Below are 57,671 nucleotides of genomic sequence, written 5' to 3' on the forward strand. Positions count from 1 at the left end.
GCTGGATGTAAAAACTCAGGTCATCAACCCTCAACTGGACATGTTGCACTCTTGTGCCCATGTAAACTAAAGCGAGCCTAGAACATGACAAAAATCTTGATGATTGAAGATGATTTTATGATTGCAGAATCAACGATCACGTTGCTGCAATATCATCAATTTGAGGTGGAATGGGTCAATAACGGTTTAGATGGTTTGGCTCAATTGGCGAAGACTAAATTTGATCTTATTCTTTTGGATTTAGGATTGCCTATGATGGATGGTATGCAAGTTTTGAAGCAGATCCGTCAAAGAGCAGCAACACCAGTATTAATTATTTCTGCTCGAGATCAATTACAAAACCGTGTCGATGGTTTAAATTTGGGTGCAGATGATTATTTAATTAAACCTTATGAGTTTGATGAGTTGCTTGCCCGTATTCATGCCTTACTACGCCGTAGTGGAGTAGAAGCTCAACTTGCGAGTCAAGATCAACTATTAGAAAGTGGTGATCTGGTTTTAAATGTTGAACAGCATATTGCGACGTTTAAAGGTCAACGCATTGATCTATCAAATCGTGAATGGGCAATCTTAATTCCACTTATGACTCACCCAAATAAAATCTTTTCTAAAGCCAACTTAGAAGATAAGTTATATGATTTTGATAGTGATGTGACCAGTAACACTATTGAAGTATATGTTCACCATTTAAGAGCGAAGCTGGGTAAAGATTTTATTCGAACCATCCGAGGACTGGGCTACCGTTTGGGGCAATCATAATTTAAAATTTCGGGACTTCATAAAAGTGCATTATTCATTAAAAAAACGGCTGATTTGGGGCACCTCAATTTTCAGTGTCATCTTAGGTTGTATTTTAATTTTTAGTGCTTATAAGGTTGCACTTCAAGAAGTCGATGAAATTCTAGATACTCAAATGAAGTATTTAGCGGAAAGGACAGCTGAGCACCCTTTAAAAACTGTAAGCAGTAAGTTCGATTTTCATAAAACTTACCACGAAGAAGATCTGTTTATCGATATTTGGGCTTATAAGGATCAGGCCCATTTGTCTCATCATTTACATTTGCTGGTTCCACCTGTTGAGCAAGCGGGATTTTATTCTCATAAAACCGCTCAAGGTATAGTCAGAACTTATGTTTTACCTTTGAAGGATTACCAGATTCAGGTCAGCCAGCAAGAGAGGGTGCGTGAAGCTTTCGCTTGGGAGCTTGCGGGCAGTATGTTTATTCCGTATTTAATTATTTTACCTTTTGCAATATTTGCTTTAGCAGCCATTATTCGTCGTGGTTTAAAACCAATAGATGATTTTAAAAATGAGTTAAAAGAACGCGATTCCGAAGAACTCACCCCAATTGAAGTACATGATTATCCTCAAGAGCTTTTACCTACTATTGACGAAATGAACCGTCTTTTTGAGCGCATTTCTAAAGCGCAAAATGAACAGAAGCAATTTATTGCCGATGCTGCTCATGAATTACGAACACCTGTGACTGCATTGAATTTACAAACCAAGATTTTGCTAAGCCAGTTCCCTGAGCATGAATCATTGCAAAACTTAAGCAAAGGTTTGGCACGTATTCAGCATTTGGTGACTCAGCTTTTAGCATTGGCCAAGCAAGATGTAACTTTAAGTATGGTCGAGCCTACTGGATATTTTCAACTCAATGATGTGGCATTAAATTGTGTGGAGCAGTTGGTCAACTTGGCTATGCAAAAAGAAATCGATTTAGGTTTTGTTAGAAATGAACCTATCGAAATGCATAGTATCGAGCCTACTGTACATTCGATTATTTTTAATTTAATTGATAATGCAATTAAGTATACCCCGCATCAGGGTGTTATTAATATTTCAGTTTATACCGATCCAGATCACTACGCATGTATTCAAATTGAAGATAGCGGTGCAGGAATAGACCCTGAAAATTACGATAAAGTCCTTAAGCGTTTTTATCGCGTGCATCACCATCTTGAGGTGGGAAGTGGCCTAGGTTTATCTATTGTAGATCGTGCAACTCAAAGGCTTGGTGGGACTTTAACTCTCGATAAGAGCTTAGAACATGGCGGTCTTTCTGTATTAGTGAAATTACCTAAAGTCTTACATTTACATGAAACAAGAGCGTGATTACATAAGCTCTTGTTTCACTTGTTTTTCGAACTCAAAACGATGAATACAAATCGCATAAAATAAAATATTTATTGCCCAAACGACCCAGCCTGTCCATAAGTTATGGCTTAGGAAATGTGCTCCTCGCATCATTTGCGCCCAACCCATCATGAAACCTAATAAAATACCGGAGAATAAATAAAAGTAAGCACGTTTAGGTTGTTCAAGACGATAAACAAAATAACCTGTCATTAAAATAAAACCTGCACTTGCATGACCACCTGGAAAACAATGGCCATGTTTAGCACTGAAATCCCAAATATAGCTTCCTAAAGTATTAGGGTGAACCATATTCCAAGGGCAGGCGTGAGCAGTTTGCGACTTTATTAGGCCAACTATACTGCTACCGAGCATACTGACAAAAAACATATAGCCATATTGCCAGCGATAAGGTTTTAATTTTTTTAATTTAAATGACGCAAGCCATAAACCAAAAAAGATAACATAAACGGCGGTGATGATTTGTTTTACAATTTCATGATTAAGCCTTTCAAGATACCAATTGTCCCGATTGAAAAAATGACCTGTTGAATCAATCCAAGGTTGGATGAGGTACATATCAATTTTCCCACCGACTGGAAATACAAATAGAAGAATAAAAAAACTGAAAAAAAGAAAGAGAATATTAATTTGGAAAAAAAATTTTTGATTAGTCATTCTGATGCAATATCAATCGACAATAGGTGCGACTAATTACATAAAATTAATCTTAAATTGCTCTTAAACTATACTGGTGAAAGAAGTTCAATTTTCCTTAAAAAATAAAAAAGCGACGAATAGTATCGTCGCCTTAAGCACTTTAGAAAGTATTAAAACATACCTTCTTCAGAGTTTGCTGAGATCTTATGAATAGATAAGTCTGCACCACGGAACTCATCTTCTTGAGATAGGCGAATGCCAATGGTCGCTTTAAGAATGCCATAAACAATGAAACCGCCAGCCAGTGCAATGGCAATCGCGAGTGCTGTACCGATGAGCTGAGAGAGGAATGATACGCCGCCTAAACCACCTAGCCATTTTTGACCAAAAATACCTACGGCAATACCACCAAATGCACCGCATACACCATGTAGCGGCCAGACACCAAGAACGTCATCAACTTTGAGTTTGTTTTGAGTATAGGTGAATAGATACACGAACATAGCACCCGCTGCACCACCAATCACAAGTGCACTGACTGGATGAACAATGTCAGAACCTGCGCAAATAGCGACTAAACCCGCAAGTGGACCGTTGTGTAAGAAACCTGGGTCATTTTTCCCAATCGCATTTGCTGTAATTGTTCCGCCGACCATTGCCATAAGTGAATTAATCGCAACGAGACCGGAGATTGCATCAACACGCTGAGCACTCATCACGTTAAAGCCAAACCAGCCTACAATCAAAATCCATGAGCCAAGTGCCAAAAATGGAATAGAAGAAGGTGGGTTAGCACTTACACGACCATCTTTCTTATAACGGCCAGAACGTGCGCCCAACAAAATGACGGCAGCAAGTGCAATCCAACCGCCCATAGCATGTACTACGACTGAACCGGCAAAATCATGAAAAGCTGCGCCAAAAGTTGTTTCTAACCACTTTTGCAGACCGTAGTTGCCATTCCAGACCATTCCTTCGAAGAACGGATAAACCAGCGCAACCAATGCGAGTGTGGCAATCGCTTGTGAACGCATTTTTGCGCGTTCTGCAATACCACCAGAAATGATGGCAGGAATGGCCGCAGCAAAAGTGAGTAAGAAAAAGCAACGCATAAGGTTATAGCCATGATCATTGGATAAAACCGTACCATCATGAAAGAAGTGCTGACCATAAGAGATATAGTAGCCAACAAAGAAATATGCGATTGCGGAGAGGGCAAAGTCAGTCAGAATTTTACTAAGCGCGTTCACCTGATTTTTGTGGCGAACTGTACCAAGTTCCAAGAATGCAAAACCTGCGTGCATGGCAAGAACCAAAACTGCACCAAGTAATAAGAAAAATAGATCTACATTTTGCATAGCATGCTCGAAAAAAGTGCTAAATTCCATTTTGGAACAAATCTGGGTCTGTAAATTGCACCAAAATAGATTTAAGGAATCTAAAAACCTAAGTTTGTCGAAACAAACTCAATTGCATAAAAGTGAATATGCAATAAGCGCACCAATTTGGATTGAAATAGGGGATTTTGGCGATAAATGGTGCGTTGATTTATTCAAGATAGGGCAATAAGGGCGCTTTTTACGTTACAAGTCATCTAATATGTTGATAAGTTGATCTGAAAGAGATCATTATTAAATTTTCAAAAATTATCTATATTCAATTAATGATCGGACCAAACCTCTTGAGCAACTTCAATAAATGCTTTTACGGCTGGACTGATGTGTTTCTTATTTTTTACTGCAAGACCAATAGAACGTTTAAGGTTTGGTTTAAATGGGCGTTTAACTACATTTGGATAGAGTGACAGTAATTCTTTGGTAATCACCATATCAGAGACAATCGAAATCCCTAACTGGTTATGGACCATACTCACAATGCTTAGAATTTGTGAAACATAAAATTTGATATCTGGTTTGACATTAAAATTTTTTAAAATTAATTCGACCTGATGTCGACTACCCGCCATTGTCATAATGAAAGGACAATTTTCTAGCTGTGCTGGATCAATATAGAGTTGTTGGGCGAGCGGGTAACCACTCGGAATTAAGGCAACAAAACGATCTTCAATTAAGGGAAATGTATCAAAACGCTCATCTGGCATAATCAAAAAACCAACTTCGATGCGTCGCTCTAATAACCACTGAGCAACTTCTTTATCTTCACCTTCATCGATATAAATTTCGATTTTAGGGTAGCGTTGCCGAAAGGTTTCTAAAATTTCAGGCAATAGATAAATAGAGGATGAAGCTCCAAAAGAACCAATACGTAATGTGCCTTCGTTTAAACCATGGATGGCAGCCACTTCTTTTTCTAAGGTATCGGAAATACTCAACAGCTCTTTTACATGGGTTAATAACTGCTGACCTGTCGTCGTCAGCTCAATATCGCTTTGAGTTCTTGAAATCAGGTTAATGCCCCATTGTTGTTCTAATGATTTAAGCGCATGGGAAACTGCCGACTGTGAAATTCCCAGCTTTTCTGCTGTAGCAGTAAAGCTTTTTAGTTCAGCAATGAGTGCAAAAATTTCAAGCTGGGTAAATGTCATGTTGTACTTATTATGAGTAAAAACTCATTTTATCATGAGTTTTCATTATCTTTAATATATGAGTAAGCCAAGGTAGTTCCCAAACTGGCAAGCCCTAACAAAACTCGAGTAAAGAAATGAATAGCATTGTTTTATCTCTTTTTCCTTTAGTTGCATTAATTGCATCGGGATACTTATTTAAAAAACATCGTTTTTTTAGCGATGAGTTTTGGGCTGGGGCAGAGAAGCTAAATTACTATATTTTATTTCCAGCTTTGCTTTTTAGTACGCTCTCGACCGCAAAAATTGACTTACAAAGCTTGAGTGCAGCCATTATTGTGATGTTGATTGTGGTTTTAGCAGTGACCGCTTTCTTATACATACTTCGAATGTTTTGGCACATACCACCCGCACGTTTTGGTGTGCATGTACAAAGTATGGTTCGCTTTAATACCTATATTGGTTTGGCTCTAGTCACTTCGCTTTTTAAAAGTGAAGGAATGGCAATTCTGGCAATTTTATTAGCGCTTTGCATTCCGCTTGTGAATGTTATTTCGGTGCTCGCTTTAACGTCTAAAGAACACATGGCAATTAAACCTGTTTTGATTGCTCTTCTTAAAAATCCATTAATTGCATCGTGTGTAGTCGGGGCAGCAGTCAATGCACTTCACCTCCCGATTTGGGAAGGCTTTACTCAGTTTATTAAGCTTTTTTCAGTGTCGAGTTTGCCACTAGGTTTGTTATGTGTTGGCGCAGCTTTACAGTTTATGCAAATTAAAAAAGACATTGTGGTATTGGCGGCAGATACGTTTGCTCGACTTTTAGCAGTACCTGCTTTGGCTTATATGGTCTGCATGTGGTTTGATTTACCAAGCTTGCAAACTCAAATTTTAGTTATTTTCTTTGCGCTACCGACTGCTTCTGCTTCATACATTTTAACCAAAGTTTTGGGTGGCGATAGTCAGCTCATGGCAGCTGTAATTAGCTTTCAAACGTTATGCGCCGCCGTGACTTTGCCACTAGTGATTTGGTGGATTTCTTGAGATATAAATCTTTAGTCTGACTCGTATTTAAAGAAGGCTTTGCTACCTTCCTCATATAATTATTGCTACACTTTTTTCTTTTTCGGGTGGATGAGTATGTCCTTTGATCTCAAAGTGAGCTTGCAGCAAAGGTCTGAACCATCTGCACAGCAGAAAAAACTGAATCGCCTGATTGATAAAATAGAACAGCAAAAAGTTAGTCTGAGCACATGGCAAAATGCACAAGCTGAGATTCAACAATACATACGACAAAAACTGATGCCTGTATATAACGATTTACATACAGTGCTATTTCAGCAGTTAGAGCAACTTTGGAATATATTACATAGCCATGAGTTTTCCAAAGCAGACATACAACAACTGGATGAAAAAATTGCCCAGCTTGCGCAAATGTTGAAGCGCTCCAAAATGCTGTCTGCTGAACAGTTGGAGTTAGTGAAGCAGATCGATACTTTTTATCAGCAACATGCAGCGGAATCGGCAAAAAAGAATAAAAAAGCTCAGCCAATAGAATTTGGATATGAAGAAAGTGTTGATCAAGTTTTAGAGTTAGAAGAAGACTTTGAAAAGTACGCTGCCGAGCAACAACAAGCGCGAGAACAAGCCAAACAGCAAAGACAACAACAGAAACGTGAACAAGCCGAGCAAATGGCAGCCCAGTCACTCAAAACAGTTTATTTAAAAATTGCCGCGATGATTCACCCAGACCGTGAGCAAGATGAAACCAAAAAAGAAGAAAAAACTGAGTTGTTCCAACAAGCAAGTCAGGCCTACGAAAAGCAGGATTTGTTTTATTTACTCAAACTCCAGTTACAGCTTGAACAGAATAAAGGGCTAGGCGCTAAAGAATTATCTGCCGAACAGTTGCGATTTTATAAACTTGCTTTGGATGCACAAAGTCAGCAGCTTGAAAGCCAAATTACTGAGATTTTGGATTCTTTTCAGTTAGCAAAGAATGTAAAAGCAGAGCATGTACAAATTAGTGATGTTTATAAAGCTGTAGATGCTGACTGTGCTGAGTTAAAGCAGCAGGTGAAATGGGAAAAGGAACGTTTAAAGCATATGAAAAAAGTGAGTGGGGTAGAGATGTTGTTGGGGCATGGGGTGCTTTGATTTCTAAAAGTACCTCTCCTTTCATGGCAGTGCTGCTCATGTTCTCTAAGGAGAGGTATAAAAATATTTAAAATACATTACCTACTATTTTAGATAAGTCATCATCACGAGTAATAGCCCATTTCCAAAATGCAGAAAATGGAAATTCCTTGTCACACATAGCTTTAAGTTGTTCGAGAATTTCAGTTTTTGCTTTGGATGTTAAAGGTAATTCGGGATAAAGTAGTTTATTTTTCAAAATGGACAATTGGATTTGATATTTTTGAATTTCTTTTATTAATGAATGTCTACTTATACCTCTTAATGCAGTATTTGTTTCATTAAAGCATCTGTTAAGAAGTTCAATAGTTGATGAAATCTCTAAACTATTAGGTAAATTTCCTAATTGTACAGTTATTTTATGAGCTTCATTATTGACAAGAGGGCAATGTAATTCAATTGCTTGAGATACATCAATAGATTGACAACAATCCAAAATATTTATATGTGTATCACCTTTAATACTGTTACATCTTACACAAGCATAAAAAAGGTTATGCCAGTCATATTTTTTTGTATCATCACCTAAATGAGGGTCACGGTGTTCGATATTTACATCAGGAAATCCTTGTCTCTCGCATAGATAACATTTTGCAAAAAATATATCTTGAAGTACTTCAACAACATCTGCGGCGCGATAGTCTTTAGTAGATTTTGTTAAACTTTTAGGAAAAGTAGTAGGTCGAGTAACTGAAAACATGAATTAGTTTCCCTCATGTTTTAATTTAGCAAGTTTATTTTTAGCAACCATGTACTGGAGTTGTAGTTCTACTGATAATTTTTCAAAATTTTTATGAATTTCATTTAATAAGTCTTGAATTGTATTTAGGTCTTTGGGTGAATCTTTCAATTCAATAAATTCTAAAAGTTGACCTGAAAGTTTTTTTAGATTTTCATTTTCTTCTTTTACATGAAATAGCTCTTTTATTATTGATTCATGAGAATAATAGCTTAAGTCATCCTCAAAAAATTCACCGCTAGAAATGTCATAAACTACAGTATCATTATCTGTTGAAGTAATAACAAACGGAGAGTGCGTACTTACAATAAATTGAATATTTGGAAAAGATTCGCTGAAAAAAGGTAATATTAGTTTTTGAAGTGAGATATGTAAATGAGCATCTATTTCATCAATTAAAACAATACCTTGAAGTTCAGATGGTGTAATGTCAAAAAACTCTGTTCTTAATAATAAATCGGCATAAATATCAAAAATAGCTTTATAACCAGATGATAAGTCTTGAAAAGATGAGATAAGTTTACCATCAGTTATTCGAAATTTTCTTTCTTCATTTGAAAAAACTAATTTAGCATTATTATTTTCAAATAATTTTTTTAAAGATGTATCAAATAGGTTAAACCATTCTTCAAATTTCTTACCCTTAATTTCATCTTTTTCAATACCTTTAGCAAAAGCTTCAGATGTTTTTACATTTATAAGATGTTGTTCAAGCTTTGATCCTAAGTTATGTTTGAAATTTTGCTTTGCAATAGTTTTTTCTTCTATCAGGGACGTGGTTTGTGTTGCATGATCTATCGAAGAAATACGCATAGCAGGAAAACTTCTAAAAATTGCTTTAAAACTATCATAATTTGATTGTAATTCATCAAAGCTATTAAAATCTAATTGAAAACCATTATTTAATAATTGAATTTTTTCTTGTTCCCTTTCTATCTGGTTAGATATACTAATATATTGCTCCGATGTTTTCGCAAGAGTATTACGATAATTTATCCAACTCTCAATATTTCTTTGAGACTGTAATAATTGCTGATCTTTTTTTTCAAGGTTATTTAATATATTTCTTTCCAATGTCGTTAAAAAACTGGTTTTTCCACTTCCATTCCTACCAGTAATAATTAAATTCCTTCGATTTAATGGAATATTAATATTTTCAATTTTTGCATGTGGAATATCTCCACGAATATTCATTAAGTATTTCATTTTTTAAATATAAAAGGCTGAATAATCAGCCCTTTATATTACAGATTAAATTGTGAACTTTAAAGATTAAAGCGCAGCAATTTGCTCCATATTCGCTTTAACTTTATCTAACTGCGCAGCAAATTCAGCAAGCTTCGCTTTTTCACCTTCAACAACCGCTGCTGGTGCTTTAGATACAAAGCCTTCATTTGCAAGTTTATTTGCAATTTGATCGTGTTGCTTTTGGATTTTATCCAAGTCTTTTTGCAAACGAGCAAGCTCAGCTTTAGGGTCAATTAAGCCCTTCATTGGTACAAATACCGATGCATGACCTACAACACTTGAAGAAGAAAGCGGTGGTTCTTGGTCTTTACCTAAGAACTCAATACTTTCGACTTTAGCCAATGCTTTGAACAATGCTTCAATACGTGTAATTTGCTCACGTTCAGCATCAGAAATGTTTTGAAGTAATACTGGCAATAAACGCGCATTACCTAAGCCCATTTCACCGCGAATGTTACGTACTGCGCCAATCAAACCTTGAAGCCATTGCATATCTGCTTCAGCTTGTTCATTGATTTTTGCTTGCTCGGGAATAGGGTATTGAGCAGTCATAATGGTTGGGCCGCCTTGACCAAGCATTGGGGCAAGCGTTTGCCAGATTTCTTCTGTCAAATACGGCATAAGCGGATGAGCCAAACGTAAAGAAGCTTCCATGACTGCAAGCAATACACGGCGTACTTCAGCTTTACGCTCTTCAGACACTTCTGCATCATTCAGAACTGGTTTAGTTAACTCAACGTACCAGTCACAGTATTCATTCCAGATAAAGTCGTAAATCGCTTGAGCAGCAAGGTCTAAACGATACGTTGCAAACGCTTGATGTACAGCAGCTTCTGCTTTTTGCAAACGGCTGATAATCCATTGTTCTGGAAGTTCCCATAGATCAGGACGCGCTTCTTGACCAACAGTTTGGCCTTCAACATTCATCAAAACGAAACGAGTTGCGTTCCAGATTTTGTTACAGAAGTTACGGTAGCCTTCAACACGTTTTAAGTCGAACTTGATATCACGACCAGTGTTTGCAAGGGCACAGAACGTGAAACGAACTGCGTCAGTACCATAAGCATTAATGCCTTCTGGGAACTCTTTACGCGTTGATTTTTCAATCTTCGCAGCATCTTTCGGGTTCATGAGGCCAGTCGTACGTTTTGCGACTAAGCTTTCTAAATCAATACCGTCAATCAAGTCTAATGGGTCAAGAACGTTACCTTTAGACTTCGACATTTTCTGACCTTCACCATCACGTACCAAGCCGTGAACGTAAACCGTCTTAAATGGAATTTGAGATGAACCATCTTCATTTTTCATGAAGTGCATGGTCATCATGATCATACGGGCAACCCAGAAGAAGATAATGTCAAAACCAGTCACCAACACATCAGTCGGGTGGAAAGTTTTGAGTTCAGGCGTTTGTTCTGGCCAACCTAAGGTTGAGAATGTCCAAAGTGCAGATGAGAACCATGTATCAAGTACGTCTTCGTCTTGTTTAAGCTCAACATCGGCCGCGATGTTATTTTTCGCGCGAACTTCTTCTTCGCTACGGCCAACATAGATGTTGCCATCCGCATCGTACCAAGCTGGAATACGGTGACCCCACCAAAGCTGACGTGAAATACACCAGTCTTGAATGTCACGCATCCATGCCATGTACATGTTGCTGTACTGCTCTGGAACAAACTTAATACGACCATCTTGAACCGCTTCAATTGCAGGCTCAGCAAGCGGCGCAATTTTTACATACCATTGGTCAGTCAGTAACGGCTCAATAATCACGCCTGAACGGTCACCGCGTGGCGCTTTTAAGTCATACGGTTGGATTTGGTCTAACCAGCCTTCAGCTTCCGCTTGAGCAACTAGTTTTTTACGTGCTTCGAAGCGCTCTAAACCAGCATAATCTGCAGGTGCAGTAATTGTTTTAGAAATTTGTTCGCCAGCTTTTGCAATATATTCAAACTCACTTAAAACTTCAGCGTTTTTGTTGAAGATATTAATGATTGGCAAGCTATTGCGTTTACCTAACTCATAGTCGTTAAAGTCGTGAGCAGGGGTGATTTTTACACAGCCAGTACCGAAGTCTTTTTCAACGTAGTCGTCAGCAACGATTGGAATTAAACGACCTGTAATTGGCAATACAATATTTTTACCAACAAGGTGCGCATAACGCTCATCTTCAGGGTGAACAGCAACAGCAGTATCACCAAGTAAAGTTTCAGGACGAGTCGTTGCAACTACGAGATAGTCTTTGCCATCTTGAGTTTTAACTGATTTATCTTCAAAGAAATATTTAAAGTGCCAAAGTGAGCCTTTTTCTTCTTTGCTTTCTACTTCAAGATCAGAAAGCGCAGTTTGAAGTTTAGGGTCCCAGTTTACAAGACGCTTACCACGGTAAATTAAACCGTCTTCGTGCAAACGAACGAAAACTTCTTTCACTGCGTTTGATAAACCTTCATCCATCGTGAAGCGTTCACGTGACCAGTCTACAGACGAACCTAAGCGACGAATTTGTTTGGTAATTGTGCCGCCAGATTGTTCTTTCCATTCCCAAACTTTTTCGATGAACTTTTCACGGCCTAAGTCGTGACGAGTAATACCTTGTAAGCCAAGTTGACGCTCAACAACCATTTGAGTTGCAATACCAGCATGGTCGGTACCCGGTTGCCACAAAGTGTTTTTACCCATCATACGGTTATAACGGGTGAGGGCATCCATAATGGCATTGTTAAAGCCATGGCCCATGTGCAAACTACCAGTGACGTTTGGTGGTGGAATCATGATACAGAATGATTCACCGTGACCAGAAGGTTTGAAGTAACCTTGTTCTTCCCACGTTTTGTACCACTTCTTTTCGATCTCGGTTGGATCGTAGGTGGTGGCAATATTTTGAGCGGTTTGAGCGTCAGTCATAGTAGCTTAGATCGAATATGCATAAAAAATTGCATCTATTGTAGCAAAAAATTGCCTCGAAATTAATGTGCTGAAAACAGATAAACGGTTTTGTATTTTTTTCAAAAAACGGTAGATTTATGAAGCATGGATCACAATTTAATCGTGTAGCGGCACGGCAGAAAAATTACAAAAGAATTGAAAAGGGATGCGACACATGAGCTACAAAGTTTTTTTAAAGATTTCCGATTCAACCTATACCCAATTTGCTTCAATTCGAGAGAAATTACATGCTGGGGTAAGAGAAAGCCAGTCGAAAGTATTGGGGGATGTTCTTTCCGATTTGTCGTGTGAAATTATTGAGCAAGTTTTCTCTGTATTGTTAAAGGATGAGCAAGATAACTCGACTATGACTGAAAAGCAGCGGTATGAGTCCGAGAAAGTTCTTCAGCAAATTTTAGATACTTTCCGAAAATATATGCCTTGGTCAGTCTCTTTTTTCGGTAATGAAAGACTTTTACCTTTAGTTGATTATATGACCTCACTCATGAAAGAACGTGAGCAAGAGGTTTATATTACATACCCGATCACACCTCAACTTGTACAACAGGCCCAAACACTGACGGAACAAATACGTGAGGGCAATATGCAAAGCGTAGAAAAAGCTTTTCAGACCTTAATTCAAATTGTGGATTTAGGTGTAACAAGCCTAGTACGTGAACCTAAAAAACGTTTAAAATTTAATTTGGTTGTCGATAAAACCCTAAATGGGGTCATTAATATGACAACGCATTTGGGCTATAAACGTTTGGAAAAATTGGGGACGCAGGTTGATCAAACGACCGCAACTCACTATATCAACCACTTTTTGGCCTTCATGCATCAAGCAGCATAATTTAAAAAGATAATAGGAAGTTAAAATGGCCAAACTTGATACTTTGCAAAATAAAGTGGTGTGGATTACGGGAGCCTCTTCCGGTTTAGGTAAAGCTTTAGCTGGTGAGTTTGCTTTGCAAGGTGCTCAAGTGATTTTAACTTCGCGTCGCTTTGAAGAGTTAGAAGAAGTTCGCGTTGGTTTACTCCATCCGGATCAGCACTTGTCGGTAGTTGCAGACATTACCAATCAAGAGCAAGTTCAAGAGGCTTATGAGCAGATTTTAAAAGCAAAAGGACGAATTGACTGGCTTATTAATAATGCGGGTTTAAGTCAACGTGCTCTTATTCAAGACACCACAATGGCAACAGAACGGGCCATTATGGAAGTCGATTATTTCTCACAAGTCGCGTTAACTAAAACCGTATTACCGACCATGCTAAAACAAAAGTCTGGCCGAGTCGTATTTGTCTCTAGTGTAGCAGGGCTTTTAGGTACGCAGTACCGTGCGAGTTATTCGGCTGCTAAAGCTGCTATTCACATGTGGGCCAACAGTTTACGTGCCGAAGTTGCCGATCAGGGTGTTGAAGTTTCGGTTATTTTCCCGGGCTTTGTAAAAACTAATGTTTCGTTTAATGCACTAAATGGTGCAGGGCAACCTCAAGGCCACCAAGATGAAGCAATCGAAAATGGACTAGAGGCCGATGTTTTTGCAGAACAGTCAGTTAAGGCATTAATGCAAGGACAGGAATATATTGTAGTGGGCGGTACTAAAGAAAAATTAGGCGTGATGGTTTCCCGTATGTCACCGAAACTACTCTATAAAATGATCCGGAAAACAAAAGTGAAATAAAAAAAAGATTTCGCCGTGCTAAATTGATGGAAAAACCCGCATAGAAGGTTCACCATGGATCAAGACTACCATCGTATTTTAGAGGTCATTACGCGTTTTCAATTGGTTTTTGACCAGAAAAATTGGGATGCGTTTGATGAGTTGTTGGCCGATCAACTTGAGGTAGATTATTTGCAGTTTAGAGGGGAGCCTTTATGCGTGGTGTCTTGTCATGAATATAAAGGTTCACGGCAACAAGCTTTGTCACATTTGCGGCTACAACACAATTTAAGCAATCCTCTTATTCGGATTGAACAAGAGCAAGCATGGTTAGAATGTAATTATCAAATTTATCGTTTTTCGGAAAATGATTATTTTCATTCTTTTGGTCGCTATTATTTTACTTTGGCAAAACAACAGGGTATATGGAAAATTACCGGAATTTGCCAACACTTAACTAAAAATATTGGCAATCCGCGTATACATTTTTCTGCTATGGGGCAGTGTTAATCTTTGACTGCTGTTCCGTAGGCAAATACCTCCACCATTCCACCTTGCATACCCAGTTCGGTTGTACTCAGCCGAACTCCCATAATGTGATTGGCCCCGACACTTTGAGCTTGTTGTTTTAGTCGTACAATCGCCTCGCGGCGAGCACGTTCAACAATACTTTCATAACTGGTCAGCCGACCACCTAAAATATTTTTTATAGAGGCTAGTACATATTTAAAGTAGTCATGCGAAATAACCACATTACTGCTAATAAAATGGCCTAACTGATCACTTGTGGCAAAACGATTGGTATCAATTCTGATATGGGCAAATTGTTGCTCTTTTTCTAGAAGTTCATTTAAATGTTTTCGTTCAATATGGCGGCCAAAAGCCCAACCAATACTGAAAAGAATGAGAAAAATAACAAGCTGAAAAATAAGATTGTCCATTTTCTACCTATGCACTAAATGGATCGGGTAGATGAGGTGCTTGAGGCTGCACAACTACTGCTGTGCCATATACAAATAATTCAGAAGCACCTTGGGCAATATTTGAGGTAGAAAAACGAATACCGACAATTGCATTGGCACCAAGTTGCTGGGCTTTTGCAATCATACGTTGCATAGCCTCTTGTCGAGATTCTTCTAATAATTCGGTATAACCCGTAAGTTCACCACCTACAATATTCTTTAAACTTGCCATCAAGTCGCGACCCACATGCTTACTACGGACGGTACTCCCGTAAACGACATCAAGCTGCTTTAAAATTTGGTGGCCTGGAACACTTTCTAAATTACTTAATAACATTGTTTTTTATCAATCTAAATTTCTTTAGCTTTCAAGATAAAAAATATTCAGATGAGTTGCAATAAAAAAGCCCACCGAAGTGAGCTTTTATAAGAAAGTGATTTAAAACTTATTGCTTTTTAAGTTCAGCACTAGATGGTTGGTGAACCACTGTATCTGAAGTATTTGCTTTTAAACCACCACCTAGAGTTTTGTATAACTCGATTTGGTTGTTTAAGTTTGCTTGTTGAAGCAATAACAAACCTTGTTCAGCCGCATATGAAGAACGCTGTGCATCAAGAACTGTCAAGTAACTATCAATACCAGCACGGAAGCGCGCATTTGAAAGTGTGTAGTTGCGGTTAGTCGCTTCTACTAGACGTTGCTGAGCTGTTAAACGCTCACCAATGTTGGCACGAGTTGCAAGCGCGTCATTAACTTCACGGAACGCCGACTGAACTGATTTTTCATAATCAGACAATGCAATTTTCTGATCGGTTTCAGAAATTTTTACATTGGCACGGCGTGTACCCCAGTCAAAGATTGGTAAATCTAAGCTTGGACCAACTGACCATACAAAACCACCAGACTTAAATAGATCACTTAAGTCAGTTGATGCATAACCAGCCGAACCCGTTAAGCTAATGGTTGGGAATAAACGTGCTTTTGCAGCACCAATATTCGCACCCGCAGCGCTTAAGTTGTATTCAGCAGCTTTTACATCCGGACGGTTATTTAACAAGTCACTTGGTAAACCGGCAGTAAATACATTTTGTTGAGCAATGCGTTTTACAGGTTGTGTAGGTAACAAGTTTTGTGGAACAGGTTGGCCTACAAGTAAGTTCAACAAGTTTTGTGCTTGAGCAATTTGAGTTTTGTAGTTCGCTACATCATTACGCGCAGTTTCTACGGAAATCTGTGCTTGACGTAATGGAACTTCACTGTCGATACCTACATCAAAACGTTTTTTGTTGAGATTGTAAGAATCTAACTGTGCTTTAAGCGTTTGCTCTGCCAGTCTTAAGTTTGCTGTTGCAAACGAATAATTTAACCATGCTTGAGCAACTTGGCTAATCAGACTGATTTGAGTCGAATCACGAGCACTTTGTGTTGCAAGATAACTATCTAAAGCAGCATCTTTGAGGCTACGAACACGACCCCAGAAATCTAGCTCATAAGCAGTTACACCCAAACCTACTTGATAAGTAGAGTAGGGGTTATTCGGATCACGGCTTTGAGAAACCTGACGAATTGCACTACCACTTGCACCGATTGTTGGAAGCTGGTTGTTCTGTGTAATCTGATATTGCTGTTGAGCACGTTCAATATTGAGCGTTGCTGTACGTAAGTCACGGTTATTGGCAAGAGCCAAATCAATCACTTCAAGCAAACGCGGGTCAGCAAAGAACTGTTTATAACCCTGTTCAGCAATAGACGTACCAGAAGCGCTGTTATATGCATAGCTTTGTGGTATATCGGTTTTCACGACTGGTTCTGGGCCGCGCATGCTTTGACAAGCTGCCAAAGCAAGCGCAAGTGCAGATACCGCAATGCTACGACCTGAAATAGACCATACTTTTTGCATCACGATTTATGCTCCTGAGTGTTTATGGTTTTTGGTTTGTACTTAAAGATACTACGAATCCACACATAGAATACAGGGATAAAGAAGATACCTAAGAACGTCGCGCTGAGTACGCCACCAAGTACACCAAAGCCTACAGAGTGCTGACTTCCTGCACCGGCACCTGTTGAAAGTGCAAGTGGAAGTACACCGAAACCGAAGGCAAGGGTGGTCATGATAATTGGACGTAAACGCATTTTTGCAGCATGTAAGGTTGCATCAAGTAGATCTTCACCTTTTTCCTGCAATTCTTTTGCGAATTCAACAATCAAGATCGCATTTTTTGCAGAAAGACCGATAACCGCAATAATCGCTACCTGGAAGTAAATGTTATTTGAGAGATTTGGATCTCCTTTAATAATCATGCCCAAGTAGGTCAATACGATTGCACCAATGACACCAAGTGGTACCACAAGTAAAACCGAGAACGGAATTGACCAGCTTTCATATAGTGCAGCCAAGCAAAGGAATACGATTAACAATGAAAGTGCGTATAAGAACGGCGCTTGAGCACCAGACTCACGTTCTTCAAGTGATAAGCCTGTCCATTCATAGTCGAAACCTTGTAAGCCCATAGATGGTAACTTACCAATAATTTCTTCCATTGCTTTCATGGCATCACCAGAGCTCACGCCAGGTGCAGGTGTACCTTGAATGTTAACTGATGACACGCCGTTATAACGTTCGAGACGTGGAGAACCATACGTCCATTCGCCTGTAGCAAACGCCGAGAATGGAACCATCTCACCTTTGTTATTACGTACATACCATTTGTTTAAGTCTTCAGGCATCATACGGCTGCCCGCATCACCTTGAACATAAACTTTTTTCACACGACCACGGTCAACGAAATCGTTAATGTATGAGCCACCCCATGCAATACGCATTGTATTGTTGATTTCGGCAATACTAACGCCCATAGCACCAGCTTGAGCCTGATCTACATTAATTTGATACTGAGGAGTATCTTCCTGACCATTTGGACGCACACCTACAAGACGTTTATCTTGTGATGCCAAACCTAAAATCGTGTTACGAGCTGCAATCAGTTTCTCATGGCCTTGACCACTTGAATCTTTAAGCTGCAAGTTAAATCCGGCAGTTACACCAAGTTCAGGCATTGCTGGAAGCTGTAACGGCATAACATATGATGCATCTTTAATGATCATATTTAATGCCATACCACGCTGAATCAATGAACCAATTTGAGTTTCTGGTGTCGTACGTTTGCTCCAGTCTTTCAACTTAACGAAGCCAATACCAGCGTTTTGACCAACACCTGTGAATGAGAAACCAGAAACAGTGAAAATAGATTCTACGGTATCTTTTTCATTCATAAAGAAGTTAGTCATGGTGTCAATCACTTTACCGGTACGGTCAAGCGTTGCATTTGGTGGTAATTGTACAAGTGTCATGACCACACCCTGATCTTCTTCTGGTAAGAATGAAGACGGGAGTTTTTGGAACAAGAAGACTAAAAGGGCAACTACAACAGCATAGAGCACGCCAGAGAAGATTTTGCCTTTAAGCATGCGGCTAACACCATTTTGGTAGCTATGTGACATGCGGTCAAAACCATTGTTAAAGCTTCTAAAGAAACGCGCAAAGATATTATTGCTTGGTTCTTTATTAGGATCATGCTGTTTCAAGATAGTTGCACAAAGTGCCGGTGTGAACGTCAACGCTACAATTAACGACAGAACCATTGCAGTTACAAGGGTAATCGAGAACTGGCGGTAAATTACACCTGTTGTACCACCAAAGAAAGCCATTGGTACGAATACCGCTGTCAATACGCTGGTAATACCTACTAACGCACCAGAAATCTGCTGCATTGAGCGAGAAGTGGCCGTAACCGGATCGGTATGGTCTTCACTCATCACACGTTCAACGTTTTCGACTACAACAATGGCGTCGTCGACCAGAAGACCGATTGCCAATACCATAGCGAACATGGTTAAGGTGTTAATTGAGAAGCCAAAGATATTAATGACCGCAAATGTACCTAATACAACTACTGGAACTGCAAGCGTTGGAATAATCGTTGCACGCCAGTTTTGTAAGAATAGGAACATGACAATGAATACCAAAATCACGGCTTCAATTAATGTGTGTACTACACTTTCAATTGAAAGACGGATAAATGGAGTCGTGTCATAAGCCAGTTTATCTGCAAGACCTGTTGGATAGTTCTTACGTAGTTCAGATAAACGTTGTTCAACTGCTTCGGCTGTGTCGAGTGCGTTAGCACCTGTTGCAATTTTAATTGCAAGACCAGCTGCCGGTTTACCGTTAAACTTCGAGTCAAATTGATAGTTATCCGAACCTAATTCTACGCGAGCAACATCTTTTAATCGAACCTCAGCACCTGATGCTGTGTTCTTTAAGAAGATATTTTTAAACTGCTCAGGAGTCTGCAATAAGCTTTGTGCATTTACTGTTGCGTTAAGAACTTGACCTTGTACAGCCGGAGCACCACCTAACTGACCTACAGCAACTTGCGAGTTCTGCGCTTGTAAGGCAGTTGCAATATCACTAGGAGTAAGTTGATAGCTTGTTAATTTAGCTGGATCAAGCCAGATACGCATTGCGTATGAGCCACCAAAGACCTGTACCTCACCAACACCGGCAACACGGCTAAGCGGTTCTTTAATTGACGAGTTTACATAGTCTTTAATGTCAGAGTCTGACAGGTTGTTATCTGGTGAATAGAATGCAATAACTTGCAAGAAGCTCGCACCAGATTTAGTAACTGTTACACCTTGACGTTGTACATCTTCAGGTAAAAGCGCAGTTGCAGATTGCAATTTGTTTTGAACTTGAACCTGTGCAATATCAGGGTCAACACCTTGTTCAAAGTTTAATTGAATAGATGCCTGACCATTACCAGCACTGTTAGATGAAATATAACGTAAGCCATCAAGACCATTCATTTGTTGTTCAATGATCTGGGTTACAGTATTTTCAACTGTTTCAGCCGATGCACCAGGATAAGTCGCAGCAATCGTTACGGTTGGTGGTGCAATCGTTGGATATTGTGCAATAGGCATTTTTGTTAGCGTAAGAATACCCGCCAACATAATGACTAATGCAATCACCCACGCAAATATGGGGCGATGAATAAAAAATTGTGCCATTCAATCTACCCCTTATGCATTTGAAGCTGCTTTCTGTTCTGCTTGAGGTTTACCTGATTGAGCCGGTTTCGCAGCATTTGGTGCTGCACCTTGAGAGTTTGCTGGTTGAGCTTGATAAGGTTTTGCTGATACTTCTTGCCCTTCTTTAACTTTGGCAACACCATCAACAATGACTTTATCGCCGGCTTTTAAGCCGTTAGTCACAATCCAGTTTTGTCCTTGAACACCAGAGGTTTCAACAGGACGGCTCTCAACAACCCCTTTAGCATTAACAAGCATCGCTACAGCTTGTCCTGTAGGTAAACGAGTAATGGCAGCTTGAGGAATCAGGTAAGCATTTGGAACAACGCCCTGAACAATTTGCGCAGTGGTATACATACCCGGAAGCAATAAATGATTCGGGTTAGAGAATACGGCACGTAATGTAATTGTTCCTGTATCTTGGTTTACAGAAGCGTCAGAGAAAGCAAGTTGCCCTTCGATTGGATAGGTAGAACCATCTTCAAGCTTTAATTTTACTTTCGTGTTGTTACTGTTATTTAAACTGCCTTTACTTAGTTGTTGACGTAAACGCAATAACTCAGCACTAGACTGATTAATATCAACATAGATAGGATCTAACTGTTGAATCGTTACCAACGGGTCAGTCTGGTTTGCAGTAACCAAAGCACCAGCCGTTACTGAAGAACGACCAGATTGGCCAGAAATAGGAGAGCGAATTGTAGAATAACCAAGATCTACATTTGCATTTGTTACTTGAGCCTTAGCTGCTGCAACTTGTGCTTCTGCAACATTGACTTGACCAAGTAAGTCATCATATTCCTGTTTAGACACAGCATTACTAGAAACAAGTTGTTTATAACGATTTAACTTGGTACGTAGTGAAGCTAGATTTGCCTGTTGTTGTAGGAGTGATGCTTTTGCATTTTCTAACGTTGCACGGTTCGTTCTAGAGTCGAGCTCATAAAGCGCCTGACCTTCACGAACATAGCTTCCTTCAGCAAATAAACGTTTTAAAATCACGCCACTTGTCTGAGGACGAACTTCAGAAATTTGATATGCTGAAGTACGGCCTGAAAGCTCAACGCTTTGTTCAACACTTTGTGGTTGAGCAACAATAACACCTACTTCTGCAGGCGGCATTTTCTGAGCAGCAGCAGCTTGCTGTTTCTCATCGGAGCCTTTGCTACAACCAACAAGCGCGATACTTGTTGCTAATGCGCAAGCAGTAAGGGCTGGTGCCCAAAGCTTAGCCGACATCATTGTTCCACCTCGTTTAGATAAAATCTAAAAATATATTTGTTTTCTACTTAACCTACTTTGTGTTTGTAATAACCAGAGCCAAAGCAGTGCAATCCAAATAAAACCAATGCCCCAACCAGCGAGTACGTCTGTTGGGAAATGAACTCCTGCATATATTCTTGAAAGCCCCATACACACAAACCAAAGACAGGAGATCAAAACAATATAAGGAGAGTTAATGTTGTGCTTATGGCATAACATAATCATTGCCAGACAAGCCAGTGTTGATGCATAAACACTATGTGCACTTGGGAACGATGCACCGTAACTTTCAACAATATGATATGCCTCAGGAGGTCTAGGCCGGTTAACACACCACTTGAGCAGCCAACCCATGGTGATACTGCCAATAACTCCCAAGCTAATGAAAATAACAGTAATATATTTTTTATACCATGCTAAATATATACATACTAGAAAGGATAAAAAACATACAAAAGGCATGCCGCCTACGCGTGCAAGAAAGGTGGTTATAGTATTAAGATAATCTAAACGATGGTGACTCAATGTTTGAACGGTGAGCAAGTCCAAAGATTGAAGACTTGGTACAAAAAGACCAAGAACACCTAATCCTAAAAAAACGCAACCAATACAAAGCAATAGATAGGGCATAAACACACCTTTGCTTATTCATATAGTTTTTCACTATTGAACGCCGTTGAAAGTGTACTTGCCAGTACACTTTTTTTCAAGCCTGATAGATCATCGTAAATTCATTTTGAAATTTTTTTAACATTTGGAAAAACAATCACAACAAAATTGACGGACATCACATTTTGTGTACAAAGCAAAACATTTAATGTTCTGCTTTTTTTCCACTATTGGCTTGGGCATTTTCTTCTAATTCTAGAGGCTGTTTCGGTGGCCAAAAGAAGTCACTTGGTCGGGTAAGAAAATGGGTCATGACCAGTTTGGCTAATGGCTTCCATTGTTCAAAGCGAACTCGACGTGCACGTAATGCCACAATAATAGTGAGTGTGAAACTCACAAATAAGTTGGTGAGACCAATACAGAGTACGCCTAAAAATGAAACTATAATCAAGCCAATATCAGGACTACCATTAATAGTCATTAAACCTTGAATGAAGTTCGCTGACGCAAAGGCAATGTGACGAATATCTAGAGGTAGGCCCAAAATAAAGCCAATTGTTCCCATACTTCCTAACATTACGCCAAATAGGAAATTACCTGCGAGCGCCCCTAAATTACGTTCAATATATTCTGCAAAACGGTTCAGGCGTTCTTGCCCAAATAAGTTTCTTAAACGTCGATGTGCTTTTAAACGGGGTCCTACTTTTCTATAAACTGCCATGTTGTCGAAGTAGCCCGCAATTAGGCCAGATAAAAACAAACACACCCCAGCAATCGCTGCATGCGGAACGGCTAATGAGGTAAAAGGGTTTAGGCTATGTAATAGATAAGTTGCCTTGGTATGAGTTAATAAAGGCTCATCAAGATAGAACTGCCAAGCAAAGGTAATAAGAGCAGCAGTAGGAATTGCAATCGAGATATTACCCAAAATAGCAATAAACTGAGTTCGAATAATATTGATAATAAGTGCGGCTAATTCTGCAATTTGTGCCGTTTTAGAGCCTTTACGTTGCTGAACTGTGGCTGCAAGTGCGGCAGCTGTCATTGCGGGTTGTTTTGTTGCAACAGTAAAGTGCAATACATGAATCAGAATAAAGCCCAGTGAATAGTTCATACTGAACGTAAAGGCTTGCATGAGCGGAGCCATCGTCATACGTGCAGCAAGAATTTTTAATGAGGCCATACAGGCAATAATCACACCTGCACCAGCAGCGGCTTTATACATGCCCCAAAAGCCTTTGGTGTCTGTACTTACATAGTGTTCGCCAGTACGGCTTGCATTCTCTGTGACTTGAAAGGCAATAAGCTCACTGGTCGTGCTGAGTAACGAGCGGACACTTTTTTCACTATAATGTGCTTTAGTTAAGTCTGAAATTAAGTTTCCTAAAGAAACGTAACGTCCCTCGCTATCGTCTACAACTAGATAGAGTAATAATTCAATCCGATCTAAACACTGTTCAAGTAAAGACAAAAGATAGGTCAAACTTAAACTAACACCGATTCTTTTGGTCGCTCGACGTATTTTTAAAACGACGTCTCGACACTGCTCTAGCATTACAAATGCTTGAGAGGCATCAGGTGGTGGAAGCACAGCAATGTCGTTGCTGGAAATATCCTGTTTTTTGTACTTCTCTATAAACTCAATAATTTCACGGTTTTGTACCAAAAATGGCGATTCATATTCGGTTAACTCAGGTTGAGCGTTAATAAATTCAGGATAAAGACCAATACCACTAATACGGTAAGATAAGACAGTAATCGCCTTAATCATTTCTCGCTGAATGGCATGCTTTTCAGCGACATTACTATTACTTTGCCCAATAAGTCCGAACAAAGTTGCCCAATCCTTGTCATCGACATTGTTTAACCAGATTGAATCACTTTCTAAATAGAAAATTTTTCCAATCAGAATTTTAAGCTGGCTTGCATCTTCAATAAGTGGCAGAAAATGGCCGCCAAGTCTTTGCCCAAGCTGGTTCCAGAAACCATCTAAAGACAAAATACCGCTATCTGCATATAAGCTGACTTGCTTATATTGATTAATGAGGCGTAATAAAAAGGTTTGTAAAAGGGCTGGAGCGGTAGGAGTAAGTAATAGGCTATCAATAAAGGCTTGTATTTTTTGCTCTATTTCATCCGTATCTTGAGGATCGGATGGCCGTAAAGCATTGACTAGGTCAATGAGAATATTTTCGTCAATAACAGCTTGAGGGTTTTCAAGCTGTTTTTGGATTTTAAAAAAATGTTCTGAAAAATTTATATGCATAGGCAAAATAATATCTACTGTATTCGATGTAATGCAAGCCGAGTTAAATTAATCAACGCTTGACGATAAGGTGTATCAGGCAAGATTGATAAGGCTTGCAGTGCTGCTTCTGTTTCTTCTTGGGCACGGCGCTGGCAATAGTCTAAAGCACCAGACTTTTGCACAATTTCAATCACTTTAGGTAATTGGTCAACACCACCAGTCGCAATACTGCGTCTGATAATGGCATGCTCTTCACCGGTTGAATGTGCTAATGCTGAAATTAACGGTAAAGTCGGTTTACCTTCCATTAAATCATCACCAATATTTTTACCTAATGTTTCAGCATCTGAAGTGTAGTCTAAAATATCGTCAATAATCTGGAATGCATTTCCGAAATGGCCTGCAAATAATCTTAAAGGTTCGCGGTAAGCTTCTTGCCCAGCCAAAATAGCTGCACCTTCGGTTGCAAGTTCAAATAAACGAGAAGTTTTCCCGTGAATAATTTTTAAATATGTTTCTTCGGTTGTATCCGGTTGATGCTGAGATTGGAGCTGTAATACCTCACCTTCAGCAATTTCACATGTACCTGTTGAGAAGTCTTTTAATAAGGTCATGTTGTTTAAATCAACCAAAAGGTCAAAAGCGCGGGCAATAAGGAAGTCACCAACCAATACGGCCGTTTGATTGTTCCATGTTGCATTTGCAGTAGGACGACCACGGCGAAGTCCAGATTCATCAACTACATCATCATGCACTAAAGTTGCGGTATGAAGCATTTCAATAATAGCTGCCAGACGCTGTGCATTTTGCATATTGTCGAGGCCGCAAGCGCGTGCTGCAAGTAAACACATGATTGGGCGCATACGTTTGCCGCCAGCTTCAACTACATGTTTACTCACTGACATGACCAAGCCGACTTTTGAGCTAATTCCTTCATTAATCAAGTGATCCATCGCAGCAAAGTCTGTAGCAACAGGAGCGAGAATGTCTTGCTTAAAATCGATGACCATATGAAGAAAAACCCCGTATTGGTAGATAAGTGGCGTTAGTGTATCAATTAAAAGTGCATTAAACAGGGAAACAAGCAATTGATATTAATCATTTGTATGTTCATGAAGAGTTCTTTGTTCTTTATTTCGGCAAAACGATGTGTTTCCGACAAAACAATAAATTTTAATAACGTCAACATGAATACAGCTTGTTCTTGTTGCAAGTTGTGTTTGGAACTGTATTTTAAATTCCATTCAGAATCAATGAAAAGTACTAAAATCAAATTGAAGCTATTTTTATTATGTAAGAATGATGGCTTCTGTTGCTTAGTTAAAGATAAAGCACTTGTCGTTTGATCAAATTTCACTTAAAATCTGTCGCCTTGTATAACCCCAGTGGCGTTCGTTTTAAGATCGATATATCCCTTTATCGGCACGACGACACGGGCTGATTGGAGTACGTTATGTACGCAGTAATCCAAAGCGGTGGTAAACAGCACCGTGTAGTTGAGGGTGAAACCCTTAAAGTTGAATTATTGAAGGCTGAATCTGGCGCAACTATTACATTTGATGATGTATTAATGGTTGTAAACGGTGACAACATTCAAATCGGTGCTCCAGTTGTAGCTGGCGCTAAAGTAACTGCAGAAGTGATTGGTCATGGTCGTCACGACAAAATCCGCATCATCAAAATGCGTCGTCGTAAACACTACCGTAAACAACAAGGTCACCGTCAATGGTTCACTGAGTTGAAAATTACTGGTATTTCAGGCTAATCACGAGGAGTAAGAGACATGGCAACTAAAAAAGCCGGTGGATCGACGAAGAACGGTCGTGATTCAAACCCAAAAATGTTAGGTGTTAAAGTTTACGGTGGTCAAACTGTAACTGCTGGTAACATCATCGTTCGTCAACGTGGTACTGAATTCCACGCTGGTGCAAATGTTGGTATGGGCCGTGACCATACTTTATTTGCTACTGCTGACGGCGTAGTAAAATTCGAAGTGAAAGGTCAATTTGGCCGTCGCTACGTAAAAGTTGAAACTGTTTAAGTTTTAGCTTAAGAAAAAGCCCACATTTTGTGGGCTTTTTTTATGGAAATACATCAATATTGTCTTCATGATGATGAATGAAATTCTACAAACAACATGAATAACATAACAAAATATCTTATTTTCTCAATGATTAGCACAAAGTTTGTCGGTTAATATAAGTCTTGAATGAAGAGCTTGTATAGCTGGATTAATTGAAAGGCTAGCAAGTTATCTTACAGCAACTAAAAAGGTGATGACATGAATATGCTTCGTAAAACCATGTGTGCTATTACACTCAGCGCCTCAGTGCTTGCTCCTGTAATGAGTACTACAGCGTTCGCTGCACCCGTAGCAGCACCGGAGCAACAGGCAATTGGGAACCTGGTAAATCAGTTATCAGGCTTACAGCGTTTGACTGCCGATTTTGAACAAACAACGAAAGCGAATACAAAAACTGTAGCACAGAAAAAAGGCTTAAGTGCTCAGCATATGAACCAGACATTTAAAGGTTCAATGAAAGTTGAACGTCCGGGGAAATTTTATTGGGAAACTGTAAGTCCCTCTAAGCAAACTATTGTAACAAGTGGAAAAACAGTCTGGATTTATGACCCTGATCTACAACAGGCTGTGCGCCAAAGCCTAGATGATCAGGTCGCTGATACACCTGCTTTATTACTCTCTGGTAATACTAACCAAATCATGAAGTCTTACCGGGTAACTCAGCCAGATAAATCTAAGTTATATTTCACTTTATTCCCTAAAAAAGAAGATGGAGCTTTCCAAAGCTTAACGATTAGTTTTGGTGCCAACAAAGCACCTACACTCATGGTATTACAAGATTCTTTAGGTCAAACGACTTATGTTCGTTTCAAGAATGTTAAAGTAAATGCCTCAATTCCGGCTTCAACCTTCAATTTTACGCCTCCGAAAGGTACCGATATTATTGATCAATAAGTCTGATTATTTAGAAAGCCATCTTTACGATGGCTTTCTTTTTATATATCAAGCCTAGATACATTTTTTAACCCCGTCTTAAACTTACGCTTTGTATAGTGGTAGGAGTGAGTTTACGGGGATTAACATGCAACTTTACGATAAAAAAACTATTTTCATTCTTCCAATGTTAGCTGCCATGGTTGCGGTGAGCGGTTGTCAGCCAAAATCTACAGCTAAAGATGAACAACCGGCTTCTAGTGCTTCAGTAAAAGAGCAAAAGCAAGCTGAAGTCCCTGTCATTCAAGCAAAAGTTGTTCCTGTAAAGCTGCCAAAACCTAAAGTTTGTCTTGAAGACGGCTGCACTGAATATGATTTTCAGACCGTACAAACCAATCAAAAATGGATTAATGATTATTTTACGAACCGTATAAAAAAAGCAGACCCGAATGCTTTTGCAAATTTGGCTGATAAACCTGTTGAGGTACCGGAAGGGGAGCCGAGCTCAAGTCAGAGTGCCATCTATGTCCGTTATTTAGGGCAAAATTATAACCTTGCAACCTTTGCATTCCAGACATATTCATACTCTGCGGGGGCAGCACATGGTATGTCACATCAAGAGTTTGTAAATTTTGACTTGCTAAATAAAAAGCACATTACCGTTGAAGAACTTATTAAGCCAGATGTTGAAAAACAGTTGGTTGATGCACTTTTTGATGCAAATACTAATTGGCTTCAAGAGCACAATATTAGCCGCGAAAAACTGCAATTAAGTGATAATTTCTACTATGGTGCAAATGGGATTGTTTTTGTCTATCCAATTTATGAATTAGCTTCTTATGCAGAAGGTATGTCTGAATTAACCTTGCCATATTTTGAAGCAGCTAAATATATTAAACCTGAGTATTTACCGAGTGTACCGAACTATAACTTATAAAATATAAGATCTATTCTAAGAATTGTGTGAAAGCTATTCGTTATGAAGATGATCACTATATTTTTTAGTGTTAAGGGCTTACACTATAGCCAGTTTTTTACCCATATTATGATTGATTATGATCGACCCTAAGTTACTCAGAAATAATATTGAAGTCGTTAATGCAGCTTTGGCAAAACGTGGTGTTCAGTTAGATGTTCAAGAATGGGCATCTTTAGAGACTCGCCGTAAAGACTTGCAATCAAAAACTGAAAAGTTACAGGCAGAGCGAAATGCCGGTGCTAAACAAGTGGGTCAGATTAAAAAATCCGGTGGTGATGCTTCTGAAATCATGGCACGTATGCAAGCCATTGGTGATGAAATTAAAGCTGCCGAAGTTGCTTTATCAGAGCTACAAAACGAGATTGAGCAAAAAGCGCTTAGCATTCCTAACTTGCCGGACGAATCTGTACCAGCTGGTAAAGATGAAAATGATAACGTTGAAATCTCAAAATGGGGTACACCTCGTCAGTTCGATTTTGAAATCAAAGATCATACTGATTTAGGTGAGTGGATGGGCGGACTAGAGTTTGAAACTGCCACTAAACTCACAGGCTCACGTTTTAGTGTGTTGAAGGGACCTTTAGCTCGTCTACAACGTGCTTTAACTCAGTTCATGCTCGATACCCATACTTTAAAGAATGGTTATACCGAAGCTTATGTGCCTTATTTGGTAAATGCTGATTCATTACGTGGGACAGGTCAGTTACCAAAATTTGAAGAAGATCTATTTAAACTTCAAGGTGAAAAAGAATACTACCTCATCCCTACAGCAGAAGTTCCAGTCACTAACTTTGTCCGTGATGAAATTATTGATGCAGACCGTTTACCATTAAAATATGCGGCCCATACACCATGTTTCCGTAGTGAAGCAGGTTCTTATGGTCGTGATACACGTGGTTTAATTCGTCAGCACCAATTTGATAAAGTTGAAATGGTGCAAATCGTTAAGCCTGAAACATCTATGCAGGCACTTGAAGAGCTTACTGCACATGCTGAGGGCATTCTACAGGCACTTGGTTTGCCTTACCGCAAAATTTTGCTCTGTGGTGGTGATATGGGCTTCGGTGCGACTAAAACTTATGATTTAGAAGTTTGGGTTCCAAGTCAAAATACTTACCGTGAAATTTCAAGCTGCTCTAATATGGGTGATTTCCAGGCACGTCGTATGAAAGCACGCTACCGTATGGATCAGAAGAAGACCGAATTGGTGCACACTCTAAATGGTTCAGGCCTTGCTGTAGGGCGTACTTTACTTGCAGTAATGGAAAACTACCAACGCAAAGACGGTTCAATTGAGATTCCAGAAGTATTACGCCCATATATGGGTGGTGTAACGTTTATTGATTAAGCTTTGCATCTAAATTGTGCACGGTTTTTGCTTAAACATAGTCAGATGATTGATGTAGAGGTTTAAGGTGGATATTTTTCCAATCTCTTTGAAGTTGCAGCAGCAACGTTGTCTGATTGTGGGCGGAGGGCATATTGCTTTACGCAAGGCAACTTTATTAGCTAAAGCAGGAGCAATAATTGATGTTGTTGCTCCTGCAATTGAAGATCAGCTTCTGCAATTAATTAAAACAACAGGCGGCGAGCCGTTTATTGAAGCTTTTGCTGAAAAATTTTTAAGTACACCCTATCGTTTAGTTATTGCAGCGACCAATGATGCAGAAGTAAATAAAACAGTTTTTGAGCAGTGTGAAGCGCGCAATTTACTTGTAAATAGCGTCGATGATATTCCACATTGTCGTTTTATGGTGCCTGCGATTATTGATCGATCTCCATTAATTGTTTCTGTGGCCTCAAATGGAACATCTCCTGTTCTATCTCGTCAAATCCGTACACAGTTAGAAACCTCTATTCCACATGGCATGGGCAAGTTAGCTGAGTTTTCAGGAAAATGGCGCAATCAGGTTAAAGAAAAAATTTCTAATCCAGATGAGCGCCGTATATTTTGGGAAAACTTGTATGCGAGCCCCTTAAAAGAACAAGTTTTTAATGACAATCTAGATGTTGCCGATAGCATGCTTGAACAAGCACTGCAGGAGTGGAAAGCACCTAAAGGCGAGGTTTATTTGGTGGGTGCAGGTCCTGGTGATCCTGAACTCATTACTTTAAAAGCTTTACGTTTAATGCAGCAAGCTGATGTGGTCATTTATGACCGCCTTGTTTCTGCACCTATTTTAGAATTGTGTCGTCGAGACGCAACAAAAATATATGTTGGTAAAGCGCGTTCTAACCATAGTGTTCCTCAAGAAGGTATTAATGCATTATTGGTTGACTACGCGAAAAAAGGTAAACGTGTTTGTCGTTTAAAAGGGGGAGACCCTTTTATTTTTGGCCGTGGTGGCGAAGAGATCCAAGAGTTATTCCAAGCTGGCGTCCCATTTCAAGTTGTTCCCGGTATTACTGCTGCGTCAGGGTGTTCAGCTTATGCAGGTATTCCGCTTACCCATCGTGATTATGCCCAGAGTGTCCGCTTTCTTACAGGCCATCTAAAAGAAGGTTCTCCTGAGTTACCGTGGAACGAACTGGTATACGAAAACCAGACATTAGTACTGTATATGGGGTTGGTGGGATTAGAGCGTATTTGTGAACAGCTGATTGCGCATGGACAACGTCCAGATATGCCAGTTGCGTTAATTTCAAAGGGTACGACACCTGAACAGAAGGTTGTGGTGGGGTCACTTGCTGATATTGCATCTAAAGTGACAGAACATCAAATTCATGCGCCGACACTCACAATTATTGGTGAGGTTGTACGTTTGCGTGAACAGTTACAGTGGAATTAGTCGGCTTATTGATATCTGCAAAAGAGATGTAATTATTGCCTGAGCTAACCAATAAGTAATTTAAGTGAGTAATTAAGTGATTCATGTTGTTCTATACGAGCCTGAGATTCCTGCTAATACAGGTAATATTATTCGTCTATGCGCGAATACAGGCGCTCAATTGCATTTAGTTAAGCCTTTAGGCTTTGAACTGGATGATAAAAAGCTTAAACGTGCAGGGCTTGATTATCATGAATGGGCAAGAATGCAAATTTGGGACAACATAGAGCTTTGTCTTGCGGACTTAAAAGCAAAAGGTGTTGAGCATATTTTTCCTTTAACTACGAAAGGTTCTGCTACGCCTCATACAGTTGATTTAAATAGACCCGTGGCTTTATTGATGGGGCCAGAAACACGCGGCTTGCCTGAACATGTTCGTCTGATGTTCCCTCAAGAACAATGGATTCGTTTACCAATGGCAGAAAACTCAAGAAGTTTAAACTTATCTAATGCAACTGCCGTAATTGTATATGAAGCATGGCGTCAGCAAGGCTTTAAAAAATTAGGTTAATTTCTTAAGTACTAAATAAAAATAAGGCCCTTAGTGGCCTTATTTTTATTCAAGCTTGTTCTAGTATTTTTTCGTCATACATGATTTGAGCTGCTAAAACTTGCTCAATATTAGTTTCAGCCCACTCTTTTAACTGATACGCCATAGCAGCTACATTTTGCCCAAGTGGCGTGAGGGAATAATCGACACGAATAGGGGAAGTATCCTGAATTTTTCGTTCGATAAAACCGTCTCTCTCTAACATTTTTAACTTCTGAGACAAGACCTTAGGTGAAATCCCTTCAATATTTTTTTTAAGTAAGTTGAAGTGCTGAGTTTCATGCTCAAGAATATTTAAGATGAGTAAAACCCATTTGTCTGCAATTTTTTCAAAAAACAGTCGAGCAGGGCAATGTTGTTGAAAAATATTATATTTTAGACATTCATTCATCTAATTTACCCTCTCTTTTCTAAAAAAATAGGATAGTTACCAAATGGTAACTAATTGACACCTAGTATCTAAAATATATCATTAAATGGAATTTAATAAAACATAGGTTTTCTTCCATGTCTAATTCTAATATTGCGGTTGTATATTTCTCAGGTTATGGCCACACTAAAGTAGTGGCTGAAACTTTTGCTAATGAAATTAATGCTCAACTTATCCAGATTGATCAGGAAGGTAATATCACTGAGCAAGATTGGGAAACATTGAATAATGCAAAAGGTATTGTGTTTGGTGCGCCGACCTATATGGGTACAGCACCATGGCAATTTAAAAAATTTGCTGATGCCACTTCAAAAGTTTGGTTCACACGTGGTTGGCAAGATAAAGTATTTGCAGGCTTTACGAATAGTGCAAGTTTAAATGGGGATAAACAAGTTACGCTTATCCAGCTGCAAACTTTAGCATCACAGCATGGTGGCATTTGGGTGAGTCTGGGCTTATTGCCAGCGAATACTAAAGATGCAACACGTGAAGATGTAAACAACTTAGGCGGTTCGGTAGGGCTTTTAGTTCAATCACCTTCGGATGCAAGTGTAGATGAAGTCCCAACAGGGGATTTGGAAACAGCTAAAGTTTATGCAAAACGTGTACAAGCCATTGTAAATAAAATATATGGTTAATGAGTCCATAAAAAAAGGCGCTTTTAAGCGCCTTTTTTGTTATTCATGCTCATTATGTTGAGGAGCATTATATTTAAAGCCTTTGGTTTTATAGGCAAGATAACCTACCCCAAACACTGCCCAAGCTAAGCCAATTTGCAAAGCAAGCTTGTCAATTTCTAACCACATTAAGAACACACTAGCAAAGCCAAGCGTTGGTACAATAATGTAATTAATAATATCTTTGATAGATTTGTTTTTACCATCTCTCAGCGCGTAGCGCGAAATCACCGAGAAGTTTACAAAACTAAAAGCAGTTAAGGCCCCGAAACTAATTAAGTTAACAATATGTTCAAGGTCTAAAAAGCCAGCAGATAATGCAACCACACCAACAATAAGAATGTTGTAAGTCGGAGTATGCAATCTTGGGCTAATATGACCAAACAACTTTTTATTGATAACCCCATCACGACCCATTACATACATTAAGCGAGATACACCAGCATGTGCTGAAATACCGGATGCCATTACTGCAACTACAGCAAAATATAAAACTAATGTTTTAAATGCAATGCTGCCAATTGCTGCAACCATAACAGGTTGTGATTCATCTAACGGTTTAAAATAGATGTTTGGGTTGCTAGGGAAATACAACTGTATAAAGTAAGTGCTTACGATAAAAATAATACCTGCAAGCAATGCTGTTGAGAAAATCGCTTTTGGAAGCGTTTTTTCAGCATCTTTAGTTTCTTCTGCAAGTGAAGATAAAGCATCAAAACCTGTAAAAGAAAAGCACAGTACTGTTGCACCACCAATCAAAGCACTAATAGAAGTCATATCATTCCAAAAAGGAGTTAATGACCATAATTCGGCTTTATCGGGATTAAGCGTACCATCAGCATATACGCCTTGGGTAAGGAGAATATATACTTGATAAACAAAGTAAAAAATAACACCAAGTTGAATAACCACAATTGTACTGTTAAAACGCGCGACAAAGCGTGCGCCAAATAAGTTAATCACAGTCATTAATGCAGTTAGGCCAATAACCCATAGCCAATTATTTACTTCTGGAAACAAAGCTCTTAAATAAATATCGGCCAAAATGATATTGACGAGTGGTGAAAGTAAATAGTCTAGCCAAGATGACCAACCCACCATAAAACCAACATTAGGGTGAATTGACTTTTGGGCGTAGGTATATGCTGATCCTGAAGAAGGATAGCGTTTGATCATGTGTCCATAACTGATCGACGTCAATAAAATTGCAACTAAGGAAAAGATATAAGAAGTAGGTACATGACCACCACTTCGTTCTGATACTAAACCAAAAGTATCAAATAAAGTTAATGGCTGAATATAAGCTAAACCAATAATAATGATGTGCCAAAGCACAAGATTCTTTTGAAGTTTAGCTGTTGGTTTAGTCCCAGATAAGTTTGTCAACGGCGTTATCCTCATAATCGTTGATCAAGGATCAGCTTGGTGTTAAGGATCGTTTGAGACGAACGATCCCCCCTACATAAAAGATAAAGTGCGCCAATCTATCCTAAATTGATGCAAATTGTCAGTACTTTCGTGGATTTTTTAGCAAATTTTTTGCCATATTTCCAAAGAAAATGATGAATAAAAATTCATAGATATAAAAAAGGTCTGATTTATCATAAAAATCAGACCTTTAGCTTTTTGCTTTAGATATCTAAATCTTAACTTACCAAGCTTTTTGTAAGATCTCTCTTAGATCTTTTAAGCTTGCTTCTTTAGGATTATAAATAATTGAGCCATCATTTAGTGCTTTCTCTGCCACTTCATCAAGCTGTGCTTCAGTAACTTTACCTGTTTCACGTAAGGTACGTGGTAATTTGGTTAAGCTAAATAAACGATCACGCATTGCTAAAATAGTTGCGATTGCTCTGTCTGCACGCTGAGTAGCAGGAGTCTGGGCATAAATATCGGCACCTGCAAGTGGTAATAGCAACTCGCCAATTTTCTGACCATTGACTTGTTTATTGTACTCAAGCACATAAGGTAAGAATAAGTTCATGCACAGCCCGTGGGGCAGGTGAGCAACTGCACCTAATGCATGTCCTAATGAGTGTACAAGGCCTACCATCGAGTTAGAGAATGCGATACCTGCCATTGTAGAAGCTTGGGCGAGTTCTAAACGACCTTGTGAGTCATTTGGATTTTCTAAGACATTAAATAGATTTTCGCTAATCTTTTTAATACCTGCACTTGCATAGGCATCGCTGAGTGGGTTGGCTGCCATACAGGTGTATGCTTCAACACAATGTGTTAACGCATCCATACCCGTCATTGCAGTTAAGTGAGGTGGTAAAGTTAATGTCATGCGTGGATCTAAAATCGCAGCATGTGGCATTAAGTAATATGAAGCAAATGCCAATTTAACATTCTTTTGTGTATCAGACACAACAGCAACCATGGTCACTTCAGATCCCGTACCTGATGTAGTCGGGATGACGAAAAATGGTTTTAATGGTTTTGGTAGGTTGTGTGCACCAGAATATTGAAGAAGATCATCTCCACCTTCTGATACTAAAATGTTAGTTGCTTTAGAGGTATCGATAACAGAACCACCACCCACAGCAATAATCGCATCACATTTATTTGTGCGATAAGCTTCCGCGGCAAGTCGAACAACTTCAAGACTTGAGTCTGGTGGAACATCATCAAAAACATGACCAATGACTGCATCAGTTGTGCTAAAAGCAGCTTCAATAGGGTTTAACAAGCCATTTGCACGAACACCTTTATCGGTAATGATAAGAGGGCGTTTTGCACCTAAAGTCGCAAGTTCAAACGGAATATGTTCTAAAGCAGCATTACCGGCAATGACTTTTACAGGACAAAAGAATTCGTAATATGGTTTAGCCATGTTATGCGCTCCGCTTGAAGTAAGACTTAGCTACTTTTAAATAAATATTTGCAGCTTGGTTGAATTTTTCTTTTAGGGTAAGTTCAGTTGGGTATTCTTTAACAGCGAGTGAAGCCACCAATTTCGGTAAAATGAGAGACTCCATTTTATTGAGGCAGCGGACTAAACGAATTGCTGCGGATACATCGCCATCAGCAATCATGCGATCATTTGCAAAGGCTTGAGCAGTACTTTCCTGAAAAGAGAAAACCAAAAAAGCATGAGTTACATGCTTAAACGTAATGGTTAAGTCAGGCTTTTTTTCCGCTCTTTTTAGCAGTTCTAATTGTTTATCTTCTGTCACTCGTGCAAAAAATGCTGGTCCATTTGGGAAGACATTCATTGAAAGTACAAAGTGAACAGGAAATTTAGACACTTCCTCTTGTATTTCACTATCTACTTGACTCGCCATGACTAAGCCTCGACCAACAACGTCCATCATGAGCTTAACGTAGGCAAGTTGCAGAGTGGGCTTTACAGCTTTTGTCGAAATCACTTGCTATCCCTTCTTAAAATTATGCAAAAGCAAATTTAGAGTAATTACTCTAATATATTTTTATTCCATCTCAAAATCATTTATTCAATTTTGACTTCTGGGTCATTAAAGTACCCAGTAGCTTTAATATACTCAATAAAGTCCTGACAAAGTTGTTCAAATGATGGATATGGAGTCACTAAATCTTGTATGCGGACCATTTCTAGCCCTGCATAACCACATGGGTTGATGGTTTGAAAACCAGTTAGAGCACAGTCCAAGTTTAGGGCTAAACCGTGATAACTACGTCCACGGCGAATTTTGAAGCCTAATGAACCAATCTTTCTGCCATCCACATAAACGCCTGGTGCATCAGGTTTTGCATATGCTTCAATGTTATATTTCTTTAAAACATCTATCATAAATTGTTCAGCAAAACTGACCAATGTGCGTACATTCCATTTCAGTCGATTAAGGTCAAACATAAAGTAAGCGACGAGTTGACCAGGACCATGCCATGTCACTTGTCCACCACGGTCAGTTTGTACCACAGGAATGTTTGATGGAATCAGAATATGTTCTGGTTTTCCTGCCTGACCTTGAGTTAGTACTTCGTGATGCTGGAGTAACCACAGCTCGTCTGCTGTATTTTCATCACGTTGATTGGTCAGGTTCTTCATCGATTCGAATTTGCTTTGATAATCTTGTAAATCGTTCCACTGACGAATAATCAAAGTGGGTTTATCAAGGCTCATTAAACATTTTCCTGTGCATGGTACTTAACAGAAGGGAAGTCTCTCAACTTTAAATTATGAGAGTATGCTTTTGATGAGTTTAAAGTATTTTGCCTAAACGGTTCTAAATATTTGTAATTATTTCTATAAAGATTGGTATAAATAAAAATGCCATGACATTAAATTTGTCATGGCATTTAAAAATTAAAGCGCAGTTCTTATTTGCGGACAAGCAGCCAAGTCTGCATACAAAGCATGCACTTGTTCCAATTCATCAAAGCGTAATTGCGCGGTTAATGAATGGTATTTGCCTGTACGTGATTCTTGTACTTTTAACGTTGTTTGGTCAAAGTCAGGAAAATGTTTCACTAGAATATCAACGACAGCTATACGTAATTCTTCACCCGCATCGCCAATGAGTTTAATTGGATAGTCCATTGGAAATACCCAAAGGTCTTCACGGAGTTCGCGAGATGGAGTGCGGTCTAACATAAGTAACCTCATCATGTGAAACGCCTGCATCATCGCAGGCGTTTATAGCTCTTTCTATTAAATGGGGACTAGTCTCGAAATTTCAAGATTTCAAAAATTAGTCATTCTCTAGGAAAGAACGCAAGTGTTCAGAACGAGAAGGGTGACGTAATTTACGCAATGCTTTCGCTTCAATCTGACGAATACGCTCACGTGTTACATCAAACTGCTTACCTACTTCTTCTAAAGTATGATCGGTTGGCATATCAATACCAAAACGCATCTTCAATACTTTTGCTTCACGTTCAGTTAAGTTTTCTAAAACTTCACGAGTTGCTTCTTTTAAGCCTTCTGAAGTCGCAGCATCAATTGGAGAAGTGATGTTCTGGTCTTCAATAAAATCCCCAAGATGCGAATCTTCATCATCACCGATTGGAGTTTCCATTGAAATTGGCTCTTTCGCAATTTTAAGAACCTTACGAACTTTAACCTCATCCATTTCTAAGCGTTCGCCTAACTCTTCAGGAGTAGGTTCACGGCCCATTTCCTGTAATAATTGACGCGATACACGGTTAATTTTGTTAATCGTTTCAATCATGTGTACAGGAATACGAATTGTACGAGCCTGATCGGCAATAGAACGGGTAATTGCCTGACGAATCCACCAAGTCGCATAAGTCGAGAATTTATAACCACGACGGTATTCAAACTTGTCTACGGCTTTCATCAAACCAATGTTCCCTTCTTGAATCAAGTCAAGGAACTGTAAACCACGGTTGGTATATTTTTTCGCAATCGAAATTACCAAACGAAGGTTGGCCTCTACCATTTCTTTTTTCGCACGACGAGCTTTGGCTTCACCAATTGCCATACGTTTAGAAATATCTTTAATTTCACTAACGTTTAGGCCAAGCTCTTTTTCGATATCTGCAATTTTTTGCTGGAAGGCTAAAACATCAGGACGAACTTTTTCCAAGTGAGCCTTGATTTCAGCTGGAGCTTTAGCAATTTGTTCATCTAACCAAGCAGGATTAGATTCCTGTTTCGGGAAAGATGTACGGAACTGGTTACGGTCCATACGGCCACGACGTACTGCATAACGCATAATTTCACGTTCATTGGCACGAATTTGTTCATGAGTTCCGCGAATCATTTCTGAAATGATGTCAAATAAACGTGGAGTAAATTTAAACATCATAAATACAGTTGCTAAAGACTCAAGAGCTTCATTTGCTTCAGGGCTATTACGGCCATGTTTTTCGATGACAGCTTTAGTTTGAGCCCATGCAGCTTCTAATTCAGCAAAACGAACTTTTGCAACTTCAGGGTCTGGACCTGAATCACCTTCAGAATCATCATCACCTTCAGACTCTTCTTCTTCATCGTCATCATCAAGCTTAACTTCTTTCGTTGACTTTGTAGATGATTCGTCTTCTTCCTCAAGTTCTTCAACGTCTTCTAAAACTTCAGGAATATCTTCATCAGTTTCAGGGTCTAAATAACCAGATAAGATATCGGCAAGACGGCGTTCGCCAGTTAAAAAATCATTATATTCTTTTAATACAACTTCAACAGCATTTGGCCAGTAAGCGATTGAGTTCAAGACATCACGAATGCCTTCTTCAATACGTTTAGCAATGCTGATTTCACCTTCACGGGTTAACAGTTCTACTGTACCCATTTCACGCATGTACATACGTACAGGGTCTGTCGTACGTCCAGGCTCATTTTCAACAGATGCAAGTACGGCAGCAGCTTCTTCTTCAGCAACTTCATCAGTTGCATCAGCTGATTCGCCGAACATGGTATCGTCAGATTCAGGTGCACGCTCGTGTACAGGAATACCAACGTCTTGAAGCATCTGGATGATGTCTTCAATCTGTTCGCTTTCAGTAATCGAGTCCGGCAGATGATCGTTAACCTCAGCGTAAGTTAAGTAACCTTGTTCTTTGCCTCGGCTAATCAGAGCCGCTACTTGAGAAGTAGGGGAATGCATATCGCTCATCTTTGCTTACTCTTTGTTGAATCTGTGGCAGTGAAAAACCGTGCATGATAGCACAATTTGCTTGAAATGTTTGGGCTTTGATCGGTGACCGTTAAATAAAAAATATCTTTGAATTCACGACTATTTTTTGAATATTGGGCTAAAATCATTTTTTTCAAGGTTAAATCATAGAAAAATTTGTAGAAATCTTCGCTTATCAAAAGATTGTTCTGTTTTATAAATACACAATTTTTTGGGTGAAAAAAAGTACAAATGAGCAATTAAATGAAAAAAATATAAATAAAACTTGACAAGGAAAAGTAAGACAGATAAATAGCGGCTAGACCCATTCACATTTTTTCATTATGAGGTAGTTTTAGTGTCTTCTACAGATTTTGAACTAGATGATAACTACGGCGATGATGATGATGTCGGTTTTGATGAGTCATCAGGCAAAATCAGTGCAAAAGAATCGTTGGAAAAACGTAGATTAATTGATGATCTATTGGCACAGCGCCGTTTAGAGCGTGAGTTAAAAGATTTCGATTATGATTTAGACGATGATGATCTTGATGACGAAGACTAATCAAAACTAAATAGGGCATCGTCAGCTTAAGTGCTATGCTATCGTCAATTTCTTTTTAAAGTCAGGTAACACACAATGAGTGCATTAGATTTAGACCAATTAAGTGAATATCTAGATGGAGACCACAATGAGTATGGTCTAGACTTTGCTGCAACTCATGGATTTTTGTGTGCAATTGCAGTAGGCCCTCAGTTTGACCGTTGGTTAGATGAATTGTTCGAAGGTAACCAGAAAAAGGTTCCGGCTGAAATTATTCAACAAATCAAGGTTTGGCTAGAGTCGATTCGTCAAGATTTAGCTAATGAAAATGGGATTGAATTTCCATTTGAAGTTGAAGAAGCTGACGTTGAATCAAGCCTAGGCGATTGGAGTGTAGGGTTTGTTGATGCAATGTTCTTAAACGAAGAGGCTTGGTTTGCCCCTGAGTATGAAGAACAATTGGTTGATTTGACTTTACCAATCATGGTTTTTAGCGGAATTGATGAAGAAGATCCACAGATGGAATCTTTCCGTCGCAATGGACAGTTAATGGATGAACTGGCAGAAGAAATCCCAGATAATTTGAATGAGTTATATTTGATGTACCATACTCCAAATTAATTTATTAGAAGAATTAATAAATAACGTCCTTTCTAGGGCGTTTTTTATTGTCAGAATTTATTTATATGAATTAAAAAAGGCATCTAGAAAACTAAATGCCTTTTGAAAAATTCTTTTAAATCTTATAAACGTTTACGTTTAGCGGCAGCAATTTGTGATTGGCGCATACGGAAACCAGCTTTTTGTTTTTCAGTGGTTTTATCAATACAGTACAAGCAAGAAACACCATGTTCATAGCTTGGTAGCGCAGACTCTTCAGGAGTTAACGGCCAGCCACAAGCATGACATTTAATATTTGCACCTTCTTCAACACCATGAGTTACAGCAGTACGTCCATCAAATACGAAACATTCACCTTCCCAAAGGCTTTCATCAGGAGGAGTTTCTTCTAAATATTTAAGAATACCGCCTTTAAGATGGTAAACCTCTTTAAAGCCTTCTTGAAGAAGTAAAGAAGTTGATTTTTCGCAGCGAATACCGCCCGTACAGAACATCGCGATTTTCTTATCTTTATGTTGTTCTAACTCTTTTTTTACATATTCAGGAAATTCGCGGAAAGTTTCTGTTTTTGGATCAATCGCACCTTTGAAAGTTCCGGCTTTATATTCATAATCATTACGTGTGTCGATTAGAATCACATCATCACGTGCAATAAGCTCATTCCATTCTTTAGGATCAAGATAGTGACCCACTAAATCACGAGGTTTTACTTCAACGCCTAAAGTCACGATTTCTTTTTTAAGCTTGATTTTCATTTTACGGAAAGGTTTGTCAGAACTATGGGATTCTTTATATTCCATAGCGTTAAAACCTTCGTTTAACAAAAATTGATGAATTGTATCAATTGCTTCACGGTCCCCAGCAACAGTACCATTAATTCCTTCACCTGCTACAATCAGAGTTCCGCAAAGGTTAATTGTTTTCACTAAGTCTAAAAGACGTTGTTGAAGATCAGCTGGATCTTGAACTTCTTTAAATTGATATAGTGCTGCAACAACCCAACCCGCGGTCGCTTGCTGTTCTACAGGTGCAAGCTGTTCTACAGTAGCGTTCATGGAAAACTCCAAATGTATTAAGATAGAAATTTAAGGCGCATATTTTAGCGCGAAAATTCGTAATAAGCGAGAAAACCATAAAAAGTATATGGTTTATTTAAGGAGTCTGTTTTGAGTAGTGATCATCGAATGCTCTCTCTCACCCCATGTGCAGGGCGTTGTTCAACAGTTTTTGGTGATCAGGTGTGTCGTGGTTGTCGCCGCTTTAACCATGAAGTAATTCAATGGAATACCTATACGGCAGAGCAGCGTTTAGCTGTCTGGAAGCGTTTAGATGATCAATTGGATCAGATTTTGGTACCTATGTTGCCGCAGGCGAATCTACAGCATGTAGAAGGATTTATATTAGGTAAACGTGTCAGGTTAATGGAAGGGGCGAGTAAAGGGCGTAAACTCTACCATGCCTTAAAAATATGTGAAAAGAATAAGCATTTAGCTCATGAGAGTGGTTTGGGGATTTCAGAAGCGCAAGTTAAAGAAGTATGGACTGAGTTTGAAAGACGTATTTTAGCTTTGGCTAAAGCGAGTTATGAGTTGGCTTGGTTAAGAGCTGATGGTATTAGTCATCACTTATTAAATATGTTTGAAGAAGAATAACTTTTAAAAACTTATTTATAAAAAAAGCTGCCATTAGGCAGCTTTTTTACATTAATGTTCTTTCGAATATTAACGCTTGATGTCACGTTGCACTTCACCAGTGTAAAGCTGACGAGGACGACCAATTTTGTAAGGACCGCTGTGCATTTCTAACCAGTGACTGATCCAGCCAACTGTACGTGCAAGAGCGAAGATAACGGTAAACATTTCTGTTGGGATACCAATCGCTTTAAGGATGATACCAGAGTAGAAGTCTACGTTAGGGTAAAGTTTACGTTCAACAAAGTACGGGTCGTTCAATGCAATACGTTCAAGTTCCATAGCAAGCGCTAATTGAGGATCATTGATACCTAATGCTTCAAGAACTTCGTCACAAGTTTGCTTCATCACTTTAGCACGTGGATCGAAGTTTTTGTAAACGCGGTGACCGAAGCCCATAAGTTTAACTTCTTTGCGTTTAACTTTTTCCATGAACTCAGCAACATTTTCAACGCTACCGATTTCATCAAGCATTTTAAGAACTGCTTCGTTCGCACCACCGTGTGCAGGACCCCAAAGAGCAGAGATACCAGCAGAGATACACGCATATGGATTCGCACCAGTAGAACCAGCAAGACGAACTGTAGAAGTAGACGCGTTTTGTTCGTGGTCAGCGTGAAGCGTAAAGATACGATCCATTGCACGAGCAAGAACAGGGTTTACTTTGTAGTCACGGTCTGCAGGAGTTGCAAACATCATGTGTAAGAAGTTTTCCGCGTAATTTAAGTCATTACGTGGATAGATGAATGGCTGACCTACAGTATATTTGTAGCTCCAAGCAGCAAGCGTTGGAATTTTAGCAATCAAACGAATCGCAGTAATTTCGCGGTGGTTGATGTCTTCAATGTCAAGGTTGTTGTGATAGAAAGCAGATAATGCGCCTACTACACCAACCATGATTGCCATAGGGTGAGCATCACGACGGAAACCATTGAAGAAACGGCTAACTTGATCATGAACCATAGTATGAGCACGAACTTTCGCATCGAACTCAACTTTTTGTTCAGCAGTTGGTAACTCGCCATTTAATAATAAATAACAAGTTTCAAGGTAGTCTGCTTGAGTCGCTAACTGGTCAATCGGGTAACCGCGGTGTAATAAAATACCTTTGTCACCATCGATAAATGTGATTTTAGACTCGCATGAAGCTGTCGCCATAAAACCAGGATCAAAAGTAAAGTGACCTGAGGCCAATACATCTTTAACGTCGATTACATCGGGACCTAATGTGCCACTGTAAATTGGTAATTCAATTTCTTTGCCATCAAGATGTAATACGGCTTTTTTGCCAGTTGCTTCAGACATTCAATAGATCTCCTGTCCTGGTGAATGATTATCTGACTCGAAATCCTAATTTTCTCATGTGCGAATCAGACGGTGTCAAAATTTGCTATAAGATTAGTGAGTACTGAAATTTTGTCAATTATACTTATGGATAAAAAATGACGTTCCCACAGAGAGTTAGTCATCAAGACCCGAGCAAAAAAAGTCAGTAAAATCACTGCATCGGGATGGTATCATAAGTCAATTCAAGAAGAACGTGCAGAAAAAAAATGAAGCGTGAGTACAATTGTAAGCAAATTTTTAAATAAAAATTAAGAATAGGGTAACGTTATAAAATGCCAATCCGATTAAAAAAATCATAAAACTCAGGCTGTAATTTTAAATTTTGATTCAAAAATCGCCACATTATCACTATTTGATAATTCCAAAAGTTGTCTTTTTTTTAAGTTTAATTGTTTAAAAAATAGCTCATTGAACAGTCTAGAAAAAATTAAAACTCATTTTTTGTAAAAATAGTGATCATTGTTAACAGTCAAGTAGCACTTTATTTCTTTTGATATAAATACGGATAAACCCTCTTTATAGATAAAACTGAATAAAATTAGCAAGTAAGAAGCAGTTTTATTTATATTTTTGTCTTGAGTTGATGATTTATTAACTTTATCTTTAGTCTAAAATGCACTTATTTTAAATAAAACTGTAGAAAAGCAATTTTTTATAAAAGATGAGATTAAACAAGCACATGTTTTGTTTAATCTTAACTTCGGGATAGGAAAGGATGCTGTTTGGCTATGTGAATGATTCTTATTTGATGAGTTTTTGCGGAAAAGCTAAAGTCGATTGTTTGTATTTTGATATTTCGCGTTTTATAATTCAGTGTCGTTTATAGGTTAGGCATGAGCTGTGCTTGCCTAACAATGCCAGCTTTCCTTGGAATTAATTCAACAAACTCCGGTCGGAGTTTCTACCTACAGGATGCCCGCTGTGAAAAGCAACAGACCTGTCAATTTGTCCATGGGTCAGGTGTTAGCGGTAAATTTACGCTCACCCGTGGCTATTGCATCAATTTTACACCGTTTATCAGGTGTCATCGTTTTCTTATTAGTACCAGTTCTCTTATGGATTCTAGATAAATCATTATCTTCACCAGAAGGATTTGACTACGTTAAAAATGTCGTTTTTGGAAATATCCTCGTACGTTTTGTTGTGTGGGTATTTGTAGCCGGCTTGATTTTCCACTTTATTGCTGGGGTTAAGCATTTGCTTGCAGATCTAGGTTTTGCTGAAGAACTGCAAAGCGGTCGTATTGCAGCGACAATTTCATTGATCTTATCTGTGGTAGCCATTATCGCAGCCTTTGTATGGATTATGTTCTAATGAAAAGTGCTACAGGTTTAACAGGTTCAGGTTCTCGTGATTGGTTTATCCAGCGTGTAAGTGCTGTGGTATTGGCAGCTTATACTGTTGTTCTTTTTGGTTGGATCCTCTGCAAAGGCGGATTTGACTATCAACAATGGGCTGGCTTCATGATGACATTACCAATGAAGATTTTCTCTTTATTGGCAATTTTGTCGCTTATCGCACACGCATGGATTGGTATGTGGCAGGTTTTTACTGACTATGTCACTACTCGTCAAATGGGTCCTTCAGCGAAAGGTTTACGCCTTGTACTGACTACGGCTGTCATTATTGCAGTGTTTGTGTACGCAATCTGGGGTATCCAGATTTTCTGGGCGAATTGATAGGAAGATATCATGGGCGCGATAAACCCTAAAGAAGATTATTCAAATATTCAAAACCTCACTTTCGATGCTGTTATCGTTGGTGGTGGTGGTTCTGGTATGCGTGCATCTTACCAACTTGCTCAAGCAGGTTTGAAAGTTGCTGTACTTACTAAAGTTTTCCCAACACGTTCACATACAGTTGCTGCTCAGGGCGGTATTGGTGCGTCGTTAGGTAACATGCAAGAAGATAACTGGCATTTCCACTTTTACGATACAGTAAAAGGTTCTGACTGGTTAGGTGACCAAGACGCAATCGAATTTATGTGTCGTGAGGCGCCAAAAGTTGTTTATGAACTTGAACACTTAGGTATGCCGTTTGACCGTAACGCTGATGGTACAATTTACCAACGTCCGTTCGGTGGTCACTCTGCAAACTATGGTGATAAACCAGTTCCACGTGCTTGTGCAGCTGCTGACCGTACTGGTCACGCTTTATTGCACACGCTTTATCAAAGCAACGTGAAAATGGGTACTCAATTCTTCGTTGAGTGGATCGCTCTTGATTTGATCCGTAACGAAGCGGGTGATGTACTTGGTGTAACTGCAATTGACCAAGAAACTGGTAACATTGCAGTATTCCAAGCAAAAGCAACATTATTTGCAACTGGTGGTGCTGGTCGTGTTTACCGTGCATCAACAAATGCTTATATCAACACTGGTGACGGTCTTGGTATGGCTGCTCGTGCTGGTATTCCATTACAAGATATGGAATTCTGGCAATTCCACCCTACAGGTGTTGCGGGCGCAGGCGTATTGTTGACTGAAGGTTGTCGTGGTGAAGGTGCGATCCTTCGTAACAAAGACGGCGAACCATTCATGGAACGTTATGCACCAACTTTAAAAGACTTGGCTCCGCGTGACTTCGTATCACGTTCTATGGACCAAGAAATTAAAGAAGGTCGTGGTTGTGGTCCAAAAGGTGATTATATCTTGCTTGATATGACTCACTTGGGTGCTGACACAATTATGAAGCGTTTACCATCTGTATTTGAGATTGGTAAAAAATTCGCAAACGTTGACATCACTAAAGAACCAATTCCAGTAGTACCAACAATCCATTATCAAATGGGTGGTATTCCTACGAATATGCATGGTCAAGTGTGCTTACCAGAGCCTGGTACAGACAACTACACTAAACCTGTAAAAGGTTTCTATGCAATCGGTGAGTGTTCATGCGTATCAGTACATGGTGCGAACCGTTTAGGTACTAACTCACTTCTTGACTTGGTTGTATTTGGTAAGGCTGCTGGTGAGCACATTATCGATTACGTAACTAAGCATCATGGTGATGAATATGCACCGCTTCCAACAAATGTATTAGAGCAAACTTTAGCTCGTGTACGTAAATTGGATGAATCAACTTCTGGCGAAAATGCTCAAGAAGTTGCTGATGCAATTCGTGATATCGTTCAAGACCACGCAGGTGTATTCCGTACTCAAGCATTGCTTGATAAAGGTGTTAAAGAGATTCTTGCTCTTGAACCACGCGTGCGTAACATTCACTTGAAAGATAAATCTAAAGTATTTAACACTGCACGTGTTGAAGCGCTTGAAGTTGAAAACTTATATGAAGTTGCAAAAGCTACATTAATTTCAGCTGCTGCGCGTAAAGAATGTCGTGGTGCGCATACGGTAGTTGATTATGAATTACCAGCTGATCACCCAACTTATTCATACGGTCGCCGTGATGATGAGTGGATGAAACACACTTTATGGTATTCATCAGATAACCGTTTGGAATATAAGCCAGTGCGCTTCAAGCCGTTAACTGTTGATCCAATTCCACCAGCACCACGTACATTCTAATCGGGAGTATAAAGATGAGTAGAGGTACTCGTACATTCGAAATCTACCGCTATGATCCTGATAAGGATAAAGCGCCGTACATGCAAACTTTCAAGCTTGAGTTGACTGATAAGCACCGTATGTTGCTTGATGCATTGCTTGCTTTGAAGGTTCAAGACGAAACGTTAACATTCCGTCGTTCTTGCCGTGAAGGTATTTGTGGTTCTGATGGTGTGAATATCAATGGTAAAAATGGTTTGGCTTGCTTGCAAAACCTTAACGATTTACCAGAGAAAATCGTAATTCGTCCATTACCTGGTTTGCCGGTTGTTAAAGATTTGGTTGTTGATATGAACCAATTCTATGATCAGTATGACAAAATTCAGCCATTCTTGATCAATAATCAACCTGCTCCACCTAAAGAGCGTTTGCAATCTCCTGAAGAGCGTGAACACTTAAATGGTTTGTATGAGTGTATTCTTTGTGCATGTTGTTCAACTTCATGCCCATCATTCTGGTGGAACCCTGATAAATTCTTGGGTCCTTCAGCGTTATTGAATGCATATCGTTTTATTATCGACTCTCGTGATACTGCAACTGCAGAACGTTTGGCTCGTCTTGACGATCCGTTCAGTTTGTTCCGTTGTAAAGGTATTATGAACTGTGTGTCAGTATGTCCTAAAGGTTTGAATCCAACAAAAGCAATCGGTCATATCCGTAATATGTTGTTAGATCAAGCGGGTTAATTCTGCGCAAATAGAGAACGCACATCCTTGATGTGCGTTTTTTTTTAATTTTATAATACGTGTCTTATACTTTAGTCGGTAAAAGAGGGGTTTTTATATAAAGCACCATATATTAATAGATAAAATTGGATATGTATTTCGCCAATTTATAGATGGTATGTGTCAAAAAAATCAATCGTTCGTTAAGAACATGATACGATTTGCCACAAAGTTATAGGTGAAAAAAGCGTATACTAGTGAAATTAAATTAAGTGGCACGATCTTAGATCTGTGCTTAATTTTTATGGTTAAAGTCATTTTAGAAAAGTTAATTTTAAAGTTAATTTTTCTAAAAAGATTTGCAAAAAATTGCTCGGTTTTTTATCGAGTATAAGGTGAGTGATGATGCCATTGAGGGCGTTGTGATTCATTAATTACCTATGGAGTTTTCTCTCTAGGTAGTATGACGCCCCATGGTCTTGAAGACCTGTTGGGTAAGTAGTGTCATTTTTACCAATTTGACATTATGCATCATGGGTATGCTTAAAAGGCAGCCTGTAATATTTTTTGCAATAGGAAATGGGTCCACAAATGCAAGAAGTTGCTGACGCATTGCGTCTTGACACTGAACTTTCCGCTGATAGTGCAGCGTATATTGAAGAACTTTACGAGCAGTACCTGACTTCCCCAACCTCCGTCGCTGAGGACTGGCGCCAATATTTCGATAAATATCCAAAGGGTGACCAACCACACAGCGCTGTGCGTGAGCAATTCCTATTACTAGGACGTAATGCTAATCGTGTTCAACCTGTTGTACAAAGTACTGTAAGTACTGAACATGAGCGTCGTCAAATTGGCGTTTTACAACTCATTGCTGCTTATCGCAATCGCGGACATCAAAAAGCTAAGTTAGATCCGTTAGGTCTTGCTAAGCGTGAAGATATTCCTGATTTAGATCTTTCAGCACACGGTTTAACCAAATCAGATTTAGACACAGTATTCAACACAGGCAATCTTGAGATCGGTAAAAGCGAAGCAACGCTTGCTGAGATGATTGAAGCAATGGAAGCAATCTATTGTGGTTCGATCGGTGTTGAATATATGCATATCGTGGACACAAAAGAGAAACGTTGGATTCAACAGCGTCTTGAAAGTGCCCGTGGTAAATTCAATTTCTCAAATGAACAAAAGAAAGGCTTCTTAGAGCGTTTAACCGCTGCTGAAGGCTTAGAAAAATATCTCGGTAATAAATACGTCGGCGCTAAACGTTTTGGTGTTGAAGGCGGCGAATCTTTTATTCCTATGGTAAATGAGATTATCCAGCGTGCTGGTGCCGTAGGTTGTAAAGAAGTTGTTATCGGTATGCCACACCGTGGTCGTTTGAACCTTCTTGTTAATATTATGGGTAAAAACCCTGCGGACTTATTTGGTGAGTTCGAAGGTAAAGCACTTCATAAGAAAGGTTCTGGTGACGTTAAATACCACCAAGGTTTCTCAAGTAATGTAATGACTCCAGGTGGTGAAGTTCACTTGGCATTGGCATTTAACCCATCTCACTTAGAAATCGTTGGTCCTGTAGTCGAAGGTTCTGTACGTGCGCGTCAAGTACGTCGTAGAGACATCGGCGGTGATGACGTATTACCAGTTATTGTTCATGGTGATGCTGCATTTGCAGGTCAGGGCGTAAACATGGAAACCTTCCAGATGTCACAAACTCGTGGCTATACGGTTGGTGGTACAGTTCATATTATTGTGAACAACCAAGTTGGTTTCACAACTTCTGATCCACGTGATGCGCGTTCGACAGAATACTGTACAGACGTTGCTAAAATGATTCAGGCTCCTATCTTCCATGTAAATGGTGATGATCCTGAAGCTGTTATCTTTGCTACTCAATTAGCACATGATTTCCGTCACGAATTCCGTAAAGATGTAGTCATCGATTTGTTCTGTTACCGTCGTCGCGGCCATAACGAAGCAGATGAGCCATCTGGTACACAACCATTGATGTATCAAGTGATTGCTAAGAAAGCAACTACTCGTACACTTTATGCTGATCAATTGGTACAAGAGAAAGTACTTGACCGTGCTGAAGCTGACCAAATGGTTGAAGATTATCGTGCTGATTTAGAAGCGGGTAATCATGTAGCGAATGCTTTGATTCTTGAACCGAACACTAAAATGTTTGTAGATTGGACTCCATATTTGGGCCATGAATATACAGACGATTGGGATACTTCATTTGACATAAACCGCCTTAAAGAATTAGGCGAGGGCATGAGCAAGCTTCCTGAAGGGTTTGTAATGCAGCGTCAGGTTCAAAAAGTAATTGAAGACCGCGTGAAAATGCAAACTGGTGAAACTCCATTGAACTGGGGTGCAGCAGAAACTTTAGCTTATGCAACTTTATTAGATGAAGACTATCTAGTTCGTATTACTGGTGAAGACGTGGGTCGTGGTACCTTCTCACACCGTCATGCAAAATTGCATAACCAAGTTGATGGTTCAACTTACATTCCTCTTTGCAATGTGAAAGAGAACCAACCACGTTTTGCGATTTACGACTCTCTTTTATCTGAAGAAGCAGTTCTTGCGTTCGAATATGGTTACGCAACTACAATTCCTAAGAGCTTGATTATTTGGGAAGCACAATTTGGTGACTTCGTAAACTGTGCTCAAGTTGTGATTGACCAGTTTATTGCTTCTGGTGAGACTAAGTGGGAGCGTGTTTGTGGTTTAACAATGTTGTTACCACACGGTTTCGAAGGTCAAGGTCCAGAGCACTCTTCAGCTCGTTTAGAACGTTTCTTACAGTTATGTGCTGAAGACAACATGCAAGTGATCACTCCAACGACACCTGCACAGATTTTCCATGCATTACGTCGTCAGGCTGTACGCCCAATTCGTAAGCCATTAATCGTAATGTCACCGAAATCTTTACTTCGTCATAAACTTGCGACTTCTACTTTAGAAGAGCTAGCACATGGTTCATTCCAAACTGTAATTGACGAAATCGATCAAATTAACAAGTCAGATGTAACTCGTCTTGTACTTTGTGGCGGTAAAGTTTATTACGACTTACTCGAAAAACGTCGTGAACAAAACTTAACTAATGTTGCAATTGTACGTATTGAACAGTTGTATCCATACCCAGAGCAACGTCTTGCGGAAATCTTGGCTGCTTATCCAAATGTGAAAGAACTCGTTTGGGCGCAAGAAGAGCCGAAGAACCAAGGTGCTTGGTTGTTTATCGCACCGCGTTTATATGACGATATCTTAAAATCTGGCAAACAAATCCGTATCAGTTTTGCAGGTCGTGAAGCTTCTGCTGCACCAGCTTGTGGCTCACCGTACTTGCATGCAAAACAACAAGCTCAGCTAATTAATGATGCATTGGCAATCGAAGCTGAACAATCAGGAGATTCTCAATAATGGCAACCGAAATTAAAGCACCGGTATTCCCAGAGTCTGTTGCAGATGGAACCATCGCAACTTGGCATAAAAAGGTGGGTGAACCTGTATCACGTGATGAAGTAATCTGTGATATTGAAACCGACAAAGTTGTTTTAGAAGTTGTTGCTCCTGCAGATGGTAGCTTGGTTGCAATCATTAAAGGTGAAGGCGATACAGTTCTTTCTGACGAAGTTATTGCTCAATTCGAAGCTGGTGCTGGCGCAGCGGCTGCTGCTCCTGCGGCTGTAGAACAAGCAGTTGCTCAGACTCAAGCTGGTGCTGCTCCTGTTGTTGAGCGTAATGAAACTGTATCTGATCAAGCTCCTGCAGTACGTAAAGCGTTAACTGAATCTGGTATTGCTGCTTCTGACGTACAAGGTACTGGTCGTGGTGGTCGTATCACTAAAGAAGATGTTGCAAACCATCAAGCTAAACCAGCTGCTAACGTTACTCCATTAAGCGTTGCTGTTGGCGAACGTATCGAAAAACGCGTTCCAATGACTCGTTTACGTAAACGTGTAGCTGAGCGTCTTCTTGCAGCTACTCAAGAAACAGCAATGTTAACTACATTTAACGAAGTTAATATGAAGCCAATCATGGAATTACGTAAGCAATATAAAGATGCTTTCGAAAAACGTCATGGTGCTCGTTTAGGCTTCATGTCATTCTTCGTTAAAGCAGCAACTGAAGCGCTTAAACGCTACCCAGCTGTAAATGCTTCAATTGATGGCGATGATATCGTTTATCACGGTTACTACGACATCGGTGTTGCAGTATCTTCTGATCGTGGTCTTGTTGTACCAGTATTGCGTGATACTGACCGTATGAGCTATGCAGAAGTTGAAGCAGGTATTGCTGCTTACGCTGCTAAAGCACGTGATGGTAAATTATCTATCGAAGAAATGACTGGCGGTACTTTCACAATCACTAACGGTGGTACTTTCGGTTCATTACTTTCAACTCCAATTTTGAACCAGCCGCAAACTGGTATCTTGGGTATGCATAAAATCCAAGAACGTCCTATGGCGGTAAATGGTCAAGTTGAAATCTTGCCAATGATGTACTTAGCGCTTTCTTATGACCACCGTATGATCGATGGTAAAGAAGCTGTAGGTTTCTTAGTAGCAATCAAAGAATTGTTAGAAGAACCAGCTAAACTCATTCTTGATCTTTAATTTCTTCGAATAAATACCTACCAGGATAGAGTAATCCTCTATCCTGGTTTATGGAGATAAAAATGTCTCAACAATTTGATCTTGTTGTCATTGGCGGTGGTCCTGGTGGTTATGAAGCTGCGATTCGCGCTGCTCAACTAGGCTTCAAAGTCGCTTGTATTGAAAAACGTATTCACAACGGTAAGCCTTCTTTAGGTGGTACTTGCTTAAACGTAGGTTGTATCCCTTCTAAAGCTTTGCTTGATTCTTCTCATCGTTATGAAGATACAGTGCATCATTTAGCTGATCACGGTATTACAACTGGTGAAGTGAATTTCGATCTTGCAAAACTTCTTGCTCGTAAAGACAAAATTGTTGACCAATTAACTGGCGGTATTGATCAATTGCTTAAAGGCAACGGTATCGAGTGGTTAAAAGGTACAGGTAAATTACTTGCTGGTAAAAAAGTTGAGTTTGTTCCACATGAAGGTGAAACTCAAATTTTAGAACCTAAATACGTAATTCTTGCGTCTGGTTCTGTGCCTGTAAATATTCCTGTAGCTCCTGTAGATCAAGATATTATTGTTGATTCAACTGGCGCATTAAACTTCCCTGAAGTACCTAAGCGTTTAGGTGTAATTGGTGCAGGTGTAATCGGTTTAGAACTTGGTTCAGTATGGCGTCGTCTTGGTGCAGAAGTTGTTGTATTTGAAGCAATGGATGCATTCTTGCCAATGGCTGATAAAGCACTTTCTAAGGAATATCAAAAAATCTTGACTAAACAAGGTTTAGATATCCGCATTGGTGCAAAAGTATCTGGTACTGAAGTAAACGGTCGTGAAGTGACTGTTAAATACACTCAAGCTGGTGGAGACAAAGAACAAACGTTTGACAAGTTAATCGTTTGTGTTGGCCGTAAAGCTTATGCGGAAGGTTTATTGGCTGAAGATTCAGGTATTAAATTAACTGAACGTGGTTTAGTTGAAGTAAATGATCACTGTGCAACTTCTGTAGAAGGTGTATATGCGATTGGTGACTTAGTACGCGGTCCAATGCTTGCTCATAAAGCAATGGAAGAGGGCGTAATGGCTGTTGAACGTATTCATGGTCATGCAGCTCAAGTAAACTATGACACAATCATTTCTGTTATCTATACACACCCTGAAGCGGCGTGGGTTGGTTTAACTGAAGAGCAAGCTAAAGAAAAAGGTCATGAAGTAAAAACTGGTCAATTCGGTTTTGCTGTAAATGGTCGTGCTTTAGCTGCTGGTGAAGGTGCAGGTTTTGTTAAGTTTGTTGCTGATGCAAAAACTGACCGTTTATTAGGTATGCATGTGATTGGGCCTGCGGCATCTGATATCGTTCACCAAGGTATGATTGCACTTGAATTTGTATCTTCTGTTGAAGATCTTCAGTTGATGACTTTTGGTCACCCAACATTCTCTGAAGTTGTTCATGAAGCTGCACTTGCTGTAGATGGTCGTGCAATTCACGCGATTCAACGTAAGCGTAAATAAAATAAAGAGCGGTCCTCCGCTCTTTTTCACATTCGATGGTGTGATTAAAAAATCATCAAGTTGATAGACGTAGACAGCAATTTGCTTATACAACATGAGAATGTTGCGCAAATTGAAGACAACAAACAAAGTTAAGTAGGTAACTAAATGAACTTACATGAGTATCAAGCTAAAGCGTTATTGAAAGAATATGGTATGCCGGTACAAGAAGGTATCTTGGCAACCAATGCAGACGAAGCAGTTGCTGCATTTGAACAGCTTGGTGGTAAATTCGCTGTAATGAAGGCGCAAGTTCATGCTGGTGGTCGTGGTAAGGCTGGTGGCGTTAAAGTTGCAAAATCTAAAGAAGATGTTATCGAATTTGCAAACAATATCATTGGTACTCGTCTTGTAACGTATCAAACAGATGCAAATGGTCAACCAGTAAACAGCATCATTGTTGCTGAAGACGTATATCCAGTTGAGCGTGAGCTTTACTTGGGCGCGGTTGTAGACCGTTCTAGCCGTCGTATTACTTTCATGGCTTCTACAGAAGGTGGTGTAGAAATCGAGAAAGTTGCGGAAGAAACTCCAGAAAAAATTATCAAAGTTGAAGTTGATCCATTAGTTGGTTTACAACCATTCCAAGCACGTGAAGTTGCGTTTGCTTTAGGTTTGAAAGACAAACAAATCGGTCAATTCGTGAAAATCATGACAGCTGCTTATCAAGCATTTGTTGAAAATGATTTCGCTTTATTTGAAATTAACCCACTTTCAGTTCGTGAAAATGGCGAAATTTTATGTGTAGATGCGAAAGTAGGTATCGACTCTAACGCGCTTTACCGTTTACCTAAAGTTGCTGCTTTACGTGACAAATCTCAAGAGAATGAGCGTGAATTAAAAGCATCTGAATTTGATCTTAACTATGTTGCTTTAGAAGGTAACATCGGTTGTATGGTTAACGGTGCTGGTCTTGCAATGGCAACTATGGACATCATTAAACTTTATGGTGGTCAGCCTGCAAACTTCCTTGACGTTGGTGGCGGCGCAACTAAAGAGCGTGTAATTGAAGCGTTCAAAATCATCCTTGCTGATACATCTGTACAAGGTGTTTTAATCAACATCTTCGGTGGTATCGTACGTTGTGACATGATTGCTGAAGCAATTATTGCAGCGGTTCAAGAAGTAAACGTAACTGTTCCAGTTGTTGTTCGTTTAGAAGGTAACAACGCTGAGTTAGGTGCTAAATTACTTGATGAATCTGGTTTGAAATTAATTTCTGCGAACGGTTTGTCTGATGCCGCAGAAAAAGTTGTAGCTGCAGTTAAAGCGTAAGGGGAGTATCAATCATGAGCGTATTAATTAATAAAGACACTAAAGTATTGGTACAAGGTTTTACTGGTAAAAACGGTACTTTCCATTCTGCACAAGCTTTAGACTACGGTACAAAAGTTGTTGGTGGTGTTACTCCAGGTAAAGGTGGTACAACTCACCTTGACTTACCAGTATTCAACACAATGAAAGAAGCTGTACGTGAAACAAATGCAGATGCATCTGTAATCTATGTACCAGCTCCATTCGTTTTAGACTCAATCGTTGAAGCGGTTGATTCAGGTGTTGGCCTAATCGTTGTGATCACTGAAGGTGTTCCAACAATCGACATGCTTAAAGCAAAACGTTATTTAGAAACTAACGGTAACGGTACTCGTTTAGTTGGTCCTAACTGCCCAGGCGTGATCACTCCAGGTGAATGTAAGATCGGTATTATGCCTGGTCACATCCACCAACCAGGTCGTATTGGTATTATCTCACGTTCAGGTACATTGACTTATGAAGCTGTTGCTCAAACAACTAAGCTTGGTTTAGGTCAGTCTACTTGTATCGGTATCGGTGGTGACCCAATCCCAGGTATGAACCAAATTGAAGCTCTTCAATTGTTCCAAGACGATCCAGATACTGATGCAATCATCATGATCGGTGAGATCGGTGGTACAGCGGAAGAAGAGGCTGCTGAATTCATCAAATCTAACGTGACTAAACCTGTAGTAGGTTACATCGCTGGTGTAACCGCGCCTAAAGGTAAGCGTATGGGTCACGCTGGTGCGATCATTTCTGGTGGTCAAGGTACTGCTGAAGAGAAATTCGCTGCATTTGAAAAAGCAGGTATGGCTTACACTCGTAGCCCAGCTGAGCTTGGTTCAACTATGTTGCAAGTATTAAAAGAGAAAGGTTTAGCGTAATTCGTTAGATTTTGATCTTTAAAAAACCCCAATGGAGACATTGGGGTTTTTTATTAAAATGAAATGATATTAATTCTAGTAGAACATTGAATAATTAACATAATTAATTCAAGGGAAAAATAAATGAGTAGAGAAGAATTAATTTATTGTATCGAAAAATTTATAGATAAAAATGATATCTCTATCAAGAATACACAAAGAATAGAAGTTCTTCTTGATGACTTAAATTCAGAGGAAGAGATAATAGAGAGTATGTTTCTAATTCTAGCGTTATATGTCCTAAAGGTGATGAGTACTTGTATGGTGAAGATGAAGTGATTTTAGAATTGAGAAAATTTTATTTTTTTTGAATGATATTTAAATTCCATATATTGTCTATTTTTATTCTTTAAGATGAAAAAGAAGAGCCTTATGACTAATACTAATTTTTATAAATAAATTAATATTCAATCGCTTATAAATATTCCCTTTTAAAGAGAAATATTTAGCCTCATTCATTAGGTTTTAATCTTAAAACCCTAATGGAGATATTGGTTTTTTACTGAGAAATATAATTGGAGTATTCATGGACTTAGTCTACTAAATAAAATCTAGTAGACTAGTTGTATCTTTACAAAAATATCAATGACAAAGGCAATCGTCATGTATGTGAAAATATCTAGCGTGATTCTCTTCTGCATTTTAATTTCGGGGTGTGCCACAAATCCAGAAAAGTTACAGACACCAGTTGAACTTACTTGTATCTTCCTTAAAGAGCCTCTTTCAACTACAGGGCTTTATGGTCCACTCAATGTGGAGTGGACCACCCGTCTAGAACGGGGACCATATTGGTCAGAAAAGATAGATGAAAAGGGCACGTTCTTTCGAGGGGCACCTGGTAGTATTTCAATTCGAAGTCCAGACTATCCATCAATTCCAGGACAACCTGCAGCAACTGATGGTGGCTTTTACTTACCAAAAGACCCTAAGGAGCCAGTCAAAATTTATCGCTACTTCACAACAAAGGCAGTACCTGTTGAAGTTCCATCTGACAATGTGACGTGTAATACTCTAGCTTATACCAAAGAACCCGCATCCCATAAAGTTAGTCTAGTATCCTTTGCCACAGCTGGCACAGTAGGAGGTGTTACTGGTGCCATAATTGGTAAGAACTTTTCCTCAGGAAATATGAGCTACGGTCAAGCTACAGGAGCTGGCGCTGCAGGGGGAGCAATTGGTGGATTGATTGTTGCTGCTATCATCAACGCTGAAGTAGGGAAAATCATTGGTGGTCTACCAATAAAGGAATCTAGTTTTATGGAAAAGCTTCGCGAACTTGGGGCAAAACGCGAGCCTCTTAAACAAATTTCTTTACTACCACCTTCTAGCCCATAAAGCTTAGTCCATCACGTTTATTCATCCATCGAGAGGTCGCTTGTAGTCAGCGCCTCTCTTATTAAATGTTGGTCATCTGTTTCGCTATACTTTTTCAACGCGTGATTTAATTCAAGGGGAGAGATGCCCTGTTTGATATTTTGCTAACCTTATACTGAACTTGGTATCTAATTACTCATTTTCACCATAGGAATTGACGAAACGGAAGATGAAAATTGTAGATCAAATATTTAGCATTTCGGTCTACATTGAAATAGGAGTACTA

General features: G+C 39.3%; 52 protein-coding genes and 2 pseudogenes. 30 read left to right on the top strand and 24 right to left on the bottom strand.

The window, feature by feature from the left end:
* From R5R67_RS19730 to R5R67_RS11270, 3 genes and pseudogenes are all read left to right on the top strand, one after another.
* A pseudogene (locus R5R67_RS19730) lies at positions 1-70 on the top strand (hypothetical protein); the annotation flags it as partial.
* Positions 71-84: 14 nt separating this feature from the next.
* On the top strand, positions 85-759 hold the full coding sequence (locus R5R67_RS11265) for a response regulator transcription factor (RefSeq protein ID WP_000161505.1): 675 nt from the start codon (positions 85-87) through the stop codon (positions 757-759).
* Positions 760-784: 25 nt separating this feature from the next.
* The gene (locus tag R5R67_RS11270) at positions 785-2,119 is read left to right on the top strand and encodes an ATP-binding protein (protein ID WP_318754846.1); all 1,335 of its coding nucleotides are present in this window, start codon (positions 785-787) and stop codon (positions 2,117-2,119) included.
* Here R5R67_RS11270 and R5R67_RS11275 read toward each other — a convergent pair whose 3' ends face one another.
* From R5R67_RS11275 to R5R67_RS11285, 3 genes are all read right to left on the bottom strand, one after another.
* On the bottom strand, positions 2,120-2,818 hold the full coding sequence (locus R5R67_RS11275; RefSeq protein WP_000184456.1) for a phosphatase PAP2 family protein: 699 nt from the start codon (positions 2,816-2,818) through the stop codon (positions 2,120-2,122).
* A gap of 152 nt (positions 2,819-2,970) precedes the next feature.
* Positions 2,971-4,158, bottom strand: a complete 1,188-nt coding sequence (locus R5R67_RS11280; protein WP_002062100.1) for an ammonium transporter — start codon at positions 4,156-4,158, stop codon at positions 2,971-2,973.
* A 302-nt stretch (positions 4,159-4,460) separates the two neighbouring features.
* The gene (locus R5R67_RS11285; RefSeq protein ID WP_000144737.1) at positions 4,461-5,345 is read right to left on the bottom strand and encodes a LysR family transcriptional regulator; all 885 of its coding nucleotides are present in this window, start codon (positions 5,343-5,345) and stop codon (positions 4,461-4,463) included.
* 116 nt (positions 5,346-5,461) lie between these two features.
* Between R5R67_RS11285 and R5R67_RS11290 the strand changes: the two genes are divergently transcribed.
* Entirely contained in the window at positions 5,462-6,367 is a 906-nt protein-coding gene (locus R5R67_RS11290) for an AEC family transporter (RefSeq protein WP_001084904.1), read from the top strand.
* 96 nt (positions 6,368-6,463) lie between these two features.
* Positions 6,464-7,480 (top strand): hypothetical protein, encoded by a 1,017-nt coding sequence (locus R5R67_RS11295; protein ID WP_000006931.1) that lies wholly within the window; start codon positions 6,464-6,466, stop codon positions 7,478-7,480.
* Positions 7,481-7,547: 67 nt separating this feature from the next.
* Here R5R67_RS11295 and R5R67_RS11300 read toward each other — a convergent pair whose 3' ends face one another.
* The 3 genes from R5R67_RS11300 to R5R67_RS11310 all read right to left on the bottom strand — a co-directional run bounded on the left by R5R67_RS11300 (position 7,548) and on the right by R5R67_RS11310 (position 12,410).
* A complete protein-coding gene (locus tag R5R67_RS11300; protein WP_000493280.1) occupies positions 7,548-8,219 on the bottom strand; it encodes an HNH endonuclease signature motif containing protein in 672 nt (223 codons plus the stop codon).
* Positions 8,220-8,222: 3 nt separating this feature from the next.
* Positions 8,223-9,452, bottom strand: coding sequence for an AAA family ATPase (locus R5R67_RS11305; protein ID WP_001026101.1), 1,230 nt, complete (start codon positions 9,450-9,452; stop codon positions 8,223-8,225).
* A 78-nt stretch (positions 9,453-9,530) separates the two neighbouring features.
* Positions 9,531-12,410, bottom strand: coding sequence for a valine--tRNA ligase (locus tag R5R67_RS11310; RefSeq protein WP_000128730.1), 2,880 nt, complete (start codon positions 12,408-12,410; stop codon positions 9,531-9,533).
* A gap of 196 nt (positions 12,411-12,606) precedes the next feature.
* Here R5R67_RS11310 and R5R67_RS11315 point away from each other — a divergent pair, with 196 nt between their 5' ends.
* From R5R67_RS11315 to R5R67_RS11325, 3 genes are read left to right on the top strand one after another with little or no spacing between them, the layout of a single operon-like run.
* On the top strand, positions 12,607-13,284 hold the full coding sequence (locus R5R67_RS11315) for a hypothetical protein (RefSeq protein ID WP_000120756.1): 678 nt from the start codon (positions 12,607-12,609) through the stop codon (positions 13,282-13,284).
* Positions 13,285-13,309: 25 nt separating this feature from the next.
* On the top strand, positions 13,310-14,116 hold the full coding sequence (locus R5R67_RS11320) for an SDR family NAD(P)-dependent oxidoreductase (RefSeq protein WP_001086059.1): 807 nt from the start codon (positions 13,310-13,312) through the stop codon (positions 14,114-14,116).
* A gap of 54 nt (positions 14,117-14,170) precedes the next feature.
* Positions 14,171-14,605: a nuclear transport factor 2 family protein gene (locus R5R67_RS11325; RefSeq protein WP_000371761.1), complete on the top strand. Its 435-nt coding sequence runs from the start codon at positions 14,171-14,173 to the stop codon at positions 14,603-14,605.
* Here the strand turns inward: R5R67_RS11325 and R5R67_RS11330 are convergent.
* The 9 genes from R5R67_RS11330 to R5R67_RS11370 all read right to left on the bottom strand — a co-directional run bounded on the left by R5R67_RS11330 (position 14,602) and on the right by R5R67_RS11370 (position 25,632).
* Complete coding sequence (locus R5R67_RS11330) at positions 14,602-15,036, bottom strand: YbjQ family protein (RefSeq protein ID WP_000369287.1); 435 nt, start codon at positions 15,034-15,036, stop codon at positions 14,602-14,604. The genes R5R67_RS11325 and R5R67_RS11330 overlap by 4 nt on opposite strands.
* A 7-nt stretch (positions 15,037-15,043) precedes the next feature.
* The gene (locus tag R5R67_RS11335; RefSeq protein WP_000927242.1) at positions 15,044-15,394 is read right to left on the bottom strand and encodes a YbjQ family protein; all 351 of its coding nucleotides are present in this window, start codon (positions 15,392-15,394) and stop codon (positions 15,044-15,046) included.
* A gap of 109 nt (positions 15,395-15,503) precedes the next feature.
* Complete coding sequence (adeK, locus tag R5R67_RS11340; protein ID WP_001174793.1) at positions 15,504-16,958, bottom strand: multidrug efflux RND transporter outer membrane channel subunit AdeK; 1,455 nt, start codon at positions 16,956-16,958, stop codon at positions 15,504-15,506.
* The gene (adeJ, locus tag R5R67_RS11345) at positions 16,958-20,134 is read right to left on the bottom strand and encodes a multidrug efflux RND transporter permease subunit AdeJ (protein ID WP_000046678.1); all 3,177 of its coding nucleotides are present in this window, start codon (positions 20,132-20,134) and stop codon (positions 16,958-16,960) included. Before adeJ ends, adeK begins: the two co-directional genes overlap by 1 nt.
* Positions 20,135-20,146: 12 nt before the next feature.
* Positions 20,147-21,397 carry a multidrug efflux RND transporter periplasmic adaptor subunit AdeI gene (adeI, locus tag R5R67_RS11350; RefSeq protein ID WP_000986589.1) on the bottom strand — a complete coding sequence of 417 codons (1,251 nt, stop codon included), beginning with the start codon at positions 21,395-21,397 and terminating at the stop codon, positions 20,147-20,149.
* 24 nt (positions 21,398-21,421) lie between these two features.
* Complete coding sequence (locus R5R67_RS11355) at positions 21,422-22,048, bottom strand: phosphatase PAP2 family protein (protein WP_002004370.1); 627 nt, start codon at positions 22,046-22,048, stop codon at positions 21,422-21,424.
* A gap of 184 nt (positions 22,049-22,232) precedes the next feature.
* On the bottom strand, positions 22,233-24,293 hold the full coding sequence (locus tag R5R67_RS11360) for a site-specific recombinase (protein ID WP_318754847.1): 2,061 nt from the start codon (positions 24,291-24,293) through the stop codon (positions 22,233-22,235).
* Between the two features lie 14 nt (positions 24,294-24,307).
* A complete protein-coding gene (sdsA, locus tag R5R67_RS11365; protein ID WP_000234081.1) occupies positions 24,308-25,285 on the bottom strand; it encodes an All-trans-nonaprenyl-diphosphate synthase in 978 nt (325 codons plus the stop codon).
* Positions 25,286-25,332: 47 nt separating this feature from the next.
* Complete coding sequence (locus tag R5R67_RS11370) at positions 25,333-25,632, bottom strand: hypothetical protein (RefSeq protein ID WP_000667118.1); 300 nt, start codon at positions 25,630-25,632, stop codon at positions 25,333-25,335.
* Between the two features lie 96 nt (positions 25,633-25,728).
* Here R5R67_RS11370 and rplU point away from each other — a divergent pair, with 96 nt between their 5' ends.
* From rplU to R5R67_RS11405, 7 genes are all read left to right on the top strand, one after another.
* Complete coding sequence (gene rplU, locus R5R67_RS11375; RefSeq protein ID WP_000271409.1) at positions 25,729-26,040, top strand: 50S ribosomal protein L21; 312 nt, start codon at positions 25,729-25,731, stop codon at positions 26,038-26,040.
* An 18-nt stretch (positions 26,041-26,058) separates the two neighbouring features.
* The gene (gene rpmA, locus R5R67_RS11380) at positions 26,059-26,316 is read left to right on the top strand and encodes a 50S ribosomal protein L27 (RefSeq protein WP_000201632.1); all 258 of its coding nucleotides are present in this window, start codon (positions 26,059-26,061) and stop codon (positions 26,314-26,316) included.
* Positions 26,317-26,556: 240 nt separating this feature from the next.
* Entirely contained in the window at positions 26,557-27,252 is a 696-nt protein-coding gene (gene lolA / locus R5R67_RS11385; protein ID WP_001056757.1) for an outer membrane lipoprotein chaperone LolA, read from the top strand.
* 127 nt (positions 27,253-27,379) lie between these two features.
* The gene (locus R5R67_RS11390; RefSeq protein ID WP_001177773.1) at positions 27,380-28,168 is read left to right on the top strand and encodes an RsiV family protein; all 789 of its coding nucleotides are present in this window, start codon (positions 27,380-27,382) and stop codon (positions 28,166-28,168) included.
* A 118-nt stretch (positions 28,169-28,286) separates the two neighbouring features.
* Positions 28,287-29,558, top strand: coding sequence for a serine--tRNA ligase (gene serS, locus R5R67_RS11395; protein ID WP_000566838.1), 1,272 nt, complete (start codon positions 28,287-28,289; stop codon positions 29,556-29,558).
* Positions 29,559-29,625: 67 nt separating this feature from the next.
* The gene (gene cysG, locus R5R67_RS11400; RefSeq protein WP_000350915.1) at positions 29,626-30,999 is read left to right on the top strand and encodes a siroheme synthase CysG; all 1,374 of its coding nucleotides are present in this window, start codon (positions 29,626-29,628) and stop codon (positions 30,997-30,999) included.
* 76 nt (positions 31,000-31,075) lie between these two features.
* The gene (locus R5R67_RS11405) at positions 31,076-31,549 is read left to right on the top strand and encodes a tRNA (cytidine(34)-2'-O)-methyltransferase (RefSeq protein WP_000582202.1); all 474 of its coding nucleotides are present in this window, start codon (positions 31,076-31,078) and stop codon (positions 31,547-31,549) included.
* 49 nt (positions 31,550-31,598) lie between these two features.
* On the opposite strand, the gene R5R67_RS11410 is transcribed toward R5R67_RS11405, so the two are convergent.
* Entirely contained in the window at positions 31,599-31,979 is a 381-nt protein-coding gene (locus tag R5R67_RS11410) for a winged helix-turn-helix transcriptional regulator (protein ID WP_001001261.1), read from the bottom strand.
* Positions 31,980-32,095: 116 nt separating this feature from the next.
* On the opposite strand from R5R67_RS11410, the gene R5R67_RS11415 reads away from it, so the two are divergent.
* Positions 32,096-32,656, top strand: a complete 561-nt coding sequence (locus tag R5R67_RS11415) for a flavodoxin family protein (RefSeq protein ID WP_000071875.1) — start codon at positions 32,096-32,098, stop codon at positions 32,654-32,656.
* 39 nt (positions 32,657-32,695) lie between these two features.
* Here the strand turns inward: R5R67_RS11415 and R5R67_RS11420 are convergent, their stop codons facing one another.
* From R5R67_RS11420 to rpoD, 6 genes are all read right to left on the bottom strand, one after another.
* Positions 32,696-34,081 (bottom strand): APC family permease, encoded by a 1,386-nt coding sequence (locus R5R67_RS11420; protein WP_000183446.1) that lies wholly within the window; start codon positions 34,079-34,081, stop codon positions 32,696-32,698.
* Positions 34,082-34,346: 265 nt separating this feature from the next.
* Positions 34,347-35,531, bottom strand: a complete 1,185-nt coding sequence (locus R5R67_RS11425; protein WP_001118410.1) for an iron-containing alcohol dehydrogenase — start codon at positions 35,529-35,531, stop codon at positions 34,347-34,349.
* A gap of 1 nt (position 35,532) precedes the next feature.
* Positions 35,533-36,066 (bottom strand): hypothetical protein, encoded by a 534-nt coding sequence (locus R5R67_RS11430; protein WP_000626048.1) that lies wholly within the window; start codon positions 36,064-36,066, stop codon positions 35,533-35,535.
* 80 nt (positions 36,067-36,146) lie between these two features.
* Positions 36,147-36,800 carry a lipoyl(octanoyl) transferase LipB gene (lipB, locus tag R5R67_RS11435; protein ID WP_000050858.1) on the bottom strand — a complete coding sequence of 218 codons (654 nt, stop codon included), beginning with the start codon at positions 36,798-36,800 and terminating at the stop codon, positions 36,147-36,149.
* Positions 36,801-36,983: 183 nt separating this feature from the next.
* A complete protein-coding gene (locus R5R67_RS11440; protein WP_000887099.1) occupies positions 36,984-37,271 on the bottom strand; it encodes a YbeD family protein in 288 nt (95 codons plus the stop codon).
* Between the two features lie 97 nt (positions 37,272-37,368).
* Positions 37,369-39,255: an RNA polymerase sigma factor RpoD gene (gene rpoD, locus R5R67_RS11445; protein WP_001281941.1), complete on the bottom strand. Its 1,887-nt coding sequence runs from the start codon at positions 39,253-39,255 to the stop codon at positions 37,369-37,371.
* A 358-nt stretch (positions 39,256-39,613) separates the two neighbouring features.
* On the opposite strand from rpoD, the gene R5R67_RS11450 reads away from it, so the two are divergent.
* Together R5R67_RS11450 and R5R67_RS11455 are read left to right on the top strand one after the other, a co-directional pair.
* Positions 39,614-39,820, top strand: coding sequence for a PA3496 family putative envelope integrity protein (locus tag R5R67_RS11450; RefSeq protein WP_000099358.1), 207 nt, complete (start codon positions 39,614-39,616; stop codon positions 39,818-39,820).
* 75 nt (positions 39,821-39,895) lie between these two features.
* Positions 39,896-40,420 (top strand): YecA family protein, encoded by a 525-nt coding sequence (locus R5R67_RS11455; RefSeq protein WP_001274941.1) that lies wholly within the window; start codon positions 39,896-39,898, stop codon positions 40,418-40,420.
* A gap of 122 nt (positions 40,421-40,542) precedes the next feature.
* Here R5R67_RS11455 and R5R67_RS11460 read toward each other — a convergent pair whose 3' ends face one another.
* Entirely contained in the window at positions 40,543-41,475 is a 933-nt protein-coding gene (locus R5R67_RS11460) for a rhodanese-related sulfurtransferase (protein ID WP_000994655.1), read from the bottom strand.
* Positions 41,476-41,586: 111 nt separating this feature from the next.
* On the opposite strand from R5R67_RS11460, the gene R5R67_RS11465 reads away from it, so the two are divergent.
* Complete coding sequence (locus tag R5R67_RS11465) at positions 41,587-42,072, top strand: DUF1289 domain-containing protein (RefSeq protein ID WP_001981983.1); 486 nt, start codon at positions 41,587-41,589, stop codon at positions 42,070-42,072.
* A 69-nt stretch (positions 42,073-42,141) separates the two neighbouring features.
* Here R5R67_RS11465 and gltA read toward each other — a convergent pair whose 3' ends face one another.
* Entirely contained in the window at positions 42,142-43,416 is a 1,275-nt protein-coding gene (gltA, locus tag R5R67_RS11470) for a citrate synthase (protein ID WP_001287579.1), read from the bottom strand.
* A gap of 954 nt (positions 43,417-44,370) precedes the next feature.
* Here gltA and sdhC point away from each other — a divergent pair.
* From sdhC to R5R67_RS11530, 11 genes and pseudogenes are all read left to right on the top strand, one after another.
* Positions 44,371-44,772, top strand: coding sequence for a succinate dehydrogenase, cytochrome b556 subunit (gene sdhC, locus R5R67_RS11475; protein ID WP_001984863.1), 402 nt, complete (start codon positions 44,371-44,373; stop codon positions 44,770-44,772).
* On the top strand, positions 44,772-45,137 hold the full coding sequence (gene sdhD, locus R5R67_RS11480) for a succinate dehydrogenase, hydrophobic membrane anchor protein (protein ID WP_000833672.1): 366 nt from the start codon (positions 44,772-44,774) through the stop codon (positions 45,135-45,137). Before sdhC ends, sdhD begins: the two co-directional genes overlap by 1 nt.
* A gap of 12 nt (positions 45,138-45,149) precedes the next feature.
* On the top strand, positions 45,150-46,985 hold the full coding sequence (sdhA, locus tag R5R67_RS11485) for a succinate dehydrogenase flavoprotein subunit (RefSeq protein ID WP_000500957.1): 1,836 nt from the start codon (positions 45,150-45,152) through the stop codon (positions 46,983-46,985).
* Positions 46,986-46,999: 14 nt separating this feature from the next.
* A complete protein-coding gene (locus tag R5R67_RS11490) occupies positions 47,000-47,710 on the top strand; it encodes a succinate dehydrogenase iron-sulfur subunit (RefSeq protein WP_000086385.1) in 711 nt (236 codons plus the stop codon).
* A 283-nt stretch (positions 47,711-47,993) separates the two neighbouring features.
* Positions 47,994-48,123, top strand: a pseudogene (locus tag R5R67_RS11495) (hypothetical protein).
* Positions 48,124-48,280: 157 nt separating this feature from the next.
* Entirely contained in the window at positions 48,281-51,121 is a 2,841-nt protein-coding gene (locus R5R67_RS11505) for a 2-oxoglutarate dehydrogenase E1 component (RefSeq protein ID WP_318754848.1), read from the top strand.
* Positions 51,121-52,317: a 2-oxoglutarate dehydrogenase complex dihydrolipoyllysine-residue succinyltransferase gene (odhB, locus tag R5R67_RS11510; RefSeq protein WP_000179879.1), complete on the top strand. Its 1,197-nt coding sequence runs from the start codon at positions 51,121-51,123 to the stop codon at positions 52,315-52,317. Before R5R67_RS11505 ends, odhB begins: the two co-directional genes overlap by 1 nt.
* 62 nt (positions 52,318-52,379) lie before the next feature.
* On the top strand, positions 52,380-53,813 hold the full coding sequence (gene lpdA, locus R5R67_RS11515) for a dihydrolipoyl dehydrogenase (RefSeq protein ID WP_318754849.1): 1,434 nt from the start codon (positions 52,380-52,382) through the stop codon (positions 53,811-53,813).
* Between the two features lie 147 nt (positions 53,814-53,960).
* The gene (gene sucC, locus R5R67_RS11520) at positions 53,961-55,127 is read left to right on the top strand and encodes an ADP-forming succinate--CoA ligase subunit beta (protein ID WP_001048573.1); all 1,167 of its coding nucleotides are present in this window, start codon (positions 53,961-53,963) and stop codon (positions 55,125-55,127) included.
* A gap of 14 nt (positions 55,128-55,141) precedes the next feature.
* Positions 55,142-56,032 (top strand): succinate--CoA ligase subunit alpha, encoded by an 891-nt coding sequence (sucD, locus tag R5R67_RS11525; RefSeq protein WP_000114637.1) that lies wholly within the window; start codon positions 55,142-55,144, stop codon positions 56,030-56,032.
* Positions 56,033-56,674: 642 nt separating this feature from the next.
* Positions 56,675-57,406, top strand: a complete 732-nt coding sequence (locus R5R67_RS11530; protein ID WP_000289375.1) for a hypothetical protein — start codon at positions 56,675-56,677, stop codon at positions 57,404-57,406.
* Positions 57,407-57,671: the final 265 nt, after the last annotated feature.

The sequence above is a fragment of the Acinetobacter sp. OYA S30 genome (genome assembly GCF_033599315.1).
GTDB classification, from domain to species: domain Bacteria; phylum Pseudomonadota; class Gammaproteobacteria; order Pseudomonadales; family Moraxellaceae; genus Acinetobacter; species Acinetobacter baumannii.

What these genes read in the sequence shown, in the direction of transcription:
- R5R67_RS11455 (WP_001274941.1), top strand. Translation starts at nt 39,896, where the DNA reads ATGAGTGCATTAGATTTAGACCAATTAAGTGAATATCTAGATGGAGAC.
- adeJ (WP_000046678.1), bottom strand. Translation starts at nt 20,134, where the DNA reads ATGGCACAATTTTTTATTCATCGCCCCATATTTGCGTGGGTGATTGCA.
- R5R67_RS11360 (WP_318754847.1), bottom strand. Translation starts at nt 24,293, where the DNA reads ATGCATATAAATTTTTCAGAACATTTTTTTAAAATCCAAAAACAGCTT.
- rplU (WP_000271409.1), top strand. Translation starts at nt 25,729, where the DNA reads ATGTACGCAGTAATCCAAAGCGGTGGTAAACAGCACCGTGTAGTTGAG.
- lolA (WP_001056757.1), top strand. Translation starts at nt 26,557, where the DNA reads ATGAATATGCTTCGTAAAACCATGTGTGCTATTACACTCAGCGCCTCA.
- serS (WP_000566838.1), top strand. Translation starts at nt 28,287, where the DNA reads ATGATCGACCCTAAGTTACTCAGAAATAATATTGAAGTCGTTAATGCA.
- sdhC (WP_001984863.1), top strand. Translation starts at nt 44,371, where the DNA reads ATGCCCGCTGTGAAAAGCAACAGACCTGTCAATTTGTCCATGGGTCAG.
- R5R67_RS11410 (WP_001001261.1), bottom strand. Translation starts at nt 31,979, where the DNA reads ATGAATGAATGTCTAAAATATAATATTTTTCAACAACATTGCCCTGCT.
- R5R67_RS11305 (WP_001026101.1), bottom strand. Translation starts at nt 9,452, where the DNA reads ATGAATATTCGTGGAGATATTCCACATGCAAAAATTGAAAATATTAAT.
- R5R67_RS11415 (WP_000071875.1), top strand. Translation starts at nt 32,096, where the DNA reads ATGTCTAATTCTAATATTGCGGTTGTATATTTCTCAGGTTATGGCCAC.
- sucC (WP_001048573.1), top strand. Translation starts at nt 53,961, where the DNA reads ATGAACTTACATGAGTATCAAGCTAAAGCGTTATTGAAAGAATATGGT.
- R5R67_RS11505 (WP_318754848.1), top strand. Translation starts at nt 48,281, where the DNA reads ATGCAAGAAGTTGCTGACGCATTGCGTCTTGACACTGAACTTTCCGCT.
- adeK (WP_001174793.1), bottom strand. Translation starts at nt 16,958, where the DNA reads ATGCAAAAAGTATGGTCTATTTCAGGTCGTAGCATTGCGGTATCTGCA.
- gltA (WP_001287579.1), bottom strand. Translation starts at nt 43,416, where the DNA reads ATGTCTGAAGCAACTGGCAAAAAAGCCGTATTACATCTTGATGGCAAA.
- rpoD (WP_001281941.1), bottom strand. Translation starts at nt 39,255, where the DNA reads ATGAGCGATATGCATTCCCCTACTTCTCAAGTAGCGGCTCTGATTAGC.
- R5R67_RS11335 (WP_000927242.1), bottom strand. Translation starts at nt 15,394, where the DNA reads ATGTTATTAAGTAATTTAGAAAGTGTTCCAGGCCACCAAATTTTAAAG.
- sucD (WP_000114637.1), top strand. Translation starts at nt 55,142, where the DNA reads ATGAGCGTATTAATTAATAAAGACACTAAAGTATTGGTACAAGGTTTT.
- adeI (WP_000986589.1), bottom strand. Translation starts at nt 21,397, where the DNA reads ATGATGTCGGCTAAGCTTTGGGCACCAGCCCTTACTGCTTGCGCATTA.
- R5R67_RS11315 (WP_000120756.1), top strand. Translation starts at nt 12,607, where the DNA reads ATGAGCTACAAAGTTTTTTTAAAGATTTCCGATTCAACCTATACCCAA.
- sdhA (WP_000500957.1), top strand. Translation starts at nt 45,150, where the DNA reads ATGGGCGCGATAAACCCTAAAGAAGATTATTCAAATATTCAAAACCTC.
- lpdA (WP_318754849.1), top strand. Translation starts at nt 52,380, where the DNA reads ATGTCTCAACAATTTGATCTTGTTGTCATTGGCGGTGGTCCTGGTGGT.
- R5R67_RS11265 (WP_000161505.1), top strand. Translation starts at nt 85, where the DNA reads ATGACAAAAATCTTGATGATTGAAGATGATTTTATGATTGCAGAATCA.
- sdsA (WP_000234081.1), bottom strand. Translation starts at nt 25,285, where the DNA reads ATGGTCATCGATTTTAAGCAAGACATTCTCGCTCCTGTTGCTACAGAC.
- R5R67_RS11275 (WP_000184456.1), bottom strand. Translation starts at nt 2,818, where the DNA reads ATGACTAATCAAAAATTTTTTTTCCAAATTAATATTCTCTTTCTTTTT.
- R5R67_RS11285 (WP_000144737.1), bottom strand. Translation starts at nt 5,345, where the DNA reads ATGACATTTACCCAGCTTGAAATTTTTGCACTCATTGCTGAACTAAAA.
- R5R67_RS11325 (WP_000371761.1), top strand. Translation starts at nt 14,171, where the DNA reads ATGGATCAAGACTACCATCGTATTTTAGAGGTCATTACGCGTTTTCAA.
- R5R67_RS11320 (WP_001086059.1), top strand. Translation starts at nt 13,310, where the DNA reads ATGGCCAAACTTGATACTTTGCAAAATAAAGTGGTGTGGATTACGGGA.
- R5R67_RS11330 (WP_000369287.1), bottom strand. Translation starts at nt 15,036, where the DNA reads ATGGACAATCTTATTTTTCAGCTTGTTATTTTTCTCATTCTTTTCAGT.
- R5R67_RS11530 (WP_000289375.1), top strand. Translation starts at nt 56,675, where the DNA reads ATGTATGTGAAAATATCTAGCGTGATTCTCTTCTGCATTTTAATTTCG.
- sdhD (WP_000833672.1), top strand. Translation starts at nt 44,772, where the DNA reads ATGAAAAGTGCTACAGGTTTAACAGGTTCAGGTTCTCGTGATTGGTTT.
- R5R67_RS11490 (WP_000086385.1), top strand. Translation starts at nt 47,000, where the DNA reads ATGAGTAGAGGTACTCGTACATTCGAAATCTACCGCTATGATCCTGAT.
- R5R67_RS11280 (WP_002062100.1), bottom strand. Translation starts at nt 4,158, where the DNA reads ATGCAAAATGTAGATCTATTTTTCTTATTACTTGGTGCAGTTTTGGTT.
- R5R67_RS11425 (WP_001118410.1), bottom strand. Translation starts at nt 35,531, where the DNA reads ATGGCTAAACCATATTACGAATTCTTTTGTCCTGTAAAAGTCATTGCC.
- lipB (WP_000050858.1), bottom strand. Translation starts at nt 36,800, where the DNA reads ATGAGCCTTGATAAACCCACTTTGATTATTCGTCAGTGGAACGATTTA.
- R5R67_RS11295 (WP_000006931.1), top strand. Translation starts at nt 6,464, where the DNA reads ATGTCCTTTGATCTCAAAGTGAGCTTGCAGCAAAGGTCTGAACCATCT.
- odhB (WP_000179879.1), top strand. Translation starts at nt 51,121, where the DNA reads ATGGCAACCGAAATTAAAGCACCGGTATTCCCAGAGTCTGTTGCAGAT.
- rpmA (WP_000201632.1), top strand. Translation starts at nt 26,059, where the DNA reads ATGGCAACTAAAAAAGCCGGTGGATCGACGAAGAACGGTCGTGATTCA.
- R5R67_RS11290 (WP_001084904.1), top strand. Translation starts at nt 5,462, where the DNA reads ATGAATAGCATTGTTTTATCTCTTTTTCCTTTAGTTGCATTAATTGCA.
- R5R67_RS11300 (WP_000493280.1), bottom strand. Translation starts at nt 8,219, where the DNA reads ATGTTTTCAGTTACTCGACCTACTACTTTTCCTAAAAGTTTAACAAAA.
- R5R67_RS11355 (WP_002004370.1), bottom strand. Translation starts at nt 22,048, where the DNA reads ATGCCCTATCTATTGCTTTGTATTGGTTGCGTTTTTTTAGGATTAGGT.
- R5R67_RS11390 (WP_001177773.1), top strand. Translation starts at nt 27,380, where the DNA reads ATGCAACTTTACGATAAAAAAACTATTTTCATTCTTCCAATGTTAGCT.
- R5R67_RS11460 (WP_000994655.1), bottom strand. Translation starts at nt 41,475, where the DNA reads ATGAACGCTACTGTAGAACAGCTTGCACCTGTAGAACAGCAAGCGACC.
- R5R67_RS11440 (WP_000887099.1), bottom strand. Translation starts at nt 37,271, where the DNA reads ATGTTAGACCGCACTCCATCTCGCGAACTCCGTGAAGACCTTTGGGTA.
- R5R67_RS11310 (WP_000128730.1), bottom strand. Translation starts at nt 12,410, where the DNA reads ATGACTGACGCTCAAACCGCTCAAAATATTGCCACCACCTACGATCCA.